The following is a 56,322-nucleotide window of genomic DNA, read 5'->3' as shown; positions in this document are numbered from 1 at the left end:
CGGATCGGAACTCTCGGTGGTGAACATGGACACGGAGCTGCATACCCGTCGCGTCGTCCACCCGGCGGAGCGCGTCGTCACCGGACGTCTCGTCCGGTTGATGGAGGGCTACGCCCGGGAGGTACGGGTCGGGCAGCCGGCGCTGGTCGCGGTGCTGACCGCCGCGGGGGTGGTGGGGCTGCTGCTGAAGGTGGTGCGCGCGTTGCTCAGCAGCGGTGGCGGCGGGGCCCGGCGCAGCTTCAAGGAGCTGAAGAAGGGGCCGGAGTTCCTGGTCACCCCGGTCCGGGTCCGCGACGCCGCCGGCCGGCTGGTCGAGGTCGAGCTGCACGGCCACCTGCCGCAGAGCGCGCTGCACCCCGGCGACCACGTCCAGCTCACGCTGCGGGCGCAGCGCGACGAGGATCTGCCGCCCCGGATCGAGCGGATCGTCAACCTGACCACCGGGCAACTGCTCACCCCGCGCACCGCCACGCTCTGGTCGCACCTGGGTCCGGCGCTGCTGCTCCAGGCCGTGCTGGGCGCCGTGCTGCTGTTCGGCGTGGCCGCCTGCTCCGCGCTGACCTAGGTTTCCCCGTCGCCGGTGGCGGGCACCGCTGCGGCCATGTTCGCCGGATTCACGCTCACCGAGATCGACGCCGGCGCGGTGCGCCTGCGCGTACGCCACGGCGGCTCCGGGCCGCCGGTGGTGCTGCTGCACGGGCACCCGCGTACCCATGCGACCTGGCACCGGGTGGCGCCGCGGCTGGCCGCGCGGCACACGGTGATCTGCCCGGACCTGCGCGGCTACGGCGGCTCGTCGAAGCCGCCGAGCGACCCGGAGCACACCGTCTACTCCAAGCGGGCGATGGCCGCCGACGTGGTCGGGCTGCTCGACGCGCTCGGCCACCGCCGGGCCGCCGTCGTCGGGCACGACCGCGGGGCGTACGTGGCCATGCGGACCGCCCTGGACCACCCGGACCGGGTGAGCCGCCTGGGTGTGCTGGACGGGGTGCCGATCGGTGAGGCGCTGGCCCGCTGCGACGCCCGGTTCGCCGCCCGCTGGTGGCACTGGTTCTTCCTCGGCCAGCTCGCCAAACCGGCCGAGCGGGTGATAAACGCCGATCCGGACGCCTGGTACGGCGGCTCACCGGAGGAGATGGGCGAGCAGGCGTACGCCGACTACCGCCGCGCCATCCACGATCCGGCCACCGTGCACGCCATGTGTGAGGACTACCGGGCCGGGCTCGGTCCGGACCGGGCGGCGGACGACGCGGACCGCGCCGCCGGACGCCGGATCGGCTGCCCGGTGCTGTTCGCCTGGTCCGAGCGCGACGACATGGTCGACCTGTACGGCGACCCGGCCGCGATCTGGCGGGACTGGGCCGACGACGTGCGGACCGCCTCGATCCCGTCCGGGCACCACATGGCCGAGGAGGCGCCGCGGGAGCTGACCGACGTGCTGGCCGGTTTCCTCGCGGAGGACCCCGCCTCGGTCAGCGACCGGCGGGGGTGAGCGGTCGCGCGACCGGGGCCGGCGCGTCGAGCAGGCCCCGGCGGCGCGCCCAGCGCTCGAACAGCACTGTGGCGAACGGGGGCACCGCGCTGACCAGGGCCAGCCCGGTCTGCACGAGCGTCCAGCGGCGCCGCCGGGCCACCACGAGCGTCAGCAGTCCGTAGACCACGAACAACGCGCCGTGGATCGGGCCGAAGATCTTCACGCCGATCTCGTTTCCGGGCGGCCCGTACTTGACCGCCATGCCGGCCAGCAGCGCCGCCCACGAGCAGCCCTCGGCGAACGCCGCCACCACGAACGCCCGGATCCACCCGTCGCGCATCAGCTACTCCCCTTCGCCGTCGGCGGCCATGCTAGCCGCCCGGGCCGGGCGGCCCGGACGGAACCCGCTGCCCCGCGACGGGGATCACCGGGGCCGCCACGGGGTACAGAAAAGGGTCTGGCGGACCTTTCCTGACCCGCCACTCCGTGCGAGGTTGGGGAGAACCAACGGTGACAGGGTGGTGACCATGGGCGAGGACGTCGGCGTGCGTACCTTCAGCCGGGAGGACCGGGCCCGCTATCGCGAGAAGGTCCGGCGGTGCCTGGACGTGTTCGCCGAGATGCTGCGCGAGTCCCGGTTCGACGTGGAGCGGCCGATGACCGGCCTGGAGATCGAGCTGAACCTGGTCGACGACGACTTCGACCCGGCCATGCGCAACGCCGACGTGCTGGAGGCGATCGCCGACCCGGCGTTCCAGACCGAGTTGGGCCAGTTCAACGTCGAGATCAACGTCGAGCCGCGCCGGCTGGCCGGCACCGGCACCGCCGCGTTCGAGGAACACGTGCGGGCCAGCCTGAACGCCGCCGAGGAAAAGGCCCGCACGGTCGGCGCGCACATGGTGATGGTCGGCATCCTGCCGACGCTGCGCCCGGAGCATCTGACCGCCGAGACGCTGTCGGCCAATCCCCGGTACGCGCTGCTCAACGAGCAGATCTTCGCCGCCCGGGGCGAGGACCTGCCGATCGCGATCAGCGGGGTGGAGCGGCTGGCCACCACCGCCGACACGATCACCCCGGAGGCGGCCTGCACCAGCACCCAGTTCCACCTCCAGGTCAGCCCGGCGCAGTTCGCCGACTACTGGAACGCGGCCCAGGCGATCGCCGGCATCCAGGTGGCGCTCGGCGCGAACTCGCCGCTGTTCTTCGGCCGGGAGCTGTGGCGCGAGACCCGGGTGCCGCTGTTCCAGCAGGCCACCGACACCCGGGCGGAGGAGATCAAGGCCCAGGGCGTACGCCCGCGGGTGTGGTTCGGGGAACGCTGGATCACCTCCGTGTTCGACCTGTTCGAGGAGAACGTGCGCTACTTCCCGGCGCTGCTGCCGGTCTGCGACCCGGAGGACCCGGCCACCACGCTGCACAGCGGCGGCGTGCCGAAACTGGCCGAGCTGCGGCTGCACAACGGCACCATCTACCGGTGGAACCGGCCGGTCTACGACGTGCTGAAGGGCCGCCCGCACCTGCGGGTGGAGAACCGGGTGCTGCCGGCCGGGCCGACGGTGCTGGACACCGTCGCCAACGGCGCGTTCTACTTCGGCCTGGTCCGGGCGCTCGCCGAGTCCGACCGTCCGCTGTGGTCGCAGATGTCGTTCAGCGCGGCCGAGGAGAACTTCAACGCCTGCGCCCGGCACGGCATCGACGCCCAGGTGTACTGGCCCGGCCTGGGCTACCTGCCGGTGACCGAGCTGGTGCTGCGCCGGCTGCTGCCGATGGCCCACCACGGGCTGGACCGGTGGGGCCTCGACCCCGCCGAGCGGGACCGGCTGCTCGGCATCGTCGAGCAGCGCTGCCTGACCAGCCGCAACGGCGCGACCTGGCAGGTGGAGACGCTGCACCGGCTGGAGTCGGCCGACCACCTGGACCGTCCGGCGGCGCTGCGCGAGGTGGTCCGCCACTACGTCGACCTGATGCACAGCAACCGGCCCGTGCACGAGTGGCCCATCCCCTGAGCCGACCGCCCGTCAGCGCAACGCGGTCACCGTCGCCCGCGCGGCCTGGGCGACCAGGGTGTCGTCGGGCTTAGCGTCGCGGCTGCCGCGACTGGACATGACCGCCAGCACGATCGGCGCGGAGTCCGGCGGCCACACCACGGCGATGTCGTTGCGGGTGCCGTACCCGCCGGTGCCGGACTTGTCCGCCACCTGCCACCCGGCCGGCACGCCGGCCCGGACCAGCCCGCTGCCGGTGGTACTGGCCCGCATCCAGCTCAACAGCAGGTCCCGGTCCGCGGGCGGCAGGGCCTCACCCAGCGTGTACGCCCGCAGCGAGCCGGCCAGCGCGCGGGGCGTGCTGGTGTCGCGCTCGTCGCCGGGCGTGGCCGCGTTCAGGTCCGGCTCGGTACGGGCGGGCCGGGTGACCGAGTCGCCCACCTCCCGGAGTGCCCGCTCGAAGCCGGCCGGGCCGCCGAGCGCGTCGAACAGCAGGTTGCCGGCGGTGTTGTCGCTGTACCGCACCGCCGCCTCGGCGGCGTCCCGCAGCGTCATCCCGGTCTCCACGTGCCGTTCGGTCACCGGTGAGTGCGCCACCAGGTCGGCGCGCCGGTAGCGGACCACCCGGTCCCGGTCGGCGTCGGACGTGGCGGCCAGCATCGCGCCGGCGGCGAGCGCCTTGCACGTCGAGGCGTACGCGAACCGCTCGTCGGCCCGGTGTGCGAGGGTGCGGCCGGTGCCGGTGTCGACGGCGTAGACGCCGATCCGGGCGCCGAAGCGCCGCTCCAGCGCCGCCAGCTCGGCCGGCGCGGGCACCGGCTCGGCGTTCGGCGTCGCCGACGTGGCGGGTGCGGTCGGGGCGCTGGTGGGCGGCGCGGCTTCGGGCCGGTCCTTTGTGCAGCCGGCCACCAGGGCCGTCGCCGTGAGCATCGCCGCCGTGAGCACCTGCCGTCGGGTCATCCGTTTCCTCCCCCGTCATCCGGACCACGCCGTTCTCGGGTCATTGTCGCCGATCCCGGTCGGGCCGGTGGTCCGCCGCCTCGGCCGACGCGGTGGCCCGCATCCTCGGCCGGCGGGGTGGCTCGCAGCCTCGGCGGCGGGGCAGGTCAGCTCCCCGCGACGGCGGCGAACGTGAGCGCGCCCGCCGCAGCCAGCGGCAGCGCCACCGCGGCGGCCAGCAGCCGTACCCGGGCGGACCGGCCGATCAGCACCACGAGCAGCACGGCCAGCCCGAGGTCGATCGCCACGTTCCACCAGGCTCCGGGGTAGGACCCGGACTTCAGCGCGAACCGCAGCGCCTCCTCCACGAACACGGCCACCGGCAGCGCGGTCCCCACGACGCGCCGCCATCCGTCGGTCCGCGCCCAGATGCCGGCGACGCCGAACACCACGCCCGCCACCACGCCGAACGCCATCCAGACGAACGAGGTGAGCGCCCAGATCACGGCGAGGTCGTCGCCCTGGAGCAGCGTCGCCGCCAGGTAGTAGCTGGGCACCGCGACGATCAGCAGGACGCTGGCGGCCACGGCGGCACGCACCGCGCCCGACCGGATCCACCAGCCCAGCGCGAACGCGGCCACCGCCCAGGTGGCTGTGGAGTTGCCCAGTTCGGCGAACGGGAACGGCACCCACTTGATCCAGACGAAGTCCAGGAAGCCGAGCAGGAAACCGGCGACGGGAACGACAAGCGCGACGGCGCGACGCGAGGGTGGCATGCGCGGAATCTTACATACTCGGTATGCTCGACCCCGTCGAGAGGGCCGCCCTACGAGGCGAGGCGCCGCTCGGACGGCGCGAGACGCGCCACCTCGTCGGAGTGGTTGATCTCCGACCAGACCGCATCCAGGGAGAGGCCGAGGACGTCGGCGATGGCGGCGATGGTGGGAAACGCCGGGGTGGCCACCCGGCCGGACTCGATCTTGCGGAGCGTCTCCGGAGAGACACCCGCGTCGAGCGCGGTGAGCAGCATGGATCGCTCACCCCGGGCGCGGCGCAGGAGCGCGCCGAGGCGCTGCCCGCGCTCGACCTCGGCGGGAGTGAGGGGCAACCGGACCATGCCGAGATTCTAATACCGGGATAACATGACCGGGATACTTATTGGTCGAGTGAGGAAGGCGCCCGCATGATCGAGATCCTGAGCCCCACCGACGTACGGCGGGCGCGGGACACCGGCGCCCTGGTCGCCCACATCCTGCAGACCCTCCGGAGCAGCACCACCGTCGGCACCAACCTGCTCGACATCGACAGGCAGGCCCAGCGCATGATCGTCGAGGCCGGGGCGCAGTCCTGCTACGTCGACTACGAGCCGTCCTTCGGGCGCGGGCCGTTCGGCCACTACATCTGCACGTCGGTGAACGACGCGGTGCTGCACGGCCTGCCGCACGACTACACGCTCGCCGACGGCGACCTGCTGAGCCTCGACCTGGCCGTCAGCCTCGGCGGAGTGGTGGCCGACTCCGCGATCAGCTTCCTCGTCGGTGACGCCCGGCCCGCGGAGAGCGTCGCGCTCATCGACGCGACCGAGCGGGCGTTGCAGGCCGGGATCGCCGCGGCCCGCCCCGGCGCCCGCGTCGGCGACCTCTCGTACGCCATCGGCTCGGTCCTCACCGAAGCCGGATACACCGTCAACACCGAGTTCGGCGGCCACGGCGTCGGGTCGACGATGCACCAGGACCCGCACGTGTCGAACACCGGGCGGCCCGGTCGCGGCTACACACTGCGGCCCGGGCTGCTGCTGGCGCTGGAGCCGTGGGTGATGGCGGACACCGCCACGCTCGTCACCGACGCCGACGGGTGGACGCTGCGCAGCGCGACCGGCTGCCGCACCGCGCACAGCGAGCACACCATCGCCATCACCGACGACGGCGCGGAGATCCTGACGCTGCCGAAGCCGTGACCCGGGCACCCGCCGTGGTCACACGGGCGTGCAGCGCTCCCGCAGCGTGGGGACACCGGGCCCGGTGAGGTCGTCGCAGTACGCGGCCCGCCCGGCCATCGCCATCGTCAGCGCCAGCGTGGTGCCGCTGACCAGCGGGCCGTCGCCGGCGGTGAACGGCCCGTCGGTCGCCTCCACCCGCAGGCCGTCGATCGCGCTGCGCCCGGCCACCGTGAAGTCCCGCCCGGCGTAGAACCGGGCGACCGGCGTCACCGCCTCGACCGGGGGCGTCCGGGCCAGGCCGAGCGGCCGCCGGATGTCCTGGGCGTGCACGACCACCTCACCGAGCCACGCCTCGGTCGGGCCGAACGTCGACGTGGTGCTGCCGATGATCCGCCGGAACCGATCGAGCGTCTCCCCCGGGTCGGCGCCCCGGTGCTCGGCCAGCCGGCGGTCGTTGTGCAGGTCGAAGTCGAACCGGGCGCCGAGCACGCTGGCGACCCAGCGGGCCCGGCCGACGCTTGCCGCCGCGGTCATGTGCGCGAGCGTCTCCTCAACGGTCCACCGGCCGCACAGCGAGCGCCGCGCCCACTGCGCCGCGTCGATTCCGGCGAGGTCGTCGGCCAGGGCGGCGCGCTCGGCGTGCGCGAGCGCCCACAGCTCACGGCGGGTCAGCGTGTCGGACATGAAACCTCCAGGGGCCGGGTCGTCGGAGTTAGGACCGCGCTGCCTGGACGAACTCACCGCTCCCCACCCCGCCGATCTTGGAGTTGTGGTGGTTCGCAAACCCGGCATGCGCGACCTTCGAGGCGCCACAACTCCAAGATCGGCGCCGAGGGCCGGAGGCCCGGGAGCGGGGCCGCGGGAGCGGTCAGAGCGCCGCGATCGCGGCCGACTCCGGCGGCAGCTCGATTCCGTCGCGCATCACCGTGACGCCCTCGGACGTGGCGAGCAGCACCCGGCGTACCACCCCGGGCAGGTTGATCCGCTGCGCCCGGCCGGCCAGGTTCGCCACCACGAGCGTGTCGCCGCGCCGCATCACCAGGAACCGGTCGCCGTGGCGGACGTCGACCCGGTCCAGCCGGGGGTCGGACAGGTCGGCCCGGGAGCGGCGCAGCGCGATCAGCCGCCGGTAGAGGTCGTACGTCTCGCGGTGCTCGGGCTTGTCCAGCTCGGCCCAGTCCAGCCGGGACCGCAGGAACGTCTGCGGGTCCTGTGGGTCCGGCACGTCGTCGGTGGCCCAGCCGTGGTCGGCGAACTCGCGTCGGCGGCCGGTCGCGACGGCCGTGGCGAGTTCCGGCTCGGGGTGGCTGGTGAAGAACTGCCAGGGCGTGGTGGCCGCCCACTCCTCCCCCATGAACAGCATCGGCGTGAACGGCGCGGTCATCAGCAGCGTCGCGCCGACGCGCAGCAGGCCGGGCGACAGCGTGGCGGAGATCCGGTCGCCGGTGGCCCGGTTGCCGATCTGGTCGTGGTTCTGCAGGTACGCCACGAAGCGGTGGCCGGGCGTGCGCTGCCTGTCGACCGGGCGGCCGTGGCTGCGGCCGCGGAAGCTGGACCAGGTGCCGGCGTGGAAGAACCCGCCGGTCAGCACGTCGGTGAGGCACTCCAGGGAGCCGAAGTCGCCGTAGTAGCCCTGCCGTTCGCCGGTGAGCAGCGTGTGCAGCGCGTGGTGGGCGTCGTCGTTCCACTGGGCGTGCAGGCCGTACCCGCCCGCCTCGCGGGGCGTGATCAGGCGCGGGTCGTTGAGGTCGCTCTCGGCGATCAGCGACAGCGGCCGCCCGAGGTGCGTGGACAGCGCCTCCACCTCGGCGGCCACCTCCTCCAGCCAGTGCACGGCCCGGCCGTCCGGCATGGCGTGCACGGCGTCCAGCCGCAGCCCGTCGACGTGGTAGTCGCGCAGCCAGCCCAGCACGCTGTCGGCGATGTAGCGGCGTACCCCGTCGGAGTGCGGGCCGTCCAGGTTGACGGTGCGGCCCCAGGTGTTGCTCTGCTCGGTGAGGTACGGCGCGAACCGCGGCGCGTAGGCCCCGGAGGGCCCGAAATGGTTGTAGACGACGTCGAGGATCACCCCCAGGCCCTTGGCGTGGGCGGCGTCGACGAACCGTTTCAGGCCGTCCGGGCCGCCGTACGGCTCGTGCGGCGCGAACCAGCAGACGCCGTCGTAGCCCCAGTTGTGCTCTCCGTTGAACGCGTTGACGGGCAGCAGCTCGACCATGTCCACGCCGAGGTCGACGAGGTGGTCGAGCCTGGCGATCGCCCCGTCGAACGTGCCTTCCGGGGTGAACGTGCCGATGTGCAGCTCGTACAGCACGCTGCCGGGCAGTTGCCGGCCGGTCCAGGCGGCGTCGGTCCAGGCGAACGCGGCGTGGTCGTAGAGCCGGCTGGGCCCGTGCACCCCGGCCGGCTGCCAGGCCGAGCGGGGGTCGGGCAGCGCCTGGGCGTCGTCGTCGAGCAGGAACGCGTAGTCGGTGCCGGGCCCGGCGCCGGGGACCTCGACCCGCCACCAGCCGTCCGGCGCCTGACGCATCGCGTGGTCGGCGACGCCGGGCAGGCGCAGCCGCACCCGGGCGGCCTCGGGCGCCCACACCGTGAACTCGGTCATGCGGCGGCCTCCACAGAGTCGGTGGGTGCGAGGAGGGCGACGGGGTAGGTGCTCAGCAGATCATGAAGGAGCAGCTCAGAACCACTGTAGACCCGTCCGGTGAACAAGTCGGTGCACTCGTGAACGGGAAGTGACAGCGCCGTGTCCCGCCAGCCGCCGGAGCGGGCCAGCCGCAGCGGCAGCCGGGTCGCCACAGCGACCGCCCCACCCCGGTCGAAGGCCACCGCGTGCGCGGCGGCCGGGCCGCGCGCGGGCACCGGCCGGTAGCCGCCGAACAGGTCCGGGCGGTCGCGGCGCAGCCGCAGCGTCCGGGACACCACGAGCAGCTTGGCCGCGCCGTCGGCGGCCACCGCGGGCCGCCAGCCGGCGTCGAGCCGGGCCAGCAGGTCCCGGCGTACGGCGAAGTCGACCGGCCGCCGGTTGTCCGGGTCGACGAGCGAGTTCTCCCACAGCTCGGTGCCCTGGTAGACGTCGGGCACACCGGGCATGGCGAGCTGGACCAGCTTCTGCCCGAGCGCGTTCGACCAGCCGGGCGGCGTGATCTCGGCGGCGAACGCGGTGATCTGGGCGTGCAGCTCCGGGTCGTCGTACATCCGGTCGACCAGGGCGTGCAGCTCGTGCTCGAAGCCCGGGTCCGGGTCGGCCCAGCTGGTGGTGACGGACGCCTCCCGGGCGGCCTTCTCGGCGTACCCGTGCAGTCGTTCCCGTTCGAGCGGCCACGCCCCGACGGCGGTCTGCCAGAGCAGGTGGGCCAGCGCGGGGTCGGCCAGCGGCGCGCGCGACATCCATTCGGCGACCCGTTCGGCCCAGCGGCCGGGCAGCTCGGACAGCACCGCGAGGCGGGCGCGGACGTCCTCGCCGCGCTTGGTGTCGTGGGTGGACAGCGCGGTCATGCTCGCCGGCCAGCGCACGTGCCGGGCGGCGGCGAAGCGGTGCAGCTCGGCCGCTGGCACACCGAAGTGGGCCGGGCTGCCGCCGACCTCGTTGAGCGCGACGAACCGGCTCCACCTGTAGTACGCGGTGTCCTCCACGCCCTTGGCCATCACCGCGCCGGTCAGCTGCGGGAACCGGGCGGCCAGCTCGTGGCCGGGGTCGCGCAGCCGGGCGGTGACCTGGTCGAGCACGCCGGTCAGGTCGGGACGGCGGCGGCCTGCCTCGCTGCGGGCGGCGGCCAGGTGCCGGGCGCCTTCGGGCGGGTATCCGCGGTAGACCGGGAAGCACGCGGCCAGCTCGGCCAGGGCGGCGCGGACCTGCTCGCCCGGCAGCTCCGGCACGAGCGCGGCCAGCCGGGTCAGCTCGGCGGCGAGCAGCCGGGTGGCGGCCTCCAGCTTGGTGGCGTGCGTCAGGTCCGCCCAGGAGGTGTGCCGCCCGGTGAGCCGGCCGTCGAGTGCGGTGAAGTCCGCCTCGGCGTCCGGGTCGATGAACAACCCGGACACGGCGGCCAGCGCGTCGTAGCCGGTGGTGCCGTCGACCGGCCACTCCGGCAGGTCCTCGCCGTACTCCAGGATCTTCTCCACCACGAGCCAGCTCTGCGGCACGGCGGCGCGCAACCGGGCCAGGTAGCCGGCCGGGTCGCGCAGCCCGTCCGGGTGGTCGACGCGGATGCCGTCGACCTCCCCGGCGTCGACCCAGCGCAGGATCTCCGCGTGGGTGGCGTCGAACACCTCCGGGTCCTCCACCCGCAGGCCGGCCAGGTCGGACACGGCGAAGAACCGGCGGTACGTCAGCTCGGCGTCGCCGCGCCGCCAGTTCACCAGCTCGTAGTGCTGCCGGTCGTGCACCTGCCGGGGCGTGCCGTCGCCGGTGCCGTCGGCGACCGGGAACCGGTGCTCGTGGTAGCGCAGCTCCCCGTCGACGAGCTTCAGGTCGTCGAGCGCGTCGGCGCTGTCGGCGAGCACCGGCAGCAGCAGCCGCCCCCGGTCCCAGTCGATGTCGAACCAGCGCGCGTACGCCGAGTCGCGTCCGGACCGCAGCACGTCCCACCAGGCCGGGTTGGCCTCGGGCCGGGCGACGCCGGCGTGGTTGGGCACGATGTCCACGACCAGGCCCAGCCGGGCCGCGCGCAGCGCCCGGACCAGCCGGGCCCGGGCAGGCTCGCCGCCGAGCTGCGGGTTGACCGCGCGGTGGTCCACCACGTCGTAGCCGTGCGTGGAGCCGGGCGTGGCGGTGAGCAGGGGCGCGGTGTAGAGGTGGGTGACGCCGAGCGCGGCGAGGTAGCCCGCCAGCTCGGCCGTGGCGTCCAGGTCGAAGCCGGGACGCACCTGGACCCGGTAGGTCGAGCGGGGGGTGTCGGGCATCGGTCAGGCCGTCCTCTCCAGGACCAGCAGCGAGCGGTCCGGCACGCAGACCGTGCCGCCCGCCTCGACCAGTGTCGTCTTCTCCGGGTCGGGTTCCGCGGTGCTGATCACCAGCTCCCACCGGCTGCCGAACTCCTCGCCGGGCAGCGTGAAGTCCAGCGGCGCGTCGTGCGCGTTGAACAGCAGCAGGAACGAGTCGTCCCGGTGGCGCTGGCCGTACTGGCCGCGTTCCCCGATGCCGTCGCCGTTGACGAACAGGGCCACCGAGCGGCCGAAGTCGTTGCCCCAGTCCTCGCCGGTCATCTCCCGGCCGTCCGGGGTGTACCAGGCCAGGTCCGGCAGTCCGGAGCCGGCGGCCCGGCCGCCCACCGGCAGGCCGGTGAAGAACCGGCGGCGGCGGAACACCTGGTGCCGGTTGCGGAAGTCGGTGAGCCGGCGGACGAAGTCCAGCAGCTCGTCGTCGGCCCGGTCCCAGTCCACCCAGGCGATCTCACTGTCCTGGCAGTAGGCGTTGTTGTTGCCGTGCTGGGTGCGGCCCAGCTCGTCGCCGTGGCCGAGCATCGGCACGCCCTGGGACAGCATCAGCGTGGCCAGGAAGTTGCGCCGCTGCCGGGCCCGCAGCGCGCGTACGCCCGGGTCGTCGGTCTCCCCCTCGACGCCGCAGTTCCAGGACCGGTTGTGGCTCTCCCCGTCCCGGTTGTCCTCGCCGTTCGCCTCGTTGTGCTTGTCGTTGTAGGAGACCAGGTCGGCCAGCGTGAACCCGTCGTGGCAGGTGACGAAGTTGATGCTGTGGAACGGGCGGCGGCCGTCGTCCTGGTAGAGGTCGGCGGAGCCGGAGATGCGGGAGGCGAACTCGGCGAGCGTGGCCGGCTCGCCGCGCCAGAAGTCGCGTACGGTGTCGCGGTACTTGCCGTTCCACTCGGTCCACTGCGGCGGGAAGTTGCCGACCTGGTAGCCGCCGGGGCCGACGTCCCACGGCTCGGCGATGAGTTTCACCCGGCCGACCACCGGGTCCTGCTGCACCACCTCGAAGAAGGTGGACAGGCGGTCCACCTCGTAGAACTCGCGGGCCAGCGTGGCCGCCAGGTCGAACCGGAACCCGTCGACGTGCATCTCGGTCACCCAGTAACGCAGCGAATCCATGATCAGTTGCAGCGAGTGCGGGCTGCGCACGTTGAGGCTGTTGCCGGTGCCGGTGTAGTCGACGAAGTAACGCCGGTCGTCCTCGGAGAGCCGGTAGTAGCTGGGCGTGTCGATGCCCTTGAAGCTCAGCGACGGCCCGAGGTGGTTGCCCTCGGCGGTGTGGTTGTAGACCACGTCGAGGATGACCTCGATGCCGGCGGCGTGCAGCGCCTTGACCATGCCCCGGAACTCCTGCACCTGCTGGCCCAGGCGGCCCAGCGCGGAGTAGCCGTGGTGCGGGGCGAAGAAGCCGATGGTGTTGTAGCCCCAGTAGTTGCGCAGCCCCAGGTCGGCCAGGCGGTGGTCGTGCACGAACTCGTGCACCGGCATCAGCTCCACCGCTGTCACGCCGAGCCGTTTGAAGTGCTCGATCATCACCGGCGAGGCGATCGCCGCGTACGTGCCGCGCAGCTCCTCCGGGATGCCCGGGTGGCGCATGGTCAGCCCGCGCACGTGGGCCTCGTAGATCACCGAGTGGTGGTACGGGGTGCGCGGCGGCCGGTCGTTGCCCCAGTCGAAGTACGGGTTCACCACCACCGACTTCGGCATGTACGGAGCCGAGTCCTCGGTGTTCATCCGGTCCGGGTCGCCGCCGACCTCGTAGTCGTAGACCGACGGGTGCCACATGATCTCCCCGTCGACCGCCTTCGCGTACGGGTCGAGCAGCAGCTTGTGCGGGTTGCAGCGCAGCCCCTCGGCCGGGTTCCACGGCCCGTGCACCCGGTATCCGTAGCGCTGGCCGGGCTCGACGCCGGGGATGTAGGCGTGCCAGACGTACGCGTCGACCTCGCGCAGCTCCACCCGGCGCTCGGTGCCGATGTCCCACTCGTCGAACAGGCAGAGCTCGATCTTCTCCGCCACCTCGGAGAAGATCGCGAAGTTGGTGCCCATCCCGTCGTAGGTGGCGCCGAGGGGGTAGCTCTCGCCCGGCCAGACCTGCATGTCGCTCCTTCGGCCCATGATCGTGAGCGCAGCGGACAGGGGGCCGCCGATGCGCACGCCGGTGATGCCCAGTCGTACGCCTCGTCAATCCACCCGTTCGGACGGTAACCGAAATCCGCCCTCGTGGGGCCGGATGTCACATTCGGGCCCGCCTGCGGCGATCGGGGCCACCCGTCCCGGCATTCCGTAGCCGGGGTCGGCGAATAAGCAGGTCACTTCACAATAGAGGGTCGCCCGCATTCATTGACACCTTCCCCTACTTTATCTTCTCGTTACATCGGCTTCACGCGATCGGAGAAGGAGGTAATTGATGCGGTGATTCATCGTTCGACCCCACCTGACCTGGGCGTCTCGAATAGTGGATCCCGGAACTACGCCGCGTCACCGCCCGGAATCTTTCCGTTCTCGACCGGCCTTCACCTGCGCGAATTGACGGTTCCGCCTCGCTTTATCTCCCTGTTACATCAGCGCGGTGCGAATCCCGCCAGGACCGGCCTACGCTTCGTTCCACTGTCCACATCGATCCGAAAAGAGGATGAATCGATGGGTGAAAGCAGGAACTTGTCGATCGACCTGTCCGACCTGGACACCACAGCGGTCTCCTGGTCGGGCGCCGGCGACGAGGCGTCGGCAGGGCTGTACGCCATGCCGACGGGCGGCGGGATCACGCTGACCGACCCGTCCGCCATGGGCAAGGGCTCCTGCGGCGGCGCCGCGTGCCAGGGCCGGCCGATCCAGTGGTGCTGCGTCAACTGCCACTGATCATCGCGGAGCCGCCGGCGATCGCCGGCGGCTCCGTCCCATCGTCAGCGCGGCCGGCGGTCCGGCTCGTGGGACAAGCGGAGAGGTACGTCAGATGAGCGTTGAACCCGGTCGAGCCGTCGAGCTGAGCGTGGTGATCCCCACCCACGCGGACGCCCCCTGCCTGGAGCTCACGCTGCGGTCGCTGCGGCGTCAGACGCTGGACCCGGACCGCTTCGAGGTCATCGTCGTCCGCGACGGCGGGGACGGCAGCCAGTACTCCGGCATCGCCGACGCCGGCAAGGGGCTGCGCCTGCACTTCGTCGAACGGCCCGAGCGCGGCGGCCGGGCGGCGGCCCGCAACGAGGCCGCGCGCCGGGCGACCGCGCCGCTGCTGCTGTTCCTCGACGCCGACTCGTACGCCACGCCGGACCTGCTGCGCCGCCACCTCGACCACCACCGCGACCCGTCCGCGCCGGCGGTGCTGATGGGCCGGCGCGACGAGACCGGCATCGAGCACGTGCACGCGGCGCTGGCCGACCAGCCGACCATGCCCGTACCTCGGCTGCGTGGGCGCGGCGGCGGCGACATGCGGTTCGGGACCGAGGAGGGACCGTCCGGCGACGACTGGCTGCTGGCCGGGTGGCTGTTCTGCTTCACCCACAACGCCTCGGTGCGCCGGGACGTGTTCGAGGCGGTCGGCGGCTTCGACGAGGGCTTCGGCCTGCGCTGGGGCCTGGAGGACATGGAGCTCTTCTACCGGGTGCACGCACACCTCGGTGTGCTCAACCGCAACTTCGCCTACGACGACCTGGCCGCCGTCTACCACCTGCCGCACCACCGCAACGTCATCCAGAACTGGAACGACTTCATGGACAACCTGGATCGGGTCGCGCTCAAGTACCCGGTCGTGGAGTGGGAGTTCGCCGGGCCGGTGGACGTGGCCCGCGCGGCCGAGCGGGTGGTGCACTACCGCCGGGCGATGGACGACTGCGTACGCCGCTCCTGGTGCCGGATCGGGCCGGCGGTGCAGCGGCTCGCCGGTCGCCTGCCCGGCGACCGGGTGCTGTGGGTCGGCACCGGCAGCGCCGAGGCCGGGCTGCCCGACGGCGCGCTGACCTACGACTACGGGGCGCCGGCCGGTCCGGCCAACTTCCACCTGGTCGGGATCAGGCCACCGGTCGCCGCGGACAGCCTGGACGCCGTGGTCAGCGTCGACTTCTGGCGGTACCTCTACTGGGAGGACCTGTGCCAGTTCGTCAACGTCGCCGGTGCCCTCGCCGACGAGGTGCACCTGGTCTCCACCGGCGCGGAGCTCTCGGCGCGGTTCGACCCGGACCCGGCGAGCCTGGGCTACCTCGGCCGGGTCATGGGCGCCGCGTTCGAGACCACCCTGACCGAGGTCGACGGCCTCGGCACGGTGCTGCGGCTGCGCCCGCACCACCGTGCCGCCGTCGCGGCCGGCTGACCGGGAACGACAACGCCGATGCCAGTGATCGAGGCCAGTGGCCTGACCAAGCGGTTCCGGATCGCCGACAAGCAGCCGGGCCTGCGCGGCTCGCTGCGCCATCTCGTACGGCCACGACACGTCGAGCACGTGGCGGTGGACGGCGTCGACCTGTCGATCTCCTCCGGCGAGGCGGTCGCGTACGTCGGGCCCAACGGCGCCGGGAAGTCGACGACGGTCAAGCTGCTCACCGGCATCCTGCACCCCACCGCCGGGCGGGTACGCGTCTGCGGCCTCGACCCGCACCGCGACCGGCACGCCAACGCCCGCAACATCGGCGTGCTGTTCGGCCAGCGCAGCCAGCTCTGGTGGGACCTGCAGGTCCGCGACTCCCTCGCGCTGCTGCGCGACATCCACCGCATCCCCCGGGCCCGGTACGCGGCACGCCTGGAGGAGTTCGACGCGCTGCTCGGGCTCGGCCGGCTGCTGCCGGTGGTCGCCCGGCAGCTCTCGCTCGGCCAGCGGATGCGAGCCGACCTGGCCGCCGCGCTGCTGCACGCACCGCCCGTGGTGTTCCTCGACGAGCCGACCATCGGGCTGGACATCGTCGCCCGGCAGGCCGTCCGGGACTTCCTGCGGGCCCAGCGCGCGAGCGGGACCACGGTGCTGATGACCACGCACGACATCGGTGACATCGAGCAGGTCTGCCGCCGGCTCGTGATCATCGACGAGGGCCGGATCATCTTCGACGGCTCGATCGACGCCGTCCGCCGGCTGGTCGCCGACCAGCGGACCGTGCACCTGACGCTCGGCGCCGACTGGCACGGCGACCTCGACGCCGACCTGCCGGGCGTCCGGCTGGTCCACGACGGGTCGGCACGGCAGATCGCCGTCACGTTCGACCACGGCGCGTACGGCGCGGGCGAGATCGTCTCGGTGGTCGCCCGCCGGGCGCCGGTGGTGGACATCCGGATCGACGAGCCGTCCATCGAGGACGTGGTGCGCCGGGCGTACGCCGGCGAGCTGAGCCCGTCGGTGCCGGCATGAGGGCGTACCTGACGCTGGCCCGGATGTCCTGGTCGACGCTGCTGATCTACCGGGGCGAGTTCCTCCTCCAGCTCACCGGGGTCGTGGTGCAGACCGTGGCGCTGTTCGCGGTCTGGCAGGCGGTCTTCGCCGGCGCGGCCGGCGGCGAGGTGGGCGGGTTGTCCTGGGAGCAGATGAAGGGCTACCTGGTCGTGGCGTTCCTGACCGGGGCGCTGCTGTCGAGCTTCACCGACGCGCAGATCGCCGGCCCGGTGCTGCACGGCACCGTGGCGCTCGACCTGGTCCGGCCGATCGACTACCAGCTCTCGCGTTTCGCGCTGTCACTCGGATACGTCGTCGGTGAGGTGCTGACGGTGGCGGTGATGGCGGCGACGCTGGTGTCGGCGTTCGGCGGCGCCGCGCTGCCCGCCGCCGGGCAGGCCGGGCTGTTCCTGCTCAGCCTGCTGGCGGTGGTGCCGCTGAAGTTCGGCCTGGTCTACCTCGTCGGGCTGCTGTGCTTCTGGACCGGCAACTTCCACGGGCTGAGCCTGTCCCGGGTGGCGGTCACCAACATCCTCTCCGGGGCGCTGGTGCCGATCGCGTTGTTCCCGGGCTGGCTCCAGGTCGTCTGCCAGCTCTCCCCGTTCCCCGGCATCGTCTCCACCCCGGCGCTGATCTACCTGGGGCAGGCACGTGGCGCCGAGGCGGTGACGCTGATCGGCGTACAACTGCTCTGGGTTCTGGTGTTGTGGGGCGCGGCCCGGCTGCTGTGGTCCGCGGGCGTGCGGCGGCTGACCGCGCACGGCGGGTGACCGGCCGATGATGCACGAGGCACGGATCTACCGCCGGCTGCTCGGCGCGCATCTGCGGGCGGTGCTCGAGTACCGCGCCGACGCGCTCCTGACCATCGGGGCGACCGTGCTCGGTCAGCTCGCCGGGCTGGTCTTCGTGGTGATGGTGTTCCGGCAGGTGACGGCGCTCGGCGGGTGGACCCGCTGGGAGGTGCTGTACGTCTGCGCCATGGTGATGCTCGCCGAGGGCGTCGGCTCCCTGCTGTTCGAGGGGACCTGGCATCTCGGCGGCCTGGTCAACCTCGGCCTGCTGGACTACCTGCTGGTCCGGCCCTACCCGGTGGTGCTCCAGGTCACCGGCAACGCGGTCGGGTTCAACGGCCTCGGCAACGTCGGGTTCGGCGCGGCGCTGCTCGGCGCCGCGGCCGTCCACCTCGACCTGGCCTGGACGCCGCTGACGGTGCTCTGGGCGGTGGTGCTGCTCGTCAGCGGGGTGCTGGTCAAGCTGGCGGTCAACCTGGCCACCAACGCTGTCGTCTTCTGGCTGCTGAGCCCGTCCAGCTCGCTCGCGGCGAGCGTGCACACCCTGGGCGACCTGGCCCGCTATCCGCTGACCCTGTACGGCACCGGCCTGCGCTCGCTGCTGACGCTCGTACCCGTCGCGTTCGTCGGCTACTTCCCGACGGCCGCGCTGCTGGACAAGGGCGCCTCGACCACGGCGGGCGCGCTCACCCCGGTCGTCGCGGCGGCCTGCGCGGCCGGGGCGTGGGCGGTCTTCCGGGCCGGGTTGCGCCGGTACGAGAGCGCGGGCAGCTGAGATGGCAGCCACGCGGGCCGGCGTCACCGGCAGGTACCTGGCGGCGGTGCGGGACGACACCGGGCAGCCGACGGCGTACCTGCCGCCGTGCGGCAAGCGGTACCCGGGCGCGACCCGCCGGCCGCTGCGGTGGCCCGGCCCGGGGTCCGTGCCGCTCGGCGACGGCTGCCTCGACCGGCTCAGCGCGATGCTGCTCGGGTACGCGCCACGCCGGGCGGAGACGATCACGCTGGCCGGACTGTCCGCGTTGACCGGCGCCCCGTCGGACACGCCCACGCCGTCGCGGCTGCTGCCCGGCTGGCACACGCTGCGCCGGTCGGTGCCCTCCGGCGGGGCGTTCCACCCCAACGAGATCTACCTCGCCTGGGCCGGCTCCCCCGACCTCGCGGCCGGCGTCTACCACTACGACCCGCCGCACCACTGCCTGGAACTGCTGCGCCCGGGCAGCCCGGCCGCCCGGCTCGACCGGCTCCTCGGTGCCGCGGCGGCGCCCCGGCACGCGCTGCTGCTGACCCACCGGCCGTGGAAGAACACCAGCAAGTACGGGGCGTTCGGCTACCGGCTGGGCATCGTCGACTCCGGTGTCCTGCTGGCCCAGCTGCTCACGTCGCCGGTGGACGCGACACCGCGCCTGGACCTCGATCCGGCGCTCGCCGGTGAGCTGCTCGGACTCGACGCCGAACTGGAGGCCACCTACGCGGCGATCGAGTTCCCCGCGCACGCGGACGTCCCCGGGACACCGCTTGCGTCCGCCGGGCCGCCCCCGGCGACCGGGCTGGACCACGACCGGCTCGGCCACGAGGCCGCCCACCCGAGCGCGGTGGCGCTGCACCGGGCAAGGTACGACCGGTACGCCGACGCCGAGCCACCCTCGGCCGACCGTCTTCCGGCCGACGGCGTCCCGGCCCGGCGCCTCCCGGCGGACCGCCTTCCGGTGGGTCCGGCGGCGGGCCGGGCGCTGGACCTGCCGCCGGCCCGGCCGCTCGACCTGGTCGCGGCCGCCGCCCGCCGCGCCTCCGCCGCGAACCTCGGCCCGGGGCTGACCGCCGGGCAGGTCGCCGGCATCCTGGCCTGCGCCGCCGGCCGGGCCGGTTCGCCGGCCCTGGCGGCGCTGGCCCGGCAGCCGCTGTACCCGGAGCTCTGGTGCCTCGCCCGGGCCGTCGACGGCATCCCGGCGGACGCGTACCGCTACCAGCCGCACCACCACCGGCTGGTGCCGACCGGGCCGCCGGGAGCGGCCGACGACGCGGCGGCGTACCCGCACCGGGTCGACCGCCGGATGGTCACCCGCGGCGCGACCCTCTACCTGGTGCACGCCGGGAGCCGGCCCGTCGACCAGCTCTCCCCGGCCTCGTTCCACCGGCTGCACCTGCTCGCCGGTGTGGCCCTTCACCTGGCCGGGCTCGCCGCCACCGCGACCGGCGCGGCGAGCCGGGCGCTGGGCGGCCTCACCGCCGACGCGGTCGCCGCCCGGCTCGGCCTGCCGGACGGGGCGTCCCCGCTGACACAACTGCTGGTCGGCACGCCCGCGCCGCGTCCCGGGGTGCTGGCGGCCCATCTCACCGAAGGGAACCCTCATGGCTGAACAGGACGTTCCGGCGCTCGTCGGCACCCCCACGCCGGACGCGGTGCTCGCGGCGGTCGCCGAGCACGGCGCGGTGCTGCTGCGCGGCGGGTGGCGGCACGAGGACTACGTCGCGCTCGGCGACGCGCTGATGACCGCGTCGCCGTACCAGGGCGGGTTCCACGACGAGCGGGACGTGATCGGCGGTGACCCGACGACGACCACAGTCACCCGGGGAACGCAGGGCATGCCGCTGCACCGGGAGGCGTCGTACGCGCCCGGCGCCCCGGACCTGCTGATGTTCCGGTGCGAGCGGCCCGCCGCCGACGGCGGGGCCACGACGCTGTGCGACGGTCTCGCGCTGCTGGCCGCCCTGCCCGCCACGGTCCGCGCCGCCTGCGAGGAACTGACGCTGCGCTGGGAGAGCGAGCTGCCCACACCGGTGTGGCAGCGGATGTGCGGCACGACCGACCCGGAGGCGGCGGAGCGGATGCTGCGGCAGTGGGAGCCGTACCTGCGGCCGTGGGAGTCGATCCACATCGACGTGGACGAGGACGCGATGACTGTCGGCTTCGGCACCCGGTGCACGCCACCGACCCTCTTCGAAGGTGTGCCGGCGTTCTGCAACTCGCTGTTCATCAGCCGCCCGCAGCCCGGCGAGTACCACGACCGGCGGCTGCGGGTGCGCTCCGGTACCGGCGCGCCGGTGCCCGAGGACCTCGTGGCCACCGCCGCGGACGTCGCCGCGCGGCTGACGGTGGCGGTGCCGTGGCGGTCCGGTGACGTGCTGGTCGTGGACAACTCCCGGTACCTGCACGGCCGGCAGGCGTTCACCGACGCCGGACGCGCGGTCGCGGTGCGGATGGGACACCTGCGGAAGGAGGGGGCCGCGTGAGGGTCAAGCTCCGCGACGACCTGATGTACGTGCCGGTCGACGACGGCGTGTACCTGGAGACGGGACTCGCCGGCACGCACCTGGCGGGCGCGTCGGCGTACGGCCTCGTGCAGCGGCTCGCCCCGCATCTGGACGGCACCCGCACGGTGGAGGCCCTGACCGCGGGTCTGCCCCCGGCGCAGCGGCAGCTCGTCACCGACCTGGTCCGGATGCTGGTGCGGCGGGGCATCGCCCGCGACCTCGACAGCGAGCCGCCACACACGTTGCGGGACTGGGAACTCGACACCTACCGGGACTCGATCGCGTTCGCCGAGCACGTCAGCGACGCGCCGCTGAGCCGCTTCGAGGCGTTCCGCGACGGGCGGGTGCTGCTCGTCGGCGCCGGCGCCGGCATGCTCGCGCTCGTCCAGACGCTGTTCGAACTCGGGCTGCGTACGGCCTCGCTGGTCGAGACCACCGAGACCGGCACCGAACGCGACGGCTTCCGGCGGATCGTGCAGCGCCGTCGAGCAGAGGATCCGACGACCGGGCTGACGCTGCTGGACGCGGCCGCCGCCCTCGACACCGACGAGGGGCTCGCCGGCCTGCTGACGGGGTACGACGCGGTGCTGCACTGCGCCGCGCGTCCGATGGCCGGGCGGGCGACGCGGCTGAACCGGGCGGCCCGGGCGATCGGGGTGCCGGTCCTGCACGCGGTGCCCGGCGGCGCGGAGGCGTGGATCGGCCCGACCGGCGGCGGCATCACCGGCGGCTGCTGGGAGTGCGGCCTGCTCAGCCGGCAGGGCGCCGGGCTCCCCCCGGGTGACGCCGACGAGCCCGACACGACGTCCGAGTGGCTGTCGGCGCCGGTCTGCGGCCTGATCGGCGCGGCGCTCGGGTTCGCGTACCTGCGCCACCGGGTGGGAGCGGAGAGCACCGCCACGAACCGGATGACCCGCGTGGACCTGGAAACCGCTGTGACCAGCGAGCATCTGCTCGACGTGCACCCCCGCTGCCGCTCCTGCCGGCCCCCGGCCCCGTACGCCGATCTCGCCGCGCACGTCGACGCGATGGCCGCCCGCACGCCGGTGGGCGTCGAGGAGTTCGTCGCCCGGATGCCGTTCCTGGTCGACGCGCGGCTGGGCCCGCTGCTGGCCATCGACACCGGCGCCCACTCGCAGATCTCGGTCAGCTGCGTCGAGGCGACGGTCGTGGACCTGGCCGGCGGCGCACCGCGGCTGCTCACCGCCGTCGGCGCAAGCCGGGAGCAGGCGCTGCTGCGCGCCGCCACGGCGGCACTGGAGACGCTCGCGGCCCGGGCCTGCGCCGGCGACGCCGCCACGAGGTGGTGGGACACCGCGCGTGGCGCTGTCGTCGACGCACAGCCGGACGGCGTGGTGATCGCCAGCGGTCACACCTGGGCGGAGGCGCGCGGCCGGGCGATCCTGAAACTGCGACGCGCGGCCGCGACCCCACCCGAGGTCGCCGACGGTGGGCCGCCCGGCGGCTGGCTCGACCGGGCGCGGTGGCCGGAGCCGACCCGCGTCATGGCACACGAGCTGGCCCTCCTCGGCCACGAGCCGCGGGCGTGGCACGACGGATCGAGCACCCCGACCGTGTTCGTCGCCGTCGGCGGCGGATGGGTCGCCCGCAGCTGCGCCACCGACACGGACACCGCCCTGGCGAACGCGATGCAGGCCGCGGTCGCCGTCCTGACCGGACGCCGCCCGGACGGCGCCGAGATCGGGCCGGACGCGGGCGGCTACGACTGGGACACGGCGCTGCCGCCGCTGCTACGCGAGCTGGCACGGGACGGACGGTCGCTGCTGGTGCGGCCCGCCGACTCGCTGCCCCGGGCGCAGCGGGTGATGCCGTTCATGATCAGGGCGGCGTGGTCGCCACGAGCGGGGAGCAGCGCATGACCGACGTCACGACCACACCGGCCGTCCCCGCCCCGTCCGACGTGGCGCCGCGTCCCGGCCTGCGGATCCTCGGCGTCGGCGCCCTGCGCCGGGCGGTGGAACAGGCGCTGGGCGCCGCCCCGGTCACCGACGTCGACGTCTTCGTCGTCGACGGGCCACCGGAGGACGTCGACGTGGCCGCCCGGGCTGCCGCCGACGCCGGCCGGTCCTTCCTGCCGGTGTACACCACGCCGCGCGGCGTACGGATCGGCCCGTTCGTCACACCCGGCCGGCCGGGCTGCCACCACTGCCTCCAGGTGCGGCAACGCCGGGCGCGGACCACCGGGACACCGCACCGGTCCGCGCTGTGGCAGGGGCTCTACGACGGCACCGTGCAGCCCGCCCGGCCCGTCCTCGGCCCGCCGGTACGCGCCGCGGTCGCCGCGCTCGTGGCCGACGAGCTGCGCCGGGTCGCGCAGGGCGGCGACGGCCGGTGCGCGGAAGCGGTGCTGGAGGTCGCCACGGCCTCGATGGCCGTCAAGCGGCACCGGTTCGTCCCCGAACCCGGCTGCCCGGTGTGCGGCCCGTTGCCGGACGACGGCCCGGCCGCCGGCACCTTCACGCTGACGTCCCGGCCGAAGCGGGCACCGGACGACTACCGGGCCCGCAGCCTTCCCGACGAGCACCTCGCCCTGCTGGCGGCGCTGCACGACGAGGAGACCGGGCTGCTGTCGTCGATCACCGTCCACCACAACCATCCGATGGTCCTCGCCGGCGCGATCGGTGGCCCGTTGTGCTGTGGTGAACTGGCCGGCTACGGCCGGACCTTCACCTACCCGGCGAGCGTGGCCGTCGCCGTCGCCGAGGCGCTGGAACGGCTCGGCGGCAACGTGCCACGCGCCCGCCGTACCGTCACCCGCGCCTCGTTCCGCGAGCTCGGACCGCGGCGGGCCGTCGAGCCGACGGAGTTCGGGCTGCCGCCCGCGCCGCCCGACGACCACGCGGTCGCATACGACCCGGACCGGCCCGTGGAATGGGTGTACGCCTATTCGTTCCGGCGCGGCGGCCCGGTGCTGGTGCCGGAGACCTTCGCCTACTACGGCTCGCACGGCATGGGTTTCGGTCCGGAGTGCTCAAACGGCTGCGCGCTGGGCGCGAACCTCGAAGAGGCGATCCTGCACGGCATCTTCGAAGTCGCCGAACGGGACGCCTTCCTGTCCACCTGGTACGCCCGGCTACCGGTGCCGCGCGTGGACCCGATGACCTCCGCCGACCCGATGACCCGCGTGCTCGTCGACTGGATCCAGCGCACCACCGGCAGCCGCCTGGACGTCTTCGACATCACCATGCCCGAAGGCGTCCCGGCGGTCTGGCTGATGCTCGTCGACGAGGAGGTGCGGCCGGGACGTCCCCGGGCGTTCTGCGGCGCCGGGGCGCACCTGGACCCGGAGCGCGCCCTGTGGTCCGCGCTGGTGGAGCTCGCCAGCGTCGCCGAGGCCACCCGGGAGATGGTCGCCGAGGACACCACCGCCCCCGGCCTGGTCGCCGACTCCGACCTGGTCCGGACCATGGAGGACCACCTGCTGGCGGCGGCCGACCCGGACGCCTGGCCGCGCTTCGCGTTCCTGTACGAGCGCGACGAGATCCGGTCCATGGCGGAGGCGTTCCCAACGGCGGCGCGCTACCGCCCGGCCGCGGACCTGCTCGACGACCTGCGGCACGTGACCGGACGCTACCTCGACGAGGGCCTGGACGTGGTGGTCGTCGACCAGACCGCCCGCGAGCAGGAGGCCGTCGGCCTCACCAGCGTGAAGGTGCTGATCCCGGGGCTGCTGCCGATGACGTTCGGTCACCGCAACCGGCGCGTCGACCTGCCCCGGCTGCGCGAGCTGCCGGTCCGGCTCGGACACCGGGCCGAACCGCTCGCCCCGGAGGAGATCAACCCGTATCCGCACCCGTTCCCGTGACCGTCCCATGTGCGCGGAGGCGTCGGAGAGTGATGAGGATCGCTCACCGCGCGCGAGAGGATCCGGCACAGTAGGTTGGCAGGGTGACTGGACGGTTCCGGTTGCCGATCGACGTCAGCACCCTCCCGGTGGCCCGCGATCGGTATCCGGCCAGGCCGTCGTCGGCGAGCTGGTGCCGGCGCCCGGCCGGCCGTCCGGTCGCTCCTGACCACCGCTCGACGCCGCCACCGCTGCCGGCGTGCCTCACCCTGCATGGACGGAGATCGACGTGACCACTCTGCGGGTCGGCGCGCAGCCCGCCACCGCGACGGACCGGCTCCACCGGCCCACTCTCACCTCCCGCCCGGCCCCGCCGTCGCCGGCCGGGGCCGGGCCCCGGACCCGGCGCATCCTGATGCTGTCGTGGGAGTACCCGCCGGTGCTCGTCGGCGGACTCGGCCGCCACGTCCACGCGCTGTCCGTGACGCTGGCCGCCGCCGGGCACGAGGTCACGGTCGTCACCCGCCACGCCGAGGGCGCTCCCCTGGAGGAGTACGCCGACGGCGTCCGTATCGTCCGCGCCGCCGAGGACCCGGTCACCTTCCCCCTGGCCACCGGGTCACTGCTGGCCTGGACGATGGCGTTCAACCACACGCTGACGCGGGCCGCGCTGCGCGCCGCCTCCTCCGGCGCCTACGACGTCATCCACGCCCACGACTGGCTCGTCGCGCACACCGCGATGACGCTGCGCGAGCACCTGGACGTGCCGCTCGTGACCACCATCCACGCCACCGAGGCGGGCCGGCACCAGGGCTGGCTGCCGGAGGAGATGAACCGCACCATCCACGGCGTCGAGCACTGGCTCGCCGGCGAGTCCGGGCGCGTGATCGTGTGCTCCGGCTACATGCGCGACGAGGTGGGCGCGCTGTTCGGCGTGGACGCCGCCCGCGTCGACGTGGTGCCCAACGGCGTCGAGCCGCACCGCTGGCGGGTGCCCGCGTCGGCCGTCGCCGCCGCCCGGGCGCGGTTCGCCGCCGACGGCCCGCTGGTCACGTTCGCCGGCCGCCTGGTGTACGAGAAGGGCGTACAGCACCTGCTGGCCGGGCTGCCCCGGCTGCGCGACCGGCACCCCGGCCTGCGCGCGGTGATCGTCGGCGACGGGCCGTACCGGGCGGACCTGGAGGCCGAGGTGCACCGCCTCGGGCTGGGCGGCACCGTCAGCATGCCCGGGTTCCTCGGCGGCACCGACCTGCCCGCCGTGATGGCCGCCTCGGACTGCTTCGCGGTGCCCAGCATCTACGAGCCGTTCGGCATGGTGGCGCTGGAGGGGGCCGCCGCGGGCGCGCCGCTGGCAGTGGCCCGTACCGGCGGCCTGGCCGAGATCGTCGAGCCGGGCGTCACCGGGATGACGTTCGCCCCGCACGACCCGGACGGGCTCGCCGAGGCGGTGCACGCGTTGCTGTCGGACCGGGACCGGGCCCGCGTGCTCGCCCGGCGGGCCCGCGCCATGGTCCACGAGCGGTACGGCTGGGCGGCCATCGCGTCCCGCACGGCTGCCGCGTACGCCGCCGCCATCGCCGGCGACCCGTCGTTCACCGCCGCCCGCGCCCAGCACCGCATGACACACGGCCGGCCCACGCCGCGCGTCCCCGAGGGCAACCTCCTCACCGCCGCCGGCCTGCGGTAAGGAAGGGCCCCCTATTAACGCCTCGGGTAGAGGAAGGGCCCCTTGTTAACGCCCCTCCCCCCGGTGCACAGGACGAAGGCCGCCGACCCTGCTCGGGTCGGCGGCCTTCGTCGTCCGCGTGTTAAAAGGGGGCCCCTCCTCTACCGGAGGCGTTAAGAAGGGGCCCTTCCTTGCACGCTCAGCGCTTGTCGGCCGGGACGTACTCCCGCTCGGTGGCGCCGGTGTAGATCTGCCGCGGGCGACCGATCTTGGTCTCCGGGTCGTTGATCATCTCGCGCCACTGCGCGATCCAGCCGGGCAGGCGGCCCAGCGCGAACAGCACCGTGAACATCTTCGTCGGGAAGCCCATGGCCTTGTAGATCAGACCGGTGTAGAAGTCCACGTTCGGGTAGAGCCGGCGGGACACGAAGAAGTCGTCGGCGAGCGCGATCTCCTCCAGCTGCACCGCGAGGTCGAGCAGCGGGTCCGGCTTGGACATCCGGCCGAGCACGTCCTGGGCGGCCTTCTTCACGATGGCGGCACGCGGGTCGTAGTTCTTGTAGACCCGGTGCCCGAAGCCCATCAGCTTCACGCCGTCCTGCTTGTCCTTCACCTTCTGCACGAAGGAGCGGACGTCGCCGCCGTCGGCCTGGATCTTCTGGAGCATCTCCAGCACGGCCTGGTTGGCGCCGCCGTGCAGCGGGCCGAACAGCGCGTTCACGCCGGCCGAGACCGAGGCGAACAGGTTGGCGTTGCTGGAGCCGACCAGCCGCACGGTGGAGGTGGAGCAGTTCTGCTCGTGGTCGGCGTGCAGGATGAACAGCATGTCCAGCACCCGGGCCACCACCGGGTCGACCTCGTACGGCTCGGCCGGCACGCCGAACGTCATCCGCAGGAAGTTCTCGACGTAGCCGAGCGAGTTGTCCGGGTACAGCAGCGGCTGCCCGATCGACTTCTTGTACGCGTACGAGGCGATGGTCGGGACCTTCGCCATCAGCCGCACCGTGGACATCTCCACGTGCTCGGAGTCGAACGGGTCCAGGCTGTCCTGGTAGAAGGTGGAGATGGCGCTGACGGCCGAGGAGAGCACGGCCATCGGGTGCGCGTCACGGGGGAAGCCGTCGAAGAACCGGCGCATCTCCTCGTGCAGCAGCGAGTGCCGCCGGATCCGCTCGCTGAACTCCGACAGCTGCGCCTGGGTCGGCAGCTCGCCGTAGATCAGCAGGTAGGAGACCTCCAGGAAGGAGGACTTCTCGGCCAACTGGTCGATCGGGTAACCCCGGTACCGCAGGATGCCGGCATCACCGTCGATGTAGGTGATGGCGGACGAGCAGGACGCGGTGTTCACGAAACCGGGGTCGTACGTGGTCATCCCGGTTTCCTTGAGCAGCTTGCTCACCCCGATCCCGGCGGGGCCCTCAACCGCGGACTGCACCGGCATCGACAGCTGCCCACCGGGGTGGTCGAGCTTGACTTCCGTCATCTGTTCCTCGCTTCGCCGGCAAGATCTTCGTTGAATTGCCTTCGCTTCTACCGTAATCACGGCGCGGAGAACACCGCTCGTCATGGTTTCGGGGTGAGGTGTGCGTCACCTGTTTCCCGGCCAGGCGGTCCGGAAACCGGTTGGGAGCGCGACCATGGGCGCCGGCCAGGGGCCCGTCACGACAGCGTGAGCCGCCGCAGCGCCCCGTCGTCGCCGACCCGGTAGAGGTCGAGCCGGTTGGCGCCGGCGGCGAAGAGCCGGTCGTCGGGGAGGAACGCCGCGAACCGCCGGCCACCGGCGTCCGGGGGCACCACCGGCGCCACCGCCCCGACCGTGCCGTTCACCGCGACGGCGAGCCGTGTCCCGTCGGGCACGTCGTCCGGGACCGTCCCCCAGACCAGCGCGGGCAGGCCGCCGCGCGCCGGGTCGACCGCGTCGAACGCGTCCCGGTTCGCCACCGTGGCGGACCCGCCCATCGGCACGTTCCCGACCCGGGTCCCGACGAGCGGATCAGCGGCCGGCGGCGGGAGCGGGGCGGGCACCCCGCCGGTGATCGTCACCGGCTGGCCGGGGCGGTCGTAGAAGCGTTTGTCGGCTCGCTCGCGCGGAGCCGCCTTGGCCGACCGGCCGTCCATCTGCCAGGGCACCCGCATGTGGGTCTCGTCGGCGATCGTGGGCAGCAGGTCCACGTGCTCCCAGTTGCGGTCGTCCACCCGGCCGGCGCGCTGGCCGGGTTCCTTGACGAACATCGGCACCCAGGCCACCTCGTTGGCGGCGTGCTCGATGGCGTCCATCCCCCGCCCCTGCCAGTCCCGCCGGAAGCTCACCCCGTGGTCGGCGGTGACCACCACCAGCGCCTTGTCGTAGAGGCCGGTGGCGCGCAGCGTCCGCAGCGTCTCGCCGATCAGCCGGTCGGTGTAGCCGAGCTGGGCCAGGTGCCGGGCGCGGGCCAGGTCGACCCAGCCGGTCCCGTCGTTGGGCAGGTCCTCCGGCGCGGCGTAGTGCGCCCCGGACGGCAGGTACGCCCACGGCGAGTGCGGCATCAGCAGGTGCAGGAAGTGCAGCGTGGGCCGGGGGTCGGGGCGCAGCCCGGCCAGGAACGAGGTGAACCGGGCCGGCTGGTTGTCGTCGAGGGTGTCCCAGCGGAACTTGGGGTCGTCCGGCACCGGCTCGGCGGCGTCCAGCCCGGCCTCGGCGGCGGTCCGCTCGCGGTAGGAGTCCTCCGGGTCGACGCGGCTGTCCACCGGCGCGGCGATCCGGCCCATCAGCTTGCCGCTCTCCCGGACCAGCACCCCGAGCCCCTGTTCCGGCGTGGTGGCCTGCTCGCAGCGGCTCGGCGGACAGAGCCGGGTGATGCTCTCCTCGGCCTTGATCCGGTAGAGGCCCCCGAGCGCGGTGAACAGGTTGTCCGGGTACTGCGAGTAGTGCGGCGCCGCGCCCTGCTCCGGGTAGCGCCCGGTGAGCATCGCCGGCAGCGCGTAGGGCGTCCAGCCGCTGACGCCGGTCGCGTTGGGGTACCACGTCGACCCGGCCGCGAGCGCGGCGAAGTTCGGGTAGCGCTCGGCGTCGATGCGTCCGTCCGGGCCGAGCAGGGAGACCAGCGGCAGCTCGTCCAGCACGATCATGACCACCGGCGGGTGCGCGCCCGCGCCGGCGATCCCGGCTGCGCCGCCCTCGCCGCGCGGCAGCACCACCGCCGAGGCGGGCGAGGCGAACAGGAACAACCCGACGAACACCAGCGGCCCGGCGGCGGCCACCCGCAGCACCCGCCGGGGCGCCCGCCACCGCCGGTGCGCGGCCGCCCCGGCGGCTCCGGCCACACCGGCGACGACGAGCAGGGGTACGCCCCGAAGCGGCGTGACGTGCCGGCCGGCCTGGACGGCCAGCGCGGCGAGCAGCAGGCCGACGAAGGTGGTGTGCACGGCGGCCCGGATAAGGCGTCCGGCGGGCACTGCCAGCGCGCCGAGCAGCGCGAACGGTACCGTCGGCGCGAGCGCGATCAGGGCGACCAGGAGCAGCACGTCGCCCCGGGACGCGCGGTGGAACAGGAAGAAGTCGGGGCTGCGGCCGAGCACGTCGAGCAGCGGCTGGGTCACCACCAGCCCGACCAACGCGGTCACCTCCGCCAGCCGCGCAAGCTCGGACCGCCACCACTGCGGGCGTTCCCGCCGGTCCGGGCCGGCCGTGTGGTCCCGGGGTGGCGCGAGGGTGCGCTCAGCCACCCACCACCACCTGGTAGAGCGTCCGGGTGCCGGACGGCAGCTCGGTGCGGGCGACCACCCGGCCCCGGCGGGCCAGCAGTGCCTCGAAGGCGTCGCGCCGGTAGTCCGGGAACAGGCCGTCGGGCTTGTTGGCGAGCAGGCGGCGGGCCATCGGATCGTCCGGGTGGACGAACTCCACCACCAGGCTGCCGCCGGTGGCGGTGAGCGCGGTGAGCTGGTCCAGCACCTCGGGCAGCGGCACGTTGCGCCCGATCGCCAGGTGGTGCACGACGGCCAGGGCGAGCACCACGTCGGCGCGGGCCCGGTCGGCGAACGCGGCCCGCTCGACGCCGCGCCAGCCGCCGCCGGGCGACGGGTCGGCCAGGTCCATCACCAGCGGCAGGATCCGCGTCTCGCCCTCGTCGCGCAGCGCGCGGTAGAGCGTGTCGACCACCGCCGGGTCCTGCTCGACCGCGACGACGTGCGCGGCGTGCCGGGCGGCGATGCGGGCGTACCGGCCGTCGTTGGCGCCCAGGTCCAGCGCCGAGCCGCCGCCGGTGGCGGCCACCGCGCGGTCGACGAACTCCTCCTTGGCCTGCCGGTCCGGCACCGAGTACGCGCAGGTGCGCTGGTAGTCCGCCCAGTGGCTGTCGCCCGGCCGGTGGTCGAGGCGGTGGACCAGTTTCGTCAGCCCGCGTACCGTGGCCAGCGCCAGTTCGCGGGAGAAGCCGGCGGCGCGCAACTGGGCGCGGACGTCGGTGGTGCTCGCGGCGGAGTTGCGGGCCTGCATCGCGCCGTGCAGGTGCACGTGGGTGGGCACGCCGGCCCGCCAGCGCCGGGCGCCGCCGAACAGCCGGCGCATCTGGTCCGGCTCGACGCCGTCGACGCGGGCCCGCAGGAACGGCTGGAAGTCCAGCCCGAGGTGGGCCTGGATCAGCAGCGGGTAGAGCAGCGTCTGGCAGAACTGCCGGTAGCCGGCCCAGGGCTCGCCGTCGCGCAGCGCCTCGAACGAGCCGACGTCGATGAAGACGGGTCGCGCGCCGCGCCACTGCACGTTGTACGCCGAGCCGTCCTTGGTGGTGAAGCCGGCTTCCAGGGCGGCGCGCAGCACGTCGAGGTGCAGCAACGCGGCGTCGCGCAGCATCGCGTACGACCACTCGTAGGGGTGCGAGACGAACGGGATCCGCTCGTGCCGCAGCACCGCAGCCCACCGCGTGTCGACGGGGGTCGGGGTCAACTCCTCGGTGGCGACGATCTGCCCCCGCTCGGCCGCGCGGCGGAAGAAGTCGGTGACGGACAGCGCACGCCAGTCCCGGGCGGAGCGCTCGTCGAGCCCGCGCAGCACCTCCTCGCCCCGGTGGAACACCCGGTTGCCGGGGTCGCGGAAGGAGCCGGGCTCGACGCGGACGCCGGTGTCGGGGACCGTCACGCCGTGGGGCCCTGGTCGCTGGGCTGGCGGCGGAACCGGGACACCAGGCGGCGCCAGTAGAGCTTGGCGGCCACGGCCACTCCGGCCACGCCGCCGACCACCGCCTGCACGATGAGACTGCCCGATCCCGCGTCCAGGTAGGCCAGGTGGGTCACGGCTGCTTCCTTCCGTCGCCGGTCGTCAGTGCGCGCCCGGAATGCGAGCTTTCATGCTTCGCGCCGGACTTGTCCCCCACCGTAACGCCTCGGGCGTCGCACGCGGGGCCACACCGGCCACTCGTCCCCCGTCCGATCCGTTCAAGACGGGCCGGACCGGTCGCGCCTACCGTGACGCCATGACACCGCAGTTCGATCTGGTCGGGGCCGTGGTCACCGACATGGCCCGCACACTCGACTTCTACCGGCGGCTGGGGCTGCCGATCCCGGCCGGCGCCGAGACGGAAGGGCACGTGGAGGTCACCCTGCCGAACGGCGTACGGCTGGCCTGGGACACGGTCGAGGTGATCCGCAGCTTCCACCCCGACTTCGACCCGTCCGGCGGCAACAACCGGATGAGCCTGGCCTTCCGGTGCGCCGACCCGGCCGAGGTGGACCGCTGGTACGCCGAGCTGACCGCCGCCGGCCACCACGGGGAGCTGCCCCCGTGGGACGCGTTCTGGGGCCAGCGGTACGCGGTCCTGCACGACCCGGACGGCAACGGCGTGGACCTGTTCGCCCCGCTGCCGGCGGGCGACTGAAAGGCGGCCGGTCAGGCGGTGGCCGGGGCGAGCAGCCGCGACGGGGGCACCCCGGCCAGCTCCCGCACCTCGCGGGTCAGGTGGGCCTGATCGGCGTACCCGCTGCGCGCGGCCACCTCGGCGAGCGGCGCGCCGGCGCGGGCCAGGTCCAGCGCCCGGCGCATCCGCAGGATGCGGGCGAGCGTCTTCGGGCCGTACCCGAACAGGGTCAGGCTGCGGCGGTGCAGGGCCCGCGCGCCGAGGCCGACCTCGGCGGCGGTCGCGGCGACGGTGGCCCCGGCGGCCAGGCGGGCGGCGACACGCGCGCCGACCGGGTCGGGGCCGCCGGCCGCACGCAGCCGGTCGCGGGCGACCCGGGTGAGCACCCCGGCGGCGCTACCGGCGCCCGGCGCGGCCAGCGCCGCCTCGACCCGCTCGGTCACCTCGGCGGCGGCGCGGCCCCACAGGTCGGCCAGCGGGACGCGGCGGTCGCGCAGTTCCTCGGCGGGCACGCCGAACACGGCCGGGCCGGTGCCCGGCGGCAGGCGCAGCCCGATCCACCGGTCCCCCGGCGCGGACCGCGACAGGTGCGCGGTGCGGTCCGGACCGGCCACCAGCAGCCCGGACCGGCTGGACCAGAGCAGGTCCAGGCACCCGTCCGGCAGCACCCGCGTCTCACCCCCGCCGGACACGCTGCCCCACAGCACCGCGCCCGGAACCCCCGCCGCCCCCCACTCCCGGTACACGCCCCCAACCCTGCCACCCGCCCCGTCGATCATGAAGTTGACGGTGCCGGCGCCCGGCGTGTCGCGCCGCCAACCTCATGATCGACGGGGTGTTCGGGGTGGGTCAGGGGCGGTGGTGCATGGCCAGGCGGAGCAGGAGGAAGCGCAGGGCTGTCGCGGCCAGGTTGGCCGCTACCAGCACCACCAGCTCCAGGCTGCGGCTCGGGCGTGTGGCGGCGTGCAGCAGGGCCAGTGAGCCGCTGGTCAGGGCCAGGCCCAGCGCGAACGCCAGCAGGCCCTGGAGGTGGTGGCGGCCGGCGTGCCGCCGGCCGCTGACCCCGAACGTGAGCCGCCGGTTGGCCGCCGTGTTCGCCACCGCCGTGAGCAGCAACGCCAGCAGGTTCGCCGGCTGCGCCCCGAGCGGTCCGCGGGCCAGCAGGAACAACAGCAGGTACGCGAGCGTGCTCGCCACGCCCACCGCGGCGAACCGGACCAGCTGGCGCGGCAGGCCGGCCGGCACACGCGCCGGCGGGGCCGGCAACGGTCCCCGGCCGAGCTGGGCGCGCAGCTGCGCCAGCGGCAGCGCCCCGGTGGCCAGCGCCCGGCCCAGCCGGCCGATGCCCCGCAGGTCGGCCAGCGCGGTGGCGACGATGTCGACGCGGCTGTCCGGGTCGTCCACCCAGTCCACCGGCACCTCGTGGATGCGCAGCCCGGCCCGCTGCGCCAGGACCAGCAGCTCGGTGTCGAAGAACCAGCCGGTGTCGCGTACCAGCGGCAGCAGCCCGGCCGCCACGTCGGCGCGGATCGCCTTGAACCCGCACTGGGCGTCGGAGAACCGCGCCGCGAGCGTGCCGCGCAACAGCAGGTTGTAGCCGCGCGAGATCACCTCCCGCTTCGCGCCCCGGACCACCCGGCTGGTCCGCGCCAGCCGGGTGCCGATGGCCAGATCCGAGTGCCCGGAGATGAGCGGCGCCACCAGCGGCAGCAACGCGGCCAGGTCGGTGGACAGGTCCACGTCCATGTACGCGAGCACCGGCGCGGGCGAGGCCGACCACGCGGCGCGCAGCGCCCGCCCACGGCCCTTCTCGTCCAGGCGCAGCACCCCCACCTCGGGCAGCTCGTCGGCGAGCGCCCGGGCAACCTCCGGGGTGCCGTCCACACTGGCGTTGTCGGCCACCGTGATCCGGAACGGGTACGGAAAGTGCGCGGTCAGGTGCGCGTGCAGCCGCCGGACGCAGGGACCGAGGTCGGTCTCCTCGTTGTAGACCGGGACCACCACGTCCAGCACCGCGCTGCCGGCGGCGGGCCGGGCCCGCACGGCGGCCCGGGGCGCGTACGTGTCAGTCATCGCTCAGCCCTGCTTTCCGCTGCTCAGGTCGTACACGGTCACGCCGTCGACGGTGGTCGCGGTGAAGTTCTCGGCGACCCAGGCGGCGATCTCGGCCGAGGCGTTGCTGCCGCCGTTGGCCCGGAACCCGCCGCCGCCGAGGAAGTAGTGGATCCGCCCGTCGGCGACGTACCGCTGGAACTGGGCGAGCGTCGGCGACGGGTCGCTGCCGTTGAAGCCGCCGATCGGCATGACCGGCCGCCCGGTGGCCAGCTGGTAGCCGGAGGCGTTGTTCGAGCCGACCGTGGCGGCGACCCAGGTGTAGTCGTCGGCGTCGGCGGTGAGCAGCGCGGTCATCTCGGCGCTCGGCTCGCGGGCGTCGAGCAGCCCGCCCATGCCGCCGCCGCGCTGCCCCCGGCCGTCCGGTCCCGTGCCACCCTCCGGACCGGCGCCGCCGTCCTGACCGGTGCCGCCGTCCTGACCGGTGCCGCCGGGCGCGCCCGGAGCCGAACCACCGCCCCGGAAGCCGGGGAATCCGCCGGCGTTCGCCCCGCCGTCCGGGCCGGTGCCGTCCGGACCCGTGCCGCTGGAGCCGGTGCCGTTCGGGAAGCCCGGGAAGCCCGGGAACTGCCCGTTCCCGCCGCCTGGGCGACCGGGGAACTGCCCGTCCCCGCCGTCCGGCATCCGCCCGCCCGGGCCACCCGGGCCGCCGAAGCCCCCCGCTCCGGCCGGTCCGGCGCTCGGAATGGCGCCGCTGTGCGGGGTGGCAGCGGTCTGCATCGCGTACGCGGCCGGCCCGGCCAGCGCCACCGCGATCCCGGCGACGGACACCACCGGCACCAGCCACCGCACGACCCGCCCGGCAAACCCGCCCCGGTGCCCCGCCGCCACCCCAATGCCGGAGTTGACCAAGGAGTTTGCGTCAGCCTGAACGCCGTTCCCGGACACAAACTCCTTGATCAACGGGGTGGACGGGGAGGCGGGAGAGGGCGGGGAGGCGAGAGGGGGCGGGACGGGCCGGCGGGGGCCGGTGGTGAGGAACGCCTGTGCGGCCAGGAGGACGGCTGCGGTCAGGCCCACTGCGAGCACCGTGGGGCGCAGCCAGGGGTACCAGTCGGGGGTGCGGCCGAGCAGGTGCCAGGACCACCAGGCGGTGACCGCCAGCGTGGCGGCCAGGACAAGCGTGGCGGCGAACCCACGCCACCGGGCCGCTGCGGCCGGGCCAGGTGCAGCCGAAGCTGCGCCGGCACGGGCCCGCCACAGCGCTGTGACGCCGATGCCGACCAGCGCGCCGACCGCCGGGGCCAGGGCGACCGTGTAGTAGGCGTGGAAGATCCCGGACATGAAGCTGAAGATCAGTCCGGTGACCAGCAGCCAGCCGCCCCAGAGCAGCAGACCGGCCCGGGTCCGGTCGGTACGCGGTGCCCGCCCGGCCAGCCACAGCCCGGCGACCAGCAGGATCAGCGCGGCCGGCAGCAGCCAGGAGATCTGCCCGCCGACCTCGGTGTCGAACATCCGCAGCAGCCCGGTCTGACCGGAGAACGGTCCACCGCCGCCGGGCCGTCCGCCGCCACCGCCGACGCTGCCCACCTCGTCGCCGGTGATCCGGCCCAGGCCGTTGTAGCCGAGCGTCAGCTCCAGGATGCTGTTGTTCTGCGAGCCGCCGACGTACGGGCGGGCGCTCGCCGGCACCAGTTCGACGATCGCCACCCACCAGCCGGCGGAGACGACCACGGCGAGCCCGGCCAGCAGGAGCTGGCGGATCCGCCGTCCGAGGCCGGTCGGCGCGGCCAGCAGGTAGACCACGGCGAAGACCGGGATCACCAGGAACGCCTGGAGCATCTTGGTGAGGAAGCCGAACCCGACGAGCACGCCGGTCAGCACGATCCACCGGGTGCTCGCCGTCTCGACCGCGCGCACCGTCGCGTACGCGGCGGCGACCAGCAGGAACACCAGCAGCGCGTCCGGGTTGTTGAACCGGAACATCAGCGTCGCCACCGGGGTGAGCGCGAGCACCGTCCCGGCGAGCAGTCCGGCGGCCGGGCCGTACCAGCGGCGGACCGTCGCGTACAGCACGCCGACCGAGGCGACGCCGAGCAGCGCCTGCGGCACCAGGATCGACCAGCTGCTCAAGCCGAAGATCCGCACCGAGAGCGCCATCAGCCAGAGCGAGGCCGGGGTCTTGTCCACCGTGATCGAGTTGGCCGCGTCGGACGAGCCGTAGAAGAACGCGGTCCAGTTCTGCGACCCGGCCTGCACGGCGGCCGAGTAGAAGGCGTTGGCCCAGCCGGAGGCGCCCAGACCCCACAGGTAGAGCAGCGCGGTGGCGGCCAGCAGGCCGAGCAGCGCCGGGCGGGCCCAGCGGTCGGCGCGGGTCTCCTCCGGTACGGGCGCGGGGGCCGGCTCGGCGCCGGGTGGACCGGCCGTGGGCGGGGTCGGCAGGCTCTCGGTTCTGTCCATGCCGGCAAGCCTCGGAGCGTCCGCTGGCCCGCTGCCGTGAGTGACCTATGCGTCTGCTGTGGATCCGGGCAGCCAGACCGTGAACGCGGTGTGGCCGGGCCGGCTGACCACGTCGACCCGGCCGTGGTGGGCCTCCACCACGGCGGCGACGATGGCCAGGCCGAGGCCGGTGCTGCCCTGCGCGCGGGAGCGGGAGCTGTCGCCGCGGGCGAAGCGCTCGAAGACCTCCGGCTGCAACTGTTCCGGGATGCCCGGTCCGTCGTCGGTGACGCGCAGCTCGACGCCGCCGTCGGCGGGCGCGAGCCGGACCGTGACGGTGGTGCCGGCCGGGGTGTGCACCCGCGCGTTGGCGAGCAGGTTCGCCAGCACCTGGTGCAGCCGGTGGGCGTCGCCGGTGACGGTGAGCGGCTCGTCGGGCAGGTCGAGCTGCCAGCGGTGGTCGGGGCCGGCGACGTGGGCGTCGCTCACCGCGTTCACCGCCGTGGCGGTCAGGTCGACCGGTTCGGCGGCGAGCGGGCGGCCGGAGTCCAGCCGGGCCAGCAGCAGCAGGTCGTCGACGAGGCTCGTCATCCGGGTGCTCTCCGACTCGACGCGGCGTAGCGCGTGCGCCACGTCGGGCGGGACCTCCTGTCGGCCCCGGCGGGCCACCTCGGCGTACCCCCGGATGGCCGCGAGGGGGGTGCGCAGCTCGTGGCTGGCATCGGCGACGAACTGGCGTACCCGGGTCTCGCTGGCCTGCCGGGCGGAGAGCGCGGCGGCGACGTGGCCGAGCATCCGGTTGAGCGCGCCGCCGACCTGCCCGACCTCGGTGCGGGGGTCGGTGTCGGCGGCCGGGACCCGCACCGACAGGGCGACCTCACCGCGATCGAGCGGCAGTTCGGTGACCCGGGCGGCGGTGGCGGCGACCCGGTTGAGCGGGCGCAGCGTGACCCGCACGATGAGCAGACCGAGGGCGCCGGCGATGACCAGGCCCGCGCCGATCACCCCGGCCTGCGCGACGATCATCCACATGACGGTGTCGTCCACCTGGGCCAGCGGGATCGCGAGGACCAGCACGTCGCCGTCGCCGCGCGGCGAGGGCAGCGCGACCGCGCGGTAGTCCCCCCGGTCCCCGACGACGACGGTGCGCGGGCGGTCGCCGACGGGTACGCGGGCCAGCGCGGTCAGGTCGGCGGCGGGCACCTCCTCGCTGCCGCCGCTCTCGGACCGGACCCGGCCGACGGGTTCGGCGGCCCCGGGCACCCGGACCGCGATGGAGCCTGGCGGGAAGCCGCCCGGGGGGTCCGGCGCGACCTCGTCGGAGTTCGGCGGGGTGGGCCGCTGGTCCGGGCGCGGCGGGTCGATGCCGCGCCGGGCCCAGCGTTCGAAGTCGGCGGGCCGCCGGTCGCCGAAGGTGAGCTGGTTGTCGATCTGGTTGATCAGGAAGTGCCGCAGCGCGACTGTGGTCAGGCCGCCGATGCCGAGGCTGACCAGCGCGAGCAGCGCCACCACGGAGAGCACGAGCCGGCGGCGCAGCGACCAGCCGGCCAGGCGGCGGCGCAGCCGGCCGCGGGCGTCACTCGGCGGGCTTGAGGACATAACCCGCCCCGCGCAGCGTGTGGATCATGGGCGCGCGGCCCGCGTCGATCTTCTTGCGCAGGTACGAGATGTACAGCTCGACCACGTTGGCCTGGCCGCCGAAGTCGTAGTTCCAGACCCGGTCGAGGATCTGCGCCTTGCTGAGCACGCGGCGCGGGTTGCGCATCAGGTAGCGCAGCAGCTCGAACTCGGTGGCGGTGAGCGTGATCAGGTCGTCGCCGCGGCGTACCTCGTGGCTGTCCTCGTCGAGGGTGAGGTCGCCGACGGTGAGCACCGCCTCCTGGCGGGCGGCGACCGCGAAGCCGGAGCGGCGCAGCAGCGCACGCAGCCGGGCGATGACCTCCTCCAGGCTGAACGGTTTGGTGACGTAGTCGTCGCCGCCGACGGTGAGCCCGGCGACGCGCTCCTCCACGGCGTCGCGGGCGGTCAGGAACAGCACCGGCACGCTCGGCGACTCCTCGCGCAGGCGACGCAGCACCTGGAAGCCGTCCAGGTCGGGCAGCATCACGTCGAGCACCACGGCGTCCGGGCGGAACTGGCGGGCGGTGCTGATCGCCGCCATCCCGTTGCCGGCGGTCGCGACCTGCCAGCCCTCGTACCGCAGGGCCATGGCGAGCAGATCGGTGAGCGTCGGCTCGTCGTCGACCACGAGCACCCGCACCGGCTCGCCGTCCGGTCGGTGCAGCTCGATGCGGCCCTGCGCGGCCTGCCCGTTCATGACCATGCCCCCATCGTGGGCGGACCCGCTGTCGCCGGGCTGTCCCGATCCTGTGTACCAGCTGTGCGCGCCGGCCGACTTCGAATCCGGGCAGGTCCGGCCGGGTCTTCCACACCCGGGCTACCCGGTGGTAACTTCCCGGCATGTCCATCGACGGTCGTTTTTCCGGCCGGTTGGCCGGCAAGGTGGTGCTGGTGACCGGCGCGGCCCGGGGCATCGGCGAGCACACCGCCCGCCTCGCCGCCGCACGCGGCGCGCGGTTGTCACTGGTCGGGCTGGAACCCGACCGGCTCGCCGCGCTCGCCGCCGAGCTGGGTCCCGGGCACGCCTGGTTCGCCGCCGACGTCACCGACCAGCAGGCGCTGGCCGAGGCGGTCGACGGTACCGTGGCGGCGCTGGGCGGGATCGACGCGGTGGTCGCGAACGCCGGGGTGGCCAACCGCGGCACGATCGCCGTCGGCGACGTCGAGGCGCTGGTGCGTACGGTCGAGGTCAACCTGATCGGGGTGATGCGCACCGCCGCCGCGACCGTGCCGGCGCTCGTCGACCGGGGCGGCTACCTGCTGATCGTGTCCTCGGCCGCGGCGTTCGCCGCGCTGCCCGGCATGGCCGCCTACTGCGCCTCCAAGGCCGGCGTCGAGCAGTTCGGCAACGCGATCCGCCTGGAGCTGGCGCACCGGGGCGTGGCGGTGGGCACCGCCCATCCGTCGTGGGTGGACACCGACCTGGTCCGCGAGGCGCGCGCCGACCTGCCGGCCTTCGAAACGGCGCTGGCGAAGCTGCCGTGGCCGCTGCGGCGTACCACGACGGTGGCCGAGTGCGCCGAGGCGTTCGTCCGGGCGATCGAGCGGCGCAGCCGCCGGGTGTACGTGCCACGCGCCGTGGCCGGCGTGCAGGCCGTACGGTCGGTGCTGGTCAGCCCGCTGGCCGACCGGCTGGTGGGCCGCACCGCCCGGGCCACCGTGCCGCTGATCGAGGAACAGGCCCGCGCGTTGGGGCGGGGCTTCGGCCCCAGCACGCCGCAGGGACGGCCGTGACCGCGCCGGTGGAGGTCGTCTACGAGCGGCGCGGCGCCGGGCCCACGCTGGTGCTGCTGCACGGCATCGGTCACCACGGCGGCGCCTGGCGGCCGGTGCTGGACCGGCTCGCGCAGGCGCACGACGTGATAGCCGTCGACCTGCCGGGCTTCGGCCGCTCCCCGGTGCCCGCCACCGGGCTGCCCGCCGACATGCCCGGCCTGACCGCGGCCATGGTCGAGCTGTTCGCCGCGTTCGGGCTGGATCGCCCGCACGTCGCGGGCAACAGCCTCGGCGGGGCGATCGCGCTGGAACTCGCCGCGCTCGGCGCGGTCTCCTCGGCCACCGCGCTGTCCCCGGCCGGCTTCTGCACCGCCCGCGAGCTGCGCTGGGCGCTGACCGTGCTCGCCCTGCACCGCAACGCGGCCCGGCTGCCCGAGCCGGTGCTGCGCCGCCTGTTCGCCGCGCCCGCGCTGCGGATGCTGGCGATGGGCATGATCCTGGCCCGGCCCAACCGGATGCCCCTCGACGACGCGGTCGCCGACGCCCGCGCGCTGCGCCAGGCGCGGGCGTTCCGCGCCGTCGCGCGCGCCGGCCGGGGGTACGCCTACGCGGGCGCGCCGACGGTGCCGGTCACCGTGGCATGGGGCACCCGGGACCGGATCCTGCCCTACCGGCAGGCGGCGCTGGCGCGTACCCGGCTGCCCGCCGCGCGGCACCTGGACCTGCCCGGCTGCGGCCACGTGCCGATGCACGACGATCCGGAGCTGGTCGCCTCGGTCATCCTCGGCACCACCGGCGTCCGGGCGGGCTGAGCCTCACTCGGTCGCGCCGAACGGGAACGTGTGCACGTACCGCATGGTCCAGCCGCCCGCCGCGGCGTGCTCGTCGCGTTCGTAGAGGTGGTCGGCCACCCCCTCGGCCGGCTCCTCGGGATGCCGCAGCACCCACCGGGGCGGTGGCCCGCCGTCCGGCCCCGCGGGCAGGTCCCGGGTCAGCTCGTCGGCCGGACCGCCGACGAACCGTACGCGCACCGAAGCCACCGCTGCCCTCCCTGTGTCGACCCCTCGCCGCGAAGCTACCCCGCCGGAATGGAAACCCCCGCCGGTTTGCACAGCTCCGGGGCCGGGTAGCGGGACCGGAGGGCACACCGGACGAGGCGAGGAGTGGGCGATGCGGACGCTGGGCGGGCGGTACGAGCTCGAACAGCGGGCCGGCCTGGGTGGCATGTCGGAGGTCTGGCGGGCGCACGACCGTGTGCTGGACCGGACCGTCGCGGTGAAGCTGATCTCGCCCCGGCTCGACGGCGAGGCCGGCTCGGTGGAGCGGATCCGGGCCGAGGCGCGCTCGGCGGCTCGCCTGGTGCATCCGAACGTCGCGAGCGTGCACGACTTCGGCACCGCCACGCTGCCCGACGGCCGGCCGGCGCCGTACATCGTGATGGAGCTGGCCGAGGGCGAGACGCTCGCCGCGCACCTGCGCGCGGGGCCGCTGGACTGGCGGATCGCGGCGCGGGTCTGCGCCGAGGTGTGCGCCGCGCTCGCGGCCGCGCACGCGCACGGCATCGTGCACCGGGACGTGAAGCCCGCGAACGTGATCCTCACCCCGTGCGGGGTGAAGGTGCTCGACTTCGGTATCGCCACACCGGCCGGCGCGCCGGACCACACTCCGGACGGCGTGGTGGTGGGCACCCCCGCCTATCTGGCGCCGGAGCAGCTCGACCGGCAGCCCGCCACCCCGGCCGCCGACATGTACGCCCTCGGCGTGCTGCTCTACTACTGCCTCACCGGTCACCTGCCGTACGAGGCGGACAGCACCACCCGGCTGCTCGGGCCGGGGGGACGCCGGCCCGAGCCCCGGCCGCTGCCCGACGTTCCCGGGCTGCCGCCCGAGGTGGCCGACCTGTGCCGCAGCTGCCTCGACGCCGACCCGGCGGCCCGGCCGACCAGCCCGATGGCCGCGCTGCTGCTGGCCGAGGCGGTGGACGCCCGGGTGTACGTGCCGATGAGCGCGGTGCTGCCCCGCCAGCGCGCGGAGCAGGTCTCGCCGTGGACCAGCCGGGCGGCCGCCGAGGCCACCGAGGCGATGGCCGTCGACGCCGCGCCGAGCGGCCGGGTCGGCTGAGCGCTCCTACTGCCCGCCCGGGCGCGGTTTCGCTGCTCGGGGTCCGGGAACGCGGTCCGGTGAGTGACGGGAGGAACGCGATGCCGGATCCGAGTTCCTGGCTGGCCGAGACGGCCACGGCGACCGCGGCGGGCGGTCACGTACGCACCGACGACGGCGGTCTCTCCTCCGCCCTGGCGTCCCCGCTGGCGCCGCACTGCACCGGTCTGACGCCGGAGCAGCTCCTGGCCGCGGCGTTCGCCTCCTGCCTGCACCACGCGGCTGTGGAGGCGGCCGGGGAGATCACCGACGAGGCGCACACCGTGCAGGTGACCGCAGAGGCGAAACTGGGCCGCGACGACGACGGCCGTTACCGGGCCGACGTGCACGCCGAGATCTCCTCGGCGGGACTGACCCGGGATCAGCTGGCCGACCTGGTCGCGTACGCCGACCGGCTCTGGCCGTTCTCCAGCGGCGACCCGAGCCGGCACCGGCTCACGGTGACCCCGGCGGAGAACGGCCGGCACTGAGCGCTCACCAGCGGAAGCCGGCGGTCACCGCGCGGTGGTCGCTGTCCGGGGTGTGCAGCACCCCGGCAGTGGTGGGGGTGAGTCCCCGGTAGAGGACGTGGTCCGGTCGGGTCACCGGTAGCTCCGCCGGCCAGGTGAAGCCGAATCCCTGCCCGGCCTCGGCCTGAGCGTCGCGCAGCAGCCGGGTCAGCGGGTCGAAGACCCGGTCGGTGGTGGCGGTGTTCAGGTCGCCGAGCACCACCAGCCGCTCCGCCGGGTCGACGCGTACGGCGTCGGCCAGCGCGGCGACGGTCTGGTCCCGGGTGGCGGTGTGCCCGGCGCGCGCGGAGCCGAGGTGGACGACGTACACGGTCAGGTCGCCCCGGGGGGCGGCCACCACGGCGCGCAGCGCGCGGTCCCAGCCCAGCCCGGTGTCGATGCCGTGCGCCTCCCGGATCGGCCACCGACTCCACAGCGCGACCGTCGACACCACCGCGCGGTGCGGGTACCGGCCGGCGAGGACCGGCGCCACCCGGTCACCGTCGGCGACCTCCTGGAGCCCGATCAGGTCCGGTCCGTCGCCGGCGAGCGCGCCCACCGTGGCGGCCGGGTCGGGGTTGCCGACACGCAGGTTCTGGCTGGCCACCCGCACCGAGGCGCCCGCCGCGCCGGCCGCCGGGGGCAGCCACGCGCGCCCGTACAGGCCGGCCCAGACCAGCGCCGGCAGCAGCACCGCCAGCAGCGCCGGGCGGGAGCGGCGCAGCAGCGCCACGAGCGCGAGCACCGGTACGCCGAGGCCGAGCAGCGGAACGGCGCTGTCCAGCAGGCTGCCCAGCCCGTGCACGTTCGGCACCGCCCGATGGCCGGCGAGCAGCGCCGCGAGCAGCCCGGCGCAGGCGATGACGACGAGTCCGCGCCGCCTCCGGCGGCCGGACGGCTCTCCGGGGCCACGCTCGTCGGCCTTCTGCTCGGTCACCGTCGGAATCGTAACGAGCGCCCGGGTCACCGTGCCGGGGCCTCGCCATGATCCACAGCGGTCGCCGCCATCCGGGGCGGTCGATGCTTCCGGTCGGCGGACCGCCGCGCCGGGCGGGCCGCTCGACCAGCCTGCCCTCCTCCGAACGGCGGAGGGCGGCGCGCGGCCCGGGTTGCTCGTGCTCGCGTCCGCTTTCCCGGCCTTAAACCGACATGAGGCATGTTCCGGGTACGCGAGGTTGCGCTTGTTTGGTGATCGGCCGAGTGAATTGTCGGCCGCGAATCCGGCAGATTGTGGCGCATGCCACCAATCACCCCGATGGCAACGGTCCGGATGCTCTCTAGCCTCGGCGGGTGCCTCCCGACCACCCCTCCCACCAGCCGCTGCCCGCCAACCGCCCGGTTCGCCGAACGATTGACCCGGCATCAGCCGAACGGAGAGTGGGGCGTCACCGCGCCCCGGAGCCGCCCCGGCGCGGCCCGGCCCGCTCGGTACCGGGCCGGATCGCGGTGGCCACCGGCGTCACCTGCTGCCTCGGCCTGATCGGCGTAGCAGGCGTCGGCGAAACCGGCCCCGCGCGGCTGGACGTACGCGAGGCGGTCGCCGACCGGACCGCCGCCGAGCAGCGGGCCTCCCGCGACTTCACCCGCCTCGCGCCACCTGTCGCCGCGGCGCCGGTCCTGCCCGCCCCGGCCGCCACGCCGAGCCCGGCCGCGTCGACGAAGAAGCCGCCGCGCAAGCCCGCCCGCCCGAAGAACCCGCGGCCGGTCGCCGGGCTGGACCAGCGGCAGATGAACAACGCGAAGATCATCGTGGACGTGGGGCGGGACATGGGCATGCCCCGCCGGGCGCTCGTCGTGGCGGTGGCCACCGCGATGCAGGAGAGCAACCTCTACAACCTGGCCAGCGACGTGCTCCCGGAGTCCTTCGACCACCCGCACCAGGGCAGCGGCTCCGACCACGACTCGGTCGGGCTGTTCCAGCAGCGCCCCAGCAGCGGCTGGGGCACCGTCGCCCAGCTCATGCGACCCTCGTACGCGGCCCGCGCCTTCTACACCGCCCTGCGCGAGGTGCCCGGCTGGGCGGACATGAGCGTCACCGCCGCCGCCCAGGCGGTGCAGGTGTCCGCGTACCCGGACGCGTACGCCCGGCACGAGGACCGGGCCGCGACGATCGTGGCGGCGCTGACCTGACCCGGACCGGTCAGGCGGCGCCGGGCCGCACGCCCGCGGCGGCGGTCGGGGTGTCCACCGGCACCCGCTCGCCGCGCGCGCCGGCCAGGATCTCGTCCACCCGGGACTCGCGGCGACGCCGTGCCAGCAGGGCCGCCTCGAACTCGCGGCGGGCCCGCAGAGCGTCGGCGTACGCCTCCTCCCGCAACCGGCGGGCCTCCTCGCGGGCGGCCTCCAGCTCGGCGCGGGCGGTGGCCAGCAGCTCGGCGGCCTCCCGCTCGGCCGGCGACGGGCGGGCCGCCTCCGGGCCCTCGACCGGCGCGGTCCGCCGGTGCAGGAAGTCGCACAGGTGCAGGGCGTCGGACCGGATCTGATCCCACTCCCGGCCGGCCCCGGCGGCGCCCTCCGCCCGCGCCGCCAGCCGCCCCAGCCGCAGGCTCAGCTCGTCGAGGCAGGAATCCACCTGACGCCTGTCGTATCCGGTCTCCACCACCGAGAACCTCATGCGTCGCCCCCCAGGCAGCCGGTGTTCGTCCCCACTGCCGATCCTGCGGGCCGGTCGCTCACGGGCGGGGCCGTTCCCACAAAATGTTCAGGATGCGGAGGCCCGGACTTCCCGCACCTACTGGTGCTTCGGGAGCACGACCACCCGGCCGAAGAACTCGTCGATGCGGCGTACCACGTCGTTGAAGTCGTCCAGGTCGATCGGCTTGGTCACGTACGCGTTGGCCTGCAACGTGTAGCTGCTGACCACGTCGGTGTCGGCGTTGGAGGTGGTCAGCACCACGATCGGGATGGTCCGCAGGCTCTCGTCGCCCTTGACCTCGCCGAGCACCTGCCGCCCGTCCATCCGGGGCATGTTCAGGTCCAGCAGGATCACGTCCGGACGCTGCGCCTCGGCGTGCCGGCCCTCGCGCCGGAGGAACTCCATCGCCTCCTGACCGTCGGCGACCACGTCGATGACCTTGTCGACGTCGGAGTCGGCGAGCGCCTCCTCGATCATCAGGACGTCACCCGGATCGTCGTCCACCACCAGGATGCGAACCGGGCTCGGGGTGCTCTGACCCATCGTCTTACCTGCTTGTCTCGAGGAGGGCGGCCGGCCGCACGGCCGGTTGCTGGCGGGGAAATGTACCGGATCAGGAGGCGGCCGGCGCGGCCGGGTCGACGGTGTCACGGGCGTACCGGAGCACCTCGGCCAGCCCGGTCACCTGCAGCACCCGGGCCACCCGGCCGGTCGCCCCGGTCAGGCGCAGCCAGCCGCCGTCGGCGGCGACGAGATTGTCCCCGCGCACGAAGGCGGCGATGCCGGTGGAGTCGCAGAAGGTCAGCTCGGCGAGGTCGAGCAGCAGCTCGCGCTGCCCCTCGGCGATCAGCCGGTCGATCGCCGAGTTCAGCTCGGGGGCCGTGCCCAGGTCGAGCTCACCGGCGAGCCGGAGGCAGACGCCGCCCCCGTCCCGCTGGGCGTACGTGACGGTGAACGTCACCCTGGCCCCCCTCGCTCCCCACCGCAGGCGAACGCTTGCAGTAGTGCAAGTATATGGGACGGCCCATCCGGGTGCCGTCAGCGGCCCGCCGCAGACAGGCCGCCGACCAGAGCCCGGGACCGGTCGAGGAAACCGGCCGCGCGCGGGAAGTCGCGCAACTGCTGTCCATAGTGCTCCAGCGTCAGGCCGACCGCCCCCGCCGGCACCCCGCGGCTGACCAGGATCTCCACCAGCCACTCGACGAACGCGGTGAACAGCGTCCCGTCGTCCACATAGAGCGCGGCGGCCAGGAAGTCCACGATGTAACCGAGGTCGCTGATCGTGGAGTCGAGCTGCGCCGGGGTGTAGCCGGACACCGACGGCACCCGCTCCCGCAGGTCGGCCAGGGCGCTGTCGATCAACTCGCCGCGCCGCTTGACCAGGCTGGCGTACTCGTCGTCGGCCAGGTGGTCCAGCCGGGCCGGCGGCGCCGCACGCAGCGCCCGCTCGTCGGCCACCAGGTCGGCCGCGGCCGGCGCGTCCGGCGCCCACGGCACACCCAGCACACGCGCCCAGCGGCCGTCCTCGCCGAAGCCCCGGCCACCCACCACCACCGGCACGTCGGAGCGGCGGCACGCCTCCACCATCCGGTGGGCGTGCGGCAGCCGCATCGGCAGCGCGCAGGCCAGCGCCACCGCCTCCGCGTCGTAACGGTGCAGGTAGGAGACCAGGTGGGCGGCGGGCACGCTGGCGCCGAGGAAGACGACCTGCCAGCCGCGCAACCGCAGCACCTCGGCCACCAGCCGGGCCGGCAGCGCGTGCCACTCGCCGTCCATGCAGGCCATCACGATCCGTCCCCGCGTCGGCCGGGGATCGGCGTACGCGGCCACCGCCGCCACCACCCGCTCGCTGATGTGCGTGGCGGCGTGCTCCTCGGCGACGCTCCACTCGTTGCGCGCCCACCGTTCGCCCACCTCGGCCTGCGCCGGCGCGACCAGGTCGAGCAGCACCCGCTCGGCGGGCACGCCCGTCTCCAGCAGCCCCACGGCCACCGCCACGGCGGCGGACTCGTCCGCGTCGGCCAGGCACTCCAGGTAGCGGGCGAAGGCGTGACCCGCATCGACCCCGACAGTCGGCACTGTCACGCGGACCACTCCCTCGTCAGCTCGGCCGCGGCCGGTTCCGGCACCGCGTGCAGGTGCCGGGGCGCCCGCCCGGCCGGGCCGGTCGCCCGCAGCGCCAGCACCGCTATGTCGTCGTGGTCGCCGTGCGCGAGCCAGTCACAGGTCACCTGCTCGACCCGTTCGGCCAGCGCGGGCGCCGGCATCCGGTTACAGCCGGCCACGGCGTTGAGCAGCCGCTCGGCGCCGAACTGCTCGTCGCCGCGCCGGCCGCCCCGCGCCTCGGTCACGCCGTCGCTGTAGAAGAGGCAGGTCTCCCCCGGCGCCAGGCGCACGGTGACCTCGCCGATGCGGGGATCGGGCACCACGCCGATCAGCATGCCGCGCAACGGCACCACCTCGACGTCACCGGACTCCCGCAGCACCAGCGGGGGCAGGTGCCCGCCACCGGCCAGCGTCAGGGTCTGGCCGCCGTCGCGGTGCGGACGCGCCACGCCGAGGACCATGGTGGCGAACCGGCCCTGCCCGTGTGCCTGGGTGGTCTCCAGCAGCGCGTCGTTGAGCAGCTTCAGCAGCCGCCCGGGCTGGCTCTCGACCCGGTGCAGCGCCTGCAGGCACTGGCGCAGCTGGCCGGTGAAGACGGCCGCCTCCACGCCCTTGCCCGACACGTCACCGAGGAAGAAGACCGACCCGCCGTCGGTGAGCTGGTGCGAACCGTAGAAGTCGCCGCCGATGCGCAGGCCGGCCTGCGCGGGCCGGTACGCGGTGCCCCACTGCACGCCGGTCGCGGGAGCCGGCTCGACCGGCAGCAGGCTGGCCTGCAGCGTGTCGGCGACCTCGGCCTGGTCGCGGTAGAGCAGAGCGGTGGTAAGCGCCGCGCCGGCCCGTGCCGCGAACGCGCGGATCAGGTCCACATCGGCCTCGTCGTACCAGCGGTCGGCGCGGCGGGCCACCAGCAGCGCGCCGGCCGGCGCATCCCGGCCGGGCAGCGGCACCACCCGGGCGACGGCGCCGGAGGTGTCCAGACCGGGCAGCCAACCCGCCTCGGCGGCCTGCTCGACCAGCCAGTCCAGCTCGTGCGGCTCGGCGCCGGACAGGCCGGCCTCGATGGCCACGGGCAGCGCCGGGGCGGGCAGCACGCCGCTGTCCACCACGGGCGCCTGGTCGTCCGCGCGTACTGCCCGCCACCACCGGGACCGGCCGGAGCGGGGGGCGAGCACCAGGACCGCCACGTCGGCCGCCGTCGGCACGGCGAGGCGGACCACGGCCGCGGCCGCCCGGTCGGGGTGCAGCGGATTGCCGAGCTTCTCGCCGACCACCGCGAGGAACGCCGAGCGGGCCCGCTCGGCCAGCAGCGCGTCGGCCCGGCTGACGCTCTCGGTGACGTCCTCGACGTACCAGCAGCGCCGGTGACCGGACAGCGCGACCGGCCGTACGCGCAGCCGTCGCCCGTGGTGGGTGAACTCCGCCGGGCCGTCGCCGCGCAGCGCGTCCACGCCCGCCGCGGCGAGCAGCTCGCCGGCGGTCACCTCGGGGACCAGGCGCTCCGCGACGGGGCTCACGTGCCGCACGACACCGTCGGCGTCGCAGACGACAAGGCCCTCCCGGAAGTGCTCGACGACCTCGGACCAGTCCGGGACGGCGGGGCCGCGGTCGGCTGCCAGCGGCGGCAGGGCAGGCGTCGCCGCAGCGGCGGCGGACCACGCCGGGACCCGTGCGGCACTCGGCGTGGAGATCCGTCCGTCGCCCGGGTCGGCACCCCTGACGTCGGCAGCAGTCACCAGCTGAGCCCCACTCTCCTCGTCGGCACCCCCGGGGCGCCGCACGGCGCCTGTGGCCACATCTCTTCGCCCCACACTACGCCGGTATGCCGGTACCGCCACCCAGCCGACGCTGCTGGGGCGGCCCGCGCGCGCCCAGCGGGGCGGTGCCGCTGTTGTTACGATCCAGGCATCCCTGCCCGACCGGCAGCGTGCGGAAAGGCGTGATGGTGGTTCCTCAACGCAGAAGGTCCGAGGCGACCCCGCTGAGCATCTCCGTGGATCGTTCCGACCCTGCCGTCCCGGTGATCGGCGTCGGCGGCGACCTGGCCTACGCCACCGCGGCGCCGCTGCGCGCGGAGGTCGACCGGCTGCTCGCCGGGCGTCCCGCGACGCTCGTGCTCGACTTCGCCGACCTGCTGTTCCTGGACAGCACCGGCCTGTCCGTGATCGTGCACGCCTGGCGGGAGGGGCAGCAGGTCGGCACCCGGATCGAGCTGCGCGCGGTCCCGCGGTTCCTGGAGACCATTCTCGACCTGACCGGCGTCACCGGCCTGCTCGACCGTGCGCCGGTCGACGACCGGACCGGGCCGCCCGCCACGGGTTCGGCCGCCTCCGCGTGACCCCGGGGGTTTCCCGCCGGGGTCCGGCTGGGAACATGGGAGCGTGCCCTCCCAGATGCTGACCATCGAGGTGGACCGGCTCGACGCCGGCGCCGTCCGGGTGCGGCTGGCCGGTGAGCTGGACTACGACACCGCCCCGGAACTGGTCGAGGCCGTTGCGCGGCTTCGCCGCGACGGCTGCCAGGAGGTGGAGCTCGACTTCGGCGGCGTGGTCCTCTGCGACTCCTCCGGGCTGAGCGCGCTCGTGGTGATCCACCGCTCCGGCACCGGCGCGGTCCGGCTGCGCAACACCAATCCGCAGGTACGGCATCTGCTGGACCGCACCGGCCTGGCCGAGCTGCTGGCCGCCCCGCCCCGCGACGTGACCGGCGACGCCCGCGAGGTGGGCTGACCGCGCGGCACGCCGTTGCCGGGAAGGGGTGGCCCCCGGCCCTGGGACCAGGGGCCGGGGGCCGGGAGGATGGCTCAGGCGGCGGGCGCGGCCTGCCGGCGCGGGCCGGTGGTGTGCGGCTCTCCCACGATCGGGGCCTCGGCGTCCTCCGGCGCGCCGGAATCGGGCGTCTGGAACAGGTAACGGACGAAGTCTCCGGTAGCACCGTCGTCGTCCGCGCCCGGCCACTGCCCGACGCAGTCGACGCCGATCACCTCACGCCCGGTGCCGTCGTGGTGCTCCAGCAGCGCCCAGAGGGTCACCGGGTAGCAGCGGGTGACGTCCGGGCCGATCCGCCAGCGGGCGTACCACCCGGGACGGGCGGGGACGATCTCCACGATCCGTTTCATGTCGACCTGCCCTTCCGCGTGCGTCGGAAGTTGTCCGGTCCATCCGATCCTGCCGCCCGCCGGGGTGAGCGCTCCTCACCCGCAGCGAGTGAAGCCTCCGCCGGGCGGGCCTCCCGTTAGCTTCCCGGCAGCGCCGGGAACGCGGTCGGCGCAAGCGCAACCGACCAGGAACGAGGTGCGACGATGCGCAAGCAGATGGAGGGCGACAACCAGCGCCGCCGGGCTCTCGCCCGCGAGGCCCGCGAGCGAGGGCTGCGGCCGAGCCAGACCGGCGCCAGCCTGAGCGCGTCCAAGCAGGTCACCTCGCTGGACCGGCACGACCGGTCCGGCCCGCCGCCGGCCGGACGGCACAAGCCGGACACCACGCGCGGCGGTCCCGCGCCGCCGCCGGTCGCCGTCGCGGAGCAGCAGCGCCCGCTGCCGGACCCGACGCCGTCACCCGGGGTCTCGATGAGCTACCGGGATCTCGTCGACGACGTGAGCCGGCGCGCCGGGGTGGACTTCACCACGGCCAAGGTCGCCGCGGAGGGCACCGTGCTGGCCCTGGCCCAGGCGCTGGACGAGGTGGAACGGGAGCGACTGCTGGAGGCGGTGCCGCTGACCCTGCACGACGTGGTGCCGGTCTACGGTATGGAACCCCGCCGCGACCTGCCCGGATTCCTGGCCGAGGTCGGCCGCTACAGCCGCCTCACCCCGGAGCAGGCGCGCTACCAGGCCGAGGCGACGCTCGCCGCGCTCAATGAGGCCGACGCGGAGCTGGTCGAGTCGCTGCGCGTACCCGACGAGTTGCGTGACCTGCTCGGGCCGACCGACTTCGGCGGCGGCCTGGTGGGCGCGTCCTCGGCCACCGCGCCACTGACCGAGCCGGAGCTGCGTGACGCGCTCGCGGCGCTGCCCTACTGGTCCAGCGACCGGCGGTCGCTGGTGCGCACGATCGAGTTGCCCGGCGGCAACCTGGACCGGGTGCTCGACCGGCTGGACCAGCTCAAGGCCGAGGCCGGGCGCGCGCCGCAGATCGGGCGGCCGGACCCGGACAACGCCGTGCTGACGGTCCGCACACAGCAGGTCGACGGCGTGACCGCGGCGGACGTCGACCTCGCGCACCGGGTGGACGCGGCAGTCGACGAGGCCGGCGCCGGGATGGCGGCCGGCTGACCCGGCGGCGGAACGGTCCCGGTCCCCCGCGGGCCGGGGCCATCCGTGGCCGGGCGGTACCGTGTGCCGCCGTGGATCACGACGACACCGAGACCCTGGAGATCGTGGTGGACCCGGCCCGCCCGTCCGGGCGCACGCTGCTGGCCGACGGGGTCGAGCAGTCGTACGTGGACGTGGCCGACGCCCGGTACCTGCACTTCGAGTACGTGCGGCGGATCGCCGCCGCGATCGACCTGGCCGCCCCGCGGGGCGCGGCGCTGACGGCGCTGCACCTGGGCGGGGGCGCGCTCACACTGCCGCGCTGGCTCGCGCACACCCGGCCCGGTTCCGCGCAGCGGGTGATCGAGCGGGACCCGGGCGTGGTCGAGCTGGTCCGGCGGAAGCTGCCGCCGCTGCCGCCGAAGGTGGTGGTCGCGATCGGTGACGCCCGGGAGGCGGTCACCGAGGCGCCGTCCGGGGCGTACGACGTGGTGGTGGCCGACGTGTACCGGGCGGCCCGGATGCCCCCGCAGGTGGCGGCGGTCGAGTTCGCGACGCAGGTGGCCCGCGTGCTGCGCCCGGACGGCATCTATCTGATCAACCTCACCGACCTGCCGCCGCTGGCGCACACCCGGGGGCAGGTGGCCACGCTGCGGGCGGTGTTCGCCGACGTCTGCCTGGTGGCCGACCGGCGGATGCTGCGCGGACGGCGGTACGGCAACGTGGTGCTGGCCGCCTCGCCCACGCCGGGACGGCTGCCGGCGCGCCGGCTCGCCGCCCGGGCCGCCGCCGATCCGGTGCCCGGAACCGTGCTGCACGACGCGACGCTCGACGCGTTCGCCGCCGGCGCCCTCCCGGTCACCGACGCCGACCTGGGCTGAGCCGGGTTTTCCGCCCCGCGCGGCGGGTAGCCGCGCCGGATGAGCACCGCCGACGACCGGTCCACCGCGCGCCGGACGCTTGTCGTGATCGGGCTGGTCCTCGCCACGGTGGTCGGGCTGGCGCTGGTCTGGGCGACCCGGCGGGTGCTGGTGTGGGGTCTGGTGGCGGTGTTCTTCGCGGTCGCGCTGAAACCGCTCGTGGACCGCCTGCAGCGGCGGGTACGCCGCCGCGCGCTGGCCACGCTGCTGGTGTTCCTGGCCGCGTTCGCGCTGTTCGCCGCGGTCGGCGCGCTGATCCTGGTGCCGCTGGTGGACGAGGTGGCCCGCTTCGCCGACCGGCTGCCGGAGCTGGTGCGCGAGGCCCAGGCCGGGCGGGGACCGGTCGGGCGGCTGCTGGACCGCTTCCACCTGCTCCGGTACGCCGAGCCGGGCCAGCTGCGCCGGTTCGGCTCGCGGCTCGGCGACCCGACGGTCGGGGTGGTCCGCAGCGTGGCCCAGGCGGTGACCGCGCTGGTCACGGTGGTGGTGCTGGCGTACCTGATGGTGCTGGAGGCGCCGAAGATCGTCGCCGCGACGCTGCGGCTGGTCGGCGACGGCCCGGCGCGGCGGCTGCGGCGCATCGGCCGTGACTCGTCCCGGATCGTCACCGGCTACCTCAGCGGCAACGTGCTGATCAGCGTGATCTGCGGCGGCCTGACGTTCGTCGTGCTGTTCCTGCTCGGCGTGCCGTTCGCCGCGGTGATCGCGCTGACGGTCGCCGTGGTGGACCTGATCCCGCTGGTCGGCGCCACGCTCGGGGCGATCGCCGCGGCCGGGGCGGGATTCGTGCACTCCCCCACCGCCGGCATCGTGGTGCTCGTCTTCTTCGTGGTCTACCAGCAGGTGGAGAACCATCTGCTGCAGCCGGTCATCATGGCCCGCGCGGTGCGGCTCAACCCGTTGACGGTGCTGGTCAGCCTGCTGCTGGCGGTGGAGCTGGGCGGCCTGGTCGGCGCGCTGCTGGCGATCCCGGCGGCCGGCATCGCGCAGGTGCTGCTGCGCGAGTTCGTGCCGGCCGGGCGGCAGGCACTGCCGGAGCCGGCCGGCGGCGAGCCGGCGCAGCGGCCGCCGGCCGGCGGGTGAGGGCCGGCCGGCGGGTGCGCGGCGCTCAGCGCCGCCGGGCCAGCTCCGGTGACTCGCTCTCCAGCGGCACCGCGTTCGCCGGGACCAGGCCCAGTTGCACGGCGGGGCGGGGCAGCGTCGCGTCGAGCGCCCAGTCCGCGGCGACCCGGGGCCGGTTACCGGGCATGGCGAGCAGGTGGTAGCCGCGGGTGACGGCCTTGGCCGGCAGCCCGGCCAGCGGGACCTTCAGCGGGTTCGCCGCCGCGTCCTTGCCGCCCAGGTCCACCACCCAGCCCAGGTCGTGGTGCTTGTACGACTTGCGCACGCCCTGCCCGTAGGAGGCGGCGATGTTGTGCGCGGCCAGCTTGCCCTGCCGCTGGGCGTGCTGCGCGGTCATCGCGCACACCTGCCCGGGGCGGGTCGGATCGGGCACGGCGGCGGCGTCGCCGCAGGCGAACACCTCCGGGAAGCCGGGGACGTTGAGGAACTCGTCGACCACCAGCCGGCCCTTCTCGGTGCGCAGCCCCAGCTCGGCCACGAACGGGTCGGGGCGTACGCCGACGCACCAGACGAGGCTGCACGTCGGGACGTACTCGCCGTCGGTGAGCATCACCCCGTCCGGGGTGGCCTCGGCGACCGATGTGTTCATCCGCACGTCCACGCCGCGCTTGCGCAGCACCCGGTCGGCGGTGACCGACATCCGCCGGTCCAGTTCGGGCAGCACCCGGGGCGCGAGGTCGAGCAGCATCCAGCGCGGCCGGACCTTCAGGTGCGGGCGCTGGGCCATCAGCCGGTCGGTGAACAGCTGCCCGTGCGCGGCCACCTCGGTGCCGGTGTAGCCGGCGCCGACCACCACGAACGTGGCGCGGGCCCGCTGCTCGGCCGGGTCGTCGGTCAGCTCGGCCAGCTCGATCTGCCGGACCACGTGATCGTGCAGGTACAGCGCCTCGGGCAGGCCGCGGAAGCCGTGGGCGTACTCGGTCACGCCGGGAATCGGCAGCAGCTTGTTGACGCTGCCGACGCTGAGCACGAGCCGGTCGTACGCGAGCTGACCGTGGTCGCCCTCGATCGAGCGGTAGCCGACCCACCGGTTCTGCAGGTCGACCCGGTCCGCCTCGCCGACCACCACGCGGACGCCGTCGAGCGTGCCGGCGAGCGGCACGGCGATCCGGGTCGGCTCCACCACGCCGGCCGCCACCTCGGGCAGCAGCGGCAGGTAGAGGAAGTAGTCGGTCGTGTTCAGCAGGACGATCTCGGCCCGGTCGCGGGCCAGTCGGCGCAACGTCTTGGCCGCGTGGTACCCGGCGAACCCGGCCCCCACGATCACCACACGTGGTTTCGTCATGCCTGCTGCCGTTCCCGGGCAGACCTGCGACAAACGTACCCAAGATCCATCCATCAGCGGCTATATGGACATTCCTCGCGATCGACGCGAGGATGTACCGCCTCCGCCGCGGGGTGCTGCCGGTCGGCGACGTCACCGAGGTGACCGTCGACCTGTCCAAGGACAACGTGTTCCTCGGTGTGCGGGCGGTGGACCGGGCCGGGTACCGCAGTCCGGTCGCGTTCCCGAAGCCGGGCAGCTGGGGCTGCTCGGTTCGGCGGCGGCGCGGCCGGTCGTCAGGCGGTGATCGCCCAGCGTTCGTGGTCGCGCCACGCGCCGTCGATGAACAGGTAGTCCGGGGAGAAGCCCTCCAGCCGGAAGCCGAGCCGACGCGCCAGCCGCTTCGACGGCTCGTTGCCGGGTTGGATGTTCGCCTCCAGCCGGTGCAGACCGAGCGGCCCGAACGCGTACCCGATCACCAGCCGCACCCCGGCCGAGGCGTGCCCGGTCCCGGCGTACGGGTGGAACGCCGCGTATCCGAGGTAGCCGCCGCGCAGCGCGCCCCACACGATGCCGCTGATGTTCGCGTACCCGGCGATCTCACCGCTCTCCCGGTCGCAGAACAGGAACCCGGAACTGTCCCGCCGCCGGATCTTGCGTAGGTACGCCGCGTACAGCTGCGTGTCGTCCGGCGCGGACAGCCACGGATGGTGCAGATCACGGCTGCGCCGGGCGGCGGCGACGAACTCCGCCTCGTCGGCGGGGCGGGGGCGGCGGATGGCGACGCGGCCGTCGCTGCGCAGATATCGCACCGTCCCACTCTCGGCCACCGCCCCCACTCCGCCCCACCCGGGTCAGCTCCGCCACCCGCTGTCCTACTCTCCGGGAGCACTGTTCCACTTCTCAGGACCACAAGAGATCTTGGTACGAAATGGCCCCTATGGGGGCCATTTCGTACCAAGATCTCACCCAACGCGAGGTGTCGCCCGATCAGCAAGACCAGCAGTCCGCCCCTTAGACGCACCACGCCCACGCCCACGCCCACGCCCACGCCCACGCCCACGCCCACGCCCACGCCCACGCCCACGCCCACGCGATCTTGCAGTTAGCGCCCGAGTCTTGCACGTTTTGCGAGGTTTGACGGGCAACATAGTGCAAGATCGCGCACGCATGGATGGATCGGAGAGCTCTTGAGCCAGCGGACCCGTCCGCATGTGCGGGGCGGGGTGGTTTGGCGGTCTGTGTCTGGTCGCTGCGGGGGCGGGGCTGTGGTCGGTGCCACCGTGGGGGTGGAATCGGTGGCGGGCGCGGGGCGTTGTACATGGCTGACCCCGGGGCACCGGGACGAGCGCCGAACACCAGCCCGCGCGAGCGGGTCGCCAGGTCAGGGAATCGGCCCGGCCCGGACGTCGTTACATCCCCGAGCGACGGGCACGCCGCCGTCCCCGGGAATGGCCCCGGTCCGGTCGTGGTTACATCCCCAGACCCACGCCACCGGTCACCCCCCGGCTGGCAGCCACGGTCGGCGGGAATCATCCCCGGCCCGCAGGTCGTTACATCCCCCGAGCCGCGAGGAGCAGGCCCCTT

Annotated in this window: 52 protein-coding genes; 25 read left to right on the top strand and 27 right to left on the bottom strand. The window is 74.3% G+C overall.

Features of this window, described 5'->3' with window-relative positions; all coding sequences use genetic code 11:
• Positions 1-16 precede the first annotated feature (16 nt).
• Together PVK74_RS04595 and PVK74_RS04590 are read left to right on the top strand one after the other, a co-directional pair.
• A complete protein-coding gene (locus PVK74_RS04595; RefSeq protein WP_176722897.1) occupies positions 17-565 on the top strand; it encodes a hypothetical protein in 549 nt (182 codons plus the stop codon).
• A gap of 36 nt (positions 566-601) precedes the next feature.
• A complete protein-coding gene (locus tag PVK74_RS04590) occupies positions 602-1,492 on the top strand; it encodes an alpha/beta fold hydrolase (protein ID WP_274479247.1) in 891 nt (296 codons plus the stop codon).
• On the opposite strand, the gene PVK74_RS04585 is transcribed toward PVK74_RS04590, so the two are convergent.
• Positions 1,473-1,814, bottom strand: a complete 342-nt coding sequence (locus tag PVK74_RS04585; RefSeq protein ID WP_064446141.1) for a DUF3817 domain-containing protein — start codon at positions 1,812-1,814, stop codon at positions 1,473-1,475. The genes PVK74_RS04590 and PVK74_RS04585 overlap by 20 nt on opposite strands.
• 187 nt (positions 1,815-2,001) lie before the next feature.
• Between PVK74_RS04585 and PVK74_RS04580 the strand changes: the two genes are divergently transcribed.
• Positions 2,002-3,480, top strand: a complete 1,479-nt coding sequence (locus PVK74_RS04580) for a glutamate-cysteine ligase family protein (RefSeq protein ID WP_030504053.1) — start codon at positions 2,002-2,004, stop codon at positions 3,478-3,480.
• Between the two features lie 12 nt (positions 3,481-3,492).
• On the opposite strand, the gene bla is transcribed toward PVK74_RS04580, so the two are convergent.
• From bla to PVK74_RS04565, 3 genes are all read right to left on the bottom strand, one after another.
• Positions 3,493-4,419, bottom strand: a complete 927-nt coding sequence (gene bla, locus PVK74_RS04575; protein ID WP_274478276.1) for a class A beta-lactamase — start codon at positions 4,417-4,419, stop codon at positions 3,493-3,495.
• A 146-nt stretch (positions 4,420-4,565) separates the two neighbouring features.
• A complete protein-coding gene (locus tag PVK74_RS04570; protein ID WP_187693675.1) occupies positions 4,566-5,174 on the bottom strand; it encodes a DUF6518 family protein in 609 nt (202 codons plus the stop codon).
• Positions 5,175-5,224: 50 nt separating this feature from the next.
• A complete protein-coding gene (locus tag PVK74_RS04565; RefSeq protein ID WP_043324508.1) occupies positions 5,225-5,515 on the bottom strand; it encodes a helix-turn-helix domain-containing protein in 291 nt (96 codons plus the stop codon).
• A 66-nt stretch (positions 5,516-5,581) separates the two neighbouring features.
• Between PVK74_RS04565 and map the strand changes: the two genes are divergently transcribed.
• A complete protein-coding gene (map, locus tag PVK74_RS04560; protein ID WP_274478275.1) occupies positions 5,582-6,355 on the top strand; it encodes a type I methionyl aminopeptidase in 774 nt (257 codons plus the stop codon).
• Positions 6,356-6,373: 18 nt separating this feature from the next.
• Here the strand turns inward: map and PVK74_RS04555 are convergent, their stop codons facing one another.
• The 4 genes from PVK74_RS04555 to glgX form a co-directional block, all read right to left on the bottom strand.
• Positions 6,374-7,021, bottom strand: a complete 648-nt coding sequence (locus PVK74_RS04555; RefSeq protein ID WP_113973753.1) for a maleylpyruvate isomerase family mycothiol-dependent enzyme — start codon at positions 7,019-7,021, stop codon at positions 6,374-6,376.
• A gap of 184 nt (positions 7,022-7,205) precedes the next feature.
• Positions 7,206-8,939 (bottom strand): malto-oligosyltrehalose trehalohydrolase, encoded by a 1,734-nt coding sequence (treZ, locus tag PVK74_RS04550; RefSeq protein WP_187693412.1) that lies wholly within the window; start codon positions 8,937-8,939, stop codon positions 7,206-7,208.
• Positions 8,936-11,236 carry a malto-oligosyltrehalose synthase gene (gene treY / locus PVK74_RS04545; RefSeq protein ID WP_274478274.1) on the bottom strand — a complete coding sequence of 767 codons (2,301 nt, stop codon included), beginning with the start codon at positions 11,234-11,236 and terminating at the stop codon, positions 8,936-8,938. The genes treZ and treY overlap by 4 nt, the downstream gene beginning before the upstream one ends.
• A 3-nt stretch (positions 11,237-11,239) precedes the next feature.
• Complete coding sequence (gene glgX / locus PVK74_RS04540; protein WP_274478273.1) at positions 11,240-13,360, bottom strand: glycogen debranching protein GlgX; 2,121 nt, start codon at positions 13,358-13,360, stop codon at positions 11,240-11,242.
• A gap of 543 nt (positions 13,361-13,903) precedes the next feature.
• On the opposite strand from glgX, the gene PVK74_RS04535 reads away from it, so the two are divergent.
• The 10 genes from PVK74_RS04535 to PVK74_RS04490 all read left to right on the top strand — a co-directional run bounded on the left by PVK74_RS04535 (position 13,904) and on the right by PVK74_RS04490 (position 26,154).
• The gene (locus PVK74_RS04535; protein WP_113973761.1) at positions 13,904-14,122 is read left to right on the top strand and encodes a hypothetical protein; all 219 of its coding nucleotides are present in this window, start codon (positions 13,904-13,906) and stop codon (positions 14,120-14,122) included.
• Positions 14,123-14,216: 94 nt separating this feature from the next.
• Entirely contained in the window at positions 14,217-15,569 is a 1,353-nt protein-coding gene (locus PVK74_RS04530) for a glycosyltransferase family 2 protein (RefSeq protein WP_082930928.1), read from the top strand.
• Between the two features lie 18 nt (positions 15,570-15,587).
• The gene (locus PVK74_RS04525) at positions 15,588-16,595 is read left to right on the top strand and encodes an ABC transporter ATP-binding protein (protein WP_274478272.1); all 1,008 of its coding nucleotides are present in this window, start codon (positions 15,588-15,590) and stop codon (positions 16,593-16,595) included.
• Positions 16,592-17,386, top strand: coding sequence for an ABC transporter permease (locus tag PVK74_RS04520; RefSeq protein WP_274478270.1), 795 nt, complete (start codon positions 16,592-16,594; stop codon positions 17,384-17,386). The genes PVK74_RS04525 and PVK74_RS04520 overlap by 4 nt, the downstream gene beginning before the upstream one ends.
• 7 nt (positions 17,387-17,393) lie before the next feature.
• Positions 17,394-18,182 carry an ABC transporter permease gene (locus PVK74_RS04515; protein WP_245254740.1) on the top strand — a complete coding sequence of 263 codons (789 nt, stop codon included), beginning with the start codon at positions 17,394-17,396 and terminating at the stop codon, positions 18,180-18,182.
• 1 nt (position 18,183) lies between these two features.
• On the top strand, positions 18,184-19,767 hold the full coding sequence (locus PVK74_RS04510; RefSeq protein WP_274478269.1) for a nitroreductase family protein: 1,584 nt from the start codon (positions 18,184-18,186) through the stop codon (positions 19,765-19,767).
• Positions 19,760-20,641: a TauD/TfdA family dioxygenase gene (locus PVK74_RS04505; RefSeq protein WP_140946440.1), complete on the top strand. Its 882-nt coding sequence runs from the start codon at positions 19,760-19,762 to the stop codon at positions 20,639-20,641. The genes PVK74_RS04510 and PVK74_RS04505 overlap by 8 nt, the downstream gene beginning before the upstream one ends.
• Entirely contained in the window at positions 20,638-22,542 is a 1,905-nt protein-coding gene (locus PVK74_RS04500; RefSeq protein WP_274478267.1) for a hypothetical protein, read from the top strand. Before PVK74_RS04505 ends, PVK74_RS04500 begins: the two co-directional genes overlap by 4 nt.
• Positions 22,539-24,488, top strand: coding sequence for a TOMM precursor leader peptide-binding protein (locus PVK74_RS04495; RefSeq protein WP_274478266.1), 1,950 nt, complete (start codon positions 22,539-22,541; stop codon positions 24,486-24,488). Before PVK74_RS04500 ends, PVK74_RS04495 begins: the two co-directional genes overlap by 4 nt.
• A gap of 268 nt (positions 24,489-24,756) precedes the next feature.
• Entirely contained in the window at positions 24,757-26,154 is a 1,398-nt protein-coding gene (locus PVK74_RS04490) for a glycosyltransferase family 4 protein (RefSeq protein WP_274478265.1), read from the top strand.
• Between the two features lie 178 nt (positions 26,155-26,332).
• Here PVK74_RS04490 and PVK74_RS04485 read toward each other — a convergent pair whose 3' ends face one another.
• The 4 genes from PVK74_RS04485 to PVK74_RS04470 all read right to left on the bottom strand — a co-directional run bounded on the left by PVK74_RS04485 (position 26,333) and on the right by PVK74_RS04470 (position 31,401).
• Positions 26,333-27,616, bottom strand: coding sequence for a citrate synthase (locus tag PVK74_RS04485; protein WP_187693419.1), 1,284 nt, complete (start codon positions 27,614-27,616; stop codon positions 26,333-26,335).
• A gap of 176 nt (positions 27,617-27,792) precedes the next feature.
• A complete protein-coding gene (locus PVK74_RS04480) occupies positions 27,793-29,838 on the bottom strand; it encodes a sulfatase-like hydrolase/transferase (protein WP_274478264.1) in 2,046 nt (681 codons plus the stop codon).
• Entirely contained in the window at positions 29,831-31,246 is a 1,416-nt protein-coding gene (locus PVK74_RS04475; RefSeq protein WP_274478263.1) for a methyltransferase domain-containing protein, read from the bottom strand. Before PVK74_RS04475 ends, PVK74_RS04480 begins: the two co-directional genes overlap by 8 nt.
• Positions 31,243-31,401, bottom strand: coding sequence for a hypothetical protein (locus tag PVK74_RS04470; protein ID WP_166456093.1), 159 nt, complete (start codon positions 31,399-31,401; stop codon positions 31,243-31,245). The genes PVK74_RS04475 and PVK74_RS04470 overlap by 4 nt, the downstream gene beginning before the upstream one ends.
• A 179-nt stretch (positions 31,402-31,580) precedes the next feature.
• Here PVK74_RS04470 and PVK74_RS04465 point away from each other — a divergent pair, with 179 nt between their 5' ends.
• Complete coding sequence (locus PVK74_RS04465) at positions 31,581-31,982, top strand: VOC family protein (RefSeq protein ID WP_043324537.1); 402 nt, start codon at positions 31,581-31,583, stop codon at positions 31,980-31,982.
• Positions 31,983-31,993: 11 nt separating this feature from the next.
• Here the strand turns inward: PVK74_RS04465 and PVK74_RS04460 are convergent, their stop codons facing one another.
• The 5 genes from PVK74_RS04460 to PVK74_RS04440 all read right to left on the bottom strand — a co-directional run bounded on the left by PVK74_RS04460 (position 31,994) and on the right by PVK74_RS04440 (position 38,775).
• Positions 31,994-32,707 carry a helix-turn-helix domain-containing protein gene (locus tag PVK74_RS04460; protein ID WP_113973778.1) on the bottom strand — a complete coding sequence of 238 codons (714 nt, stop codon included), beginning with the start codon at positions 32,705-32,707 and terminating at the stop codon, positions 31,994-31,996.
• 103 nt (positions 32,708-32,810) lie between these two features.
• Positions 32,811-34,034 (bottom strand): dolichyl-phosphate beta-glucosyltransferase, encoded by a 1,224-nt coding sequence (locus PVK74_RS04455; protein ID WP_064446156.1) that lies wholly within the window; start codon positions 34,032-34,034, stop codon positions 32,811-32,813.
• A gap of 3 nt (positions 34,035-34,037) precedes the next feature.
• Positions 34,038-36,473: a glycosyltransferase family 39 protein gene (locus PVK74_RS04450; RefSeq protein WP_274478261.1), complete on the bottom strand. Its 2,436-nt coding sequence runs from the start codon at positions 36,471-36,473 to the stop codon at positions 34,038-34,040.
• Positions 36,474-36,518: 45 nt separating this feature from the next.
• Positions 36,519-38,051: a sensor histidine kinase gene (locus tag PVK74_RS04445; RefSeq protein WP_113973783.1), complete on the bottom strand. Its 1,533-nt coding sequence runs from the start codon at positions 38,049-38,051 to the stop codon at positions 36,519-36,521.
• Positions 38,029-38,775, bottom strand: a complete 747-nt coding sequence (locus PVK74_RS04440) for a response regulator transcription factor (protein WP_064446159.1) — start codon at positions 38,773-38,775, stop codon at positions 38,029-38,031. Before PVK74_RS04440 ends, PVK74_RS04445 begins: the two co-directional genes overlap by 23 nt.
• Positions 38,776-38,912: 137 nt before the next feature.
• On the opposite strand from PVK74_RS04440, the gene PVK74_RS04435 reads away from it, so the two are divergent.
• Complete coding sequence (locus PVK74_RS04435; protein WP_187694378.1) at positions 38,913-39,806, top strand: SDR family oxidoreductase; 894 nt, start codon at positions 38,913-38,915, stop codon at positions 39,804-39,806.
• Positions 39,803-40,600 (top strand): alpha/beta fold hydrolase, encoded by a 798-nt coding sequence (locus PVK74_RS04430; protein WP_274478260.1) that lies wholly within the window; start codon positions 39,803-39,805, stop codon positions 40,598-40,600. The genes PVK74_RS04435 and PVK74_RS04430 overlap by 4 nt, the downstream gene beginning before the upstream one ends.
• A gap of 3 nt (positions 40,601-40,603) precedes the next feature.
• Here the strand turns inward: PVK74_RS04430 and PVK74_RS04425 are convergent, their stop codons facing one another.
• A complete protein-coding gene (locus PVK74_RS04425) occupies positions 40,604-40,828 on the bottom strand; it encodes a hypothetical protein (protein WP_043324550.1) in 225 nt (74 codons plus the stop codon).
• A gap of 130 nt (positions 40,829-40,958) precedes the next feature.
• Here PVK74_RS04425 and PVK74_RS04420 point away from each other — a divergent pair, with 130 nt between their 5' ends.
• Positions 40,959-41,909, top strand: coding sequence for a serine/threonine-protein kinase (locus PVK74_RS04420; RefSeq protein ID WP_064446162.1), 951 nt, complete (start codon positions 40,959-40,961; stop codon positions 41,907-41,909).
• 80 nt (positions 41,910-41,989) lie between these two features.
• Positions 41,990-42,418: an OsmC family protein gene (locus PVK74_RS04415; RefSeq protein WP_013285994.1), complete on the top strand. Its 429-nt coding sequence runs from the start codon at positions 41,990-41,992 to the stop codon at positions 42,416-42,418.
• A 4-nt stretch (positions 42,419-42,422) separates the two neighbouring features.
• Here the strand turns inward: PVK74_RS04415 and PVK74_RS04410 are convergent, their stop codons facing one another.
• Positions 42,423-43,373: an endonuclease/exonuclease/phosphatase family protein gene (locus PVK74_RS04410; protein WP_113973789.1), complete on the bottom strand. Its 951-nt coding sequence runs from the start codon at positions 43,371-43,373 to the stop codon at positions 42,423-42,425.
• A 353-nt stretch (positions 43,374-43,726) separates the two neighbouring features.
• Here PVK74_RS04410 and PVK74_RS04405 point away from each other — a divergent pair, with 353 nt between their 5' ends.
• Positions 43,727-44,566: a hypothetical protein gene (locus PVK74_RS04405; protein WP_386955907.1), complete on the top strand. Its 840-nt coding sequence runs from the start codon at positions 43,727-43,729 to the stop codon at positions 44,564-44,566.
• A 10-nt stretch (positions 44,567-44,576) separates the two neighbouring features.
• Here PVK74_RS04405 and PVK74_RS04400 read toward each other — a convergent pair whose 3' ends face one another.
• The 5 genes from PVK74_RS04400 to PVK74_RS04380 form a co-directional block, all read right to left on the bottom strand.
• Positions 44,577-45,050 (bottom strand): hypothetical protein, encoded by a 474-nt coding sequence (locus PVK74_RS04400; RefSeq protein WP_064446164.1) that lies wholly within the window; start codon positions 45,048-45,050, stop codon positions 44,577-44,579.
• 117 nt (positions 45,051-45,167) lie between these two features.
• Positions 45,168-45,614, bottom strand: a complete 447-nt coding sequence (locus PVK74_RS04395) for a response regulator (RefSeq protein WP_274478258.1) — start codon at positions 45,612-45,614, stop codon at positions 45,168-45,170.
• 70 nt (positions 45,615-45,684) lie between these two features.
• Positions 45,685-46,032: an STAS domain-containing protein gene (locus PVK74_RS04390; RefSeq protein WP_043324561.1), complete on the bottom strand. Its 348-nt coding sequence runs from the start codon at positions 46,030-46,032 to the stop codon at positions 45,685-45,687.
• Positions 46,033-46,109: 77 nt separating this feature from the next.
• Complete coding sequence (locus PVK74_RS04385; RefSeq protein WP_274478257.1) at positions 46,110-47,156, bottom strand: cobalamin B12-binding domain-containing protein; 1,047 nt, start codon at positions 47,154-47,156, stop codon at positions 46,110-46,112.
• Positions 47,153-48,913 (bottom strand): PP2C family protein-serine/threonine phosphatase, encoded by a 1,761-nt coding sequence (locus PVK74_RS04380; RefSeq protein WP_043324563.1) that lies wholly within the window; start codon positions 48,911-48,913, stop codon positions 47,153-47,155. The genes PVK74_RS04385 and PVK74_RS04380 overlap by 4 nt, the downstream gene beginning before the upstream one ends.
• 257 nt (positions 48,914-49,170) lie before the next feature.
• On the opposite strand from PVK74_RS04380, the gene PVK74_RS04375 reads away from it, so the two are divergent.
• On the top strand, positions 49,171-49,515 hold the full coding sequence (locus tag PVK74_RS04375) for an STAS domain-containing protein (RefSeq protein WP_043324565.1): 345 nt from the start codon (positions 49,171-49,173) through the stop codon (positions 49,513-49,515).
• Between the two features lie 43 nt (positions 49,516-49,558).
• Entirely contained in the window at positions 49,559-49,906 is a 348-nt protein-coding gene (locus PVK74_RS04370; RefSeq protein ID WP_231915450.1) for an STAS domain-containing protein, read from the top strand.
• 74 nt (positions 49,907-49,980) lie between these two features.
• Here the strand turns inward: PVK74_RS04370 and PVK74_RS04365 are convergent, their stop codons facing one another.
• On the bottom strand, positions 49,981-50,295 hold the full coding sequence (locus PVK74_RS04365) for a hypothetical protein (RefSeq protein WP_030504313.1): 315 nt from the start codon (positions 50,293-50,295) through the stop codon (positions 49,981-49,983).
• Positions 50,296-50,478: 183 nt separating this feature from the next.
• Between PVK74_RS04365 and PVK74_RS04360 the strand changes: the two genes are divergently transcribed.
• The 3 genes from PVK74_RS04360 (at position 50,479) to PVK74_RS04350 (ending at position 53,432) form a co-directional block, all read left to right on the top strand.
• Positions 50,479-51,450, top strand: coding sequence for a DUF2267 domain-containing protein (locus PVK74_RS04360; protein ID WP_069089851.1), 972 nt, complete (start codon positions 50,479-50,481; stop codon positions 51,448-51,450).
• Positions 51,451-51,521: 71 nt separating this feature from the next.
• Positions 51,522-52,310, top strand: a complete 789-nt coding sequence (locus tag PVK74_RS04355; RefSeq protein WP_176722899.1) for a spermidine synthase — start codon at positions 51,522-51,524, stop codon at positions 52,308-52,310.
• 39 nt (positions 52,311-52,349) lie between these two features.
• Positions 52,350-53,432, top strand: a complete 1,083-nt coding sequence (locus PVK74_RS04350; protein ID WP_274478255.1) for an AI-2E family transporter — start codon at positions 52,350-52,352, stop codon at positions 53,430-53,432.
• A 25-nt stretch (positions 53,433-53,457) separates the two neighbouring features.
• Here the strand turns inward: PVK74_RS04350 and PVK74_RS04345 are convergent, their stop codons facing one another.
• Entirely contained in the window at positions 53,458-54,756 is a 1,299-nt protein-coding gene (locus PVK74_RS04345; protein ID WP_064446170.1) for an NAD(P)/FAD-dependent oxidoreductase, read from the bottom strand.
• Positions 54,757-55,031: 275 nt separating this feature from the next.
• Positions 55,032-55,547 (bottom strand): GNAT family N-acetyltransferase, encoded by a 516-nt coding sequence (locus PVK74_RS04340; protein ID WP_043330194.1) that lies wholly within the window; start codon positions 55,545-55,547, stop codon positions 55,032-55,034.
• Between the last annotated feature and the right edge of the window lie 775 nt (positions 55,548-56,322).

It is taken from the genome of Micromonospora chalcea (genome assembly GCF_028768405.1).
GTDB classification, from domain to species: domain Bacteria; phylum Actinomycetota; class Actinomycetes; order Mycobacteriales; family Micromonosporaceae; genus Micromonospora; species Micromonospora chalcea.
The sequence above is the reverse complement of the archived record's forward strand: the minus strand, read 5'-3'. Positions and strand labels throughout refer to the sequence as shown.

Excerpts from the sequence above, each read along its gene's own strand:
- PVK74_RS04590 (WP_274479247.1), top strand. The coding sequence starts at position 602 with ATGTTCGCCGGATTCACGCTCACCGAGATCGACGCCGGCGCGGTGCGC.
- PVK74_RS04585 (WP_064446141.1), bottom strand. The coding sequence starts at position 1,814 with ATGCGCGACGGGTGGATCCGGGCGTTCGTGGTGGCGGCGTTCGCCGAG.
- PVK74_RS04580 (WP_030504053.1), top strand. The coding sequence starts at position 2,002 with ATGGGCGAGGACGTCGGCGTGCGTACCTTCAGCCGGGAGGACCGGGCC.
- bla (WP_274478276.1), bottom strand. The coding sequence starts at position 4,419 with ATGACCCGACGGCAGGTGCTCACGGCGGCGATGCTCACGGCGACGGCC.
- PVK74_RS04570 (WP_187693675.1), bottom strand. The coding sequence starts at position 5,174 with ATGCCACCCTCGCGTCGCGCCGTCGCGCTTGTCGTTCCCGTCGCCGGT.
- PVK74_RS04565 (WP_043324508.1), bottom strand. The coding sequence starts at position 5,515 with ATGGTCCGGTTGCCCCTCACTCCCGCCGAGGTCGAGCGCGGGCAGCGC.
- map (WP_274478275.1), top strand. The coding sequence starts at position 5,582 with ATGATCGAGATCCTGAGCCCCACCGACGTACGGCGGGCGCGGGACACC.
- PVK74_RS04555 (WP_113973753.1), bottom strand. The coding sequence starts at position 7,021 with ATGTCCGACACGCTGACCCGCCGTGAGCTGTGGGCGCTCGCGCACGCC.
- treZ (WP_187693412.1), bottom strand. The coding sequence starts at position 8,939 with ATGACCGAGTTCACGGTGTGGGCGCCCGAGGCCGCCCGGGTGCGGCTG.
- treY (WP_274478274.1), bottom strand. The coding sequence starts at position 11,236 with ATGCCCGACACCCCCCGCTCGACCTACCGGGTCCAGGTGCGTCCCGGC.
- glgX (WP_274478273.1), bottom strand. The coding sequence starts at position 13,360 with ATGCAGGTCTGGCCGGGCGAGAGCTACCCCCTCGGCGCCACCTACGAC.
- PVK74_RS04535 (WP_113973761.1), top strand. The coding sequence starts at position 13,904 with ATGGGTGAAAGCAGGAACTTGTCGATCGACCTGTCCGACCTGGACACC.
- PVK74_RS04530 (WP_082930928.1), top strand. The coding sequence starts at position 14,217 with ATGAGCGTTGAACCCGGTCGAGCCGTCGAGCTGAGCGTGGTGATCCCC.
- PVK74_RS04525 (WP_274478272.1), top strand. The coding sequence starts at position 15,588 with ATGCCAGTGATCGAGGCCAGTGGCCTGACCAAGCGGTTCCGGATCGCC.
- PVK74_RS04520 (WP_274478270.1), top strand. The coding sequence starts at position 16,592 with ATGAGGGCGTACCTGACGCTGGCCCGGATGTCCTGGTCGACGCTGCTG.
- PVK74_RS04515 (WP_245254740.1), top strand. The coding sequence starts at position 17,394 with ATGATGCACGAGGCACGGATCTACCGCCGGCTGCTCGGCGCGCATCTG.
- PVK74_RS04510 (WP_274478269.1), top strand. The coding sequence starts at position 18,184 with ATGGCAGCCACGCGGGCCGGCGTCACCGGCAGGTACCTGGCGGCGGTG.
- PVK74_RS04505 (WP_140946440.1), top strand. The coding sequence starts at position 19,760 with ATGGCTGAACAGGACGTTCCGGCGCTCGTCGGCACCCCCACGCCGGAC.
- PVK74_RS04495 (WP_274478266.1), top strand. The coding sequence starts at position 22,539 with ATGACCGACGTCACGACCACACCGGCCGTCCCCGCCCCGTCCGACGTG.
- PVK74_RS04485 (WP_187693419.1), bottom strand. The coding sequence starts at position 27,616 with ATGACGGAAGTCAAGCTCGACCACCCCGGTGGGCAGCTGTCGATGCCG.
- PVK74_RS04465 (WP_043324537.1), top strand. The coding sequence starts at position 31,581 with ATGACACCGCAGTTCGATCTGGTCGGGGCCGTGGTCACCGACATGGCC.
- PVK74_RS04455 (WP_064446156.1), bottom strand. The coding sequence starts at position 34,034 with ATGACTGACACGTACGCGCCCCGGGCCGCCGTGCGGGCCCGGCCCGCC.
- PVK74_RS04450 (WP_274478261.1), bottom strand. The coding sequence starts at position 36,473 with ATGGACAGAACCGAGAGCCTGCCGACCCCGCCCACGGCCGGTCCACCC.
- PVK74_RS04445 (WP_113973783.1), bottom strand. The coding sequence starts at position 38,051 with ATGTCCTCAAGCCCGCCGAGTGACGCCCGCGGCCGGCTGCGCCGCCGC.
- PVK74_RS04440 (WP_064446159.1), bottom strand. The coding sequence starts at position 38,775 with ATGGTCATGAACGGGCAGGCCGCGCAGGGCCGCATCGAGCTGCACCGA.
- PVK74_RS04435 (WP_187694378.1), top strand. The coding sequence starts at position 38,913 with ATGTCCATCGACGGTCGTTTTTCCGGCCGGTTGGCCGGCAAGGTGGTG.
- PVK74_RS04420 (WP_064446162.1), top strand. The coding sequence starts at position 40,959 with ATGCGGACGCTGGGCGGGCGGTACGAGCTCGAACAGCGGGCCGGCCTG.
- PVK74_RS04415 (WP_013285994.1), top strand. The coding sequence starts at position 41,990 with ATGCCGGATCCGAGTTCCTGGCTGGCCGAGACGGCCACGGCGACCGCG.
- PVK74_RS04400 (WP_064446164.1), bottom strand. The coding sequence starts at position 45,050 with ATGAGGTTCTCGGTGGTGGAGACCGGATACGACAGGCGTCAGGTGGAT.
- PVK74_RS04395 (WP_274478258.1), bottom strand. The coding sequence starts at position 45,614 with ATGGGTCAGAGCACCCCGAGCCCGGTTCGCATCCTGGTGGTGGACGAC.
- PVK74_RS04365 (WP_030504313.1), bottom strand. The coding sequence starts at position 50,295 with ATGAAACGGATCGTGGAGATCGTCCCCGCCCGTCCCGGGTGGTACGCC.
- PVK74_RS04360 (WP_069089851.1), top strand. The coding sequence starts at position 50,479 with ATGCGCAAGCAGATGGAGGGCGACAACCAGCGCCGCCGGGCTCTCGCC.
- PVK74_RS04350 (WP_274478255.1), top strand. The coding sequence starts at position 52,350 with ATGAGCACCGCCGACGACCGGTCCACCGCGCGCCGGACGCTTGTCGTG.
- PVK74_RS04345 (WP_064446170.1), bottom strand. The coding sequence starts at position 54,756 with ATGACGAAACCACGTGTGGTGATCGTGGGGGCCGGGTTCGCCGGGTAC.